Origin of the sequence: Streptomyces sp. NPDC058697 (genome assembly GCF_042715345.1) — a bacterium.
Classification (GTDB): domain Bacteria; phylum Actinomycetota; class Actinomycetes; order Streptomycetales; family Streptomycetaceae; genus Streptomyces; species Streptomyces liliifuscus.
Map to the genome: position 1 here is coordinate 1 of NZ_JBHXSU010000043.1, position 56,621 is coordinate 56,621.

At 70.9% G+C, this 56,621-nt stretch carries 51 protein-coding genes (1 of these 51 running past the window's edge); 22 read left to right on the top strand and 29 right to left on the bottom strand.

Going from position 1 to position 56,621, the window contains the following annotated elements:
* Window positions 1-1,023: 1,023 nt before the first annotated feature.
* Both ACFWXQ_RS45110 and ACFWXQ_RS45115 read right to left on the bottom strand, forming a co-directional pair.
* On the bottom strand, window positions 1,024-2,187 hold the full coding sequence (locus ACFWXQ_RS45110) for an adenylate/guanylate cyclase domain-containing protein (protein WP_383954411.1): 1,164 nt from the start codon (window positions 2,185-2,187) through the stop codon (window positions 1,024-1,026).
* A gap of 536 nt (window positions 2,188-2,723) precedes the next feature.
* A complete protein-coding gene (locus tag ACFWXQ_RS45115; protein ID WP_383954407.1) occupies window positions 2,724-3,644 on the bottom strand; it encodes a biotin--[acetyl-CoA-carboxylase] ligase in 921 nt (306 codons plus the stop codon).
* Window positions 3,645-3,820: 176 nt separating this feature from the next.
* Between ACFWXQ_RS45115 and ACFWXQ_RS45120 the strand changes: the two genes are divergently transcribed.
* Together ACFWXQ_RS45120 and ACFWXQ_RS45125 are read left to right on the top strand one after the other, a co-directional pair.
* Window positions 3,821-5,419: an acyl-CoA carboxylase subunit beta gene (locus ACFWXQ_RS45120; RefSeq protein ID WP_383954405.1), complete on the top strand. Its 1,599-nt coding sequence runs from the start codon at window positions 3,821-3,823 to the stop codon at window positions 5,417-5,419.
* A 46-nt stretch (window positions 5,420-5,465) separates the two neighbouring features.
* Window positions 5,466-5,675 carry an acyl-CoA carboxylase epsilon subunit gene (locus tag ACFWXQ_RS45125; RefSeq protein ID WP_383954409.1) on the top strand — a complete coding sequence of 70 codons (210 nt, stop codon included), beginning with the start codon at window positions 5,466-5,468 and terminating at the stop codon, window positions 5,673-5,675.
* Between the two features lie 66 nt (window positions 5,676-5,741).
* Here ACFWXQ_RS45125 and ACFWXQ_RS45130 read toward each other — a convergent pair whose 3' ends face one another.
* Window positions 5,742-6,872, bottom strand: coding sequence for an SGNH/GDSL hydrolase family protein (locus tag ACFWXQ_RS45130; protein ID WP_383954403.1), 1,131 nt, complete (start codon window positions 6,870-6,872; stop codon window positions 5,742-5,744).
* A 176-nt stretch (window positions 6,873-7,048) separates the two neighbouring features.
* Here ACFWXQ_RS45130 and mmpB point away from each other — a divergent pair, with 176 nt between their 5' ends.
* Together mmpB and ACFWXQ_RS45140 are read left to right on the top strand one after the other, a co-directional pair.
* The gene (gene mmpB / locus ACFWXQ_RS45135; protein ID WP_143636837.1) at window positions 7,049-7,177 is read left to right on the top strand and encodes a morphogenic membrane protein MmpB; all 129 of its coding nucleotides are present in this window, start codon (window positions 7,049-7,051) and stop codon (window positions 7,175-7,177) included.
* 31 nt (window positions 7,178-7,208) lie between these two features.
* Window positions 7,209-7,829, top strand: a complete 621-nt coding sequence (locus ACFWXQ_RS45140; protein ID WP_383954401.1) for a Maf family protein — start codon at window positions 7,209-7,211, stop codon at window positions 7,827-7,829.
* Window positions 7,830-7,877: 48 nt separating this feature from the next.
* Here the strand turns inward: ACFWXQ_RS45140 and ACFWXQ_RS45145 are convergent, their stop codons facing one another.
* A complete protein-coding gene (locus ACFWXQ_RS45145; protein WP_383954399.1) occupies window positions 7,878-8,456 on the bottom strand; it encodes a hypothetical protein in 579 nt (192 codons plus the stop codon).
* A gap of 373 nt (window positions 8,457-8,829) precedes the next feature.
* On the opposite strand from ACFWXQ_RS45145, the gene ACFWXQ_RS45150 reads away from it, so the two are divergent.
* Both ACFWXQ_RS45150 and ACFWXQ_RS45155 read left to right on the top strand, forming a co-directional pair.
* Window positions 8,830-10,602, top strand: a complete 1,773-nt coding sequence (locus ACFWXQ_RS45150; protein ID WP_383954397.1) for an acetyl/propionyl/methylcrotonyl-CoA carboxylase subunit alpha — start codon at window positions 8,830-8,832, stop codon at window positions 10,600-10,602.
* A gap of 267 nt (window positions 10,603-10,869) precedes the next feature.
* On the top strand, window positions 10,870-11,436 hold the full coding sequence (locus ACFWXQ_RS45155; protein WP_383948627.1) for a TetR/AcrR family transcriptional regulator: 567 nt from the start codon (window positions 10,870-10,872) through the stop codon (window positions 11,434-11,436).
* A gap of 96 nt (window positions 11,437-11,532) precedes the next feature.
* Here the strand turns inward: ACFWXQ_RS45155 and ACFWXQ_RS45160 are convergent, their stop codons facing one another.
* Both ACFWXQ_RS45160 and ACFWXQ_RS45165 read right to left on the bottom strand, forming a co-directional pair.
* Entirely contained in the window at window positions 11,533-12,498 is a 966-nt protein-coding gene (locus tag ACFWXQ_RS45160) for a DeoR/GlpR family DNA-binding transcription regulator (RefSeq protein WP_383948629.1), read from the bottom strand.
* A 190-nt stretch (window positions 12,499-12,688) separates the two neighbouring features.
* Window positions 12,689-14,137 (bottom strand): NAD(P)H-quinone dehydrogenase, encoded by a 1,449-nt coding sequence (locus ACFWXQ_RS45165; protein ID WP_383948632.1) that lies wholly within the window; start codon window positions 14,135-14,137, stop codon window positions 12,689-12,691.
* A gap of 118 nt (window positions 14,138-14,255) precedes the next feature.
* Here ACFWXQ_RS45165 and ACFWXQ_RS45170 point away from each other — a divergent pair, with 118 nt between their 5' ends.
* The 3 genes from ACFWXQ_RS45170 to ACFWXQ_RS45180 all read left to right on the top strand — a co-directional run bounded on the left by ACFWXQ_RS45170 (window position 14,256) and on the right by ACFWXQ_RS45180 (window position 17,449).
* The gene (locus ACFWXQ_RS45170) at window positions 14,256-14,693 is read left to right on the top strand and encodes a gamma-glutamylcyclotransferase (protein WP_200396198.1); all 438 of its coding nucleotides are present in this window, start codon (window positions 14,256-14,258) and stop codon (window positions 14,691-14,693) included.
* 101 nt (window positions 14,694-14,794) lie between these two features.
* Window positions 14,795-15,619, top strand: coding sequence for a purine-nucleoside phosphorylase (locus tag ACFWXQ_RS45175; protein WP_383948636.1), 825 nt, complete (start codon window positions 14,795-14,797; stop codon window positions 15,617-15,619).
* 180 nt (window positions 15,620-15,799) lie between these two features.
* Complete coding sequence (locus tag ACFWXQ_RS45180; RefSeq protein ID WP_383948639.1) at window positions 15,800-17,449, top strand: phospho-sugar mutase; 1,650 nt, start codon at window positions 15,800-15,802, stop codon at window positions 17,447-17,449.
* 10 nt (window positions 17,450-17,459) lie between these two features.
* Here the strand turns inward: ACFWXQ_RS45180 and ACFWXQ_RS45185 are convergent, their stop codons facing one another.
* The 13 genes from ACFWXQ_RS45185 to ACFWXQ_RS45245 all read right to left on the bottom strand — a co-directional run bounded on the left by ACFWXQ_RS45185 (window position 17,460) and on the right by ACFWXQ_RS45245 (window position 34,823).
* On the bottom strand, window positions 17,460-18,311 hold the full coding sequence (locus tag ACFWXQ_RS45185; RefSeq protein ID WP_383948642.1) for a hypothetical protein: 852 nt from the start codon (window positions 18,309-18,311) through the stop codon (window positions 17,460-17,462).
* A gap of 334 nt (window positions 18,312-18,645) precedes the next feature.
* Window positions 18,646-19,425 carry a hypothetical protein gene (locus tag ACFWXQ_RS45190; protein WP_383948645.1) on the bottom strand — a complete coding sequence of 260 codons (780 nt, stop codon included), beginning with the start codon at window positions 19,423-19,425 and terminating at the stop codon, window positions 18,646-18,648.
* A 32-nt stretch (window positions 19,426-19,457) separates the two neighbouring features.
* Window positions 19,458-20,306 (bottom strand): phosphate ABC transporter ATP-binding protein PstB, encoded by an 849-nt coding sequence (pstB, locus tag ACFWXQ_RS45195; RefSeq protein WP_383948648.1) that lies wholly within the window; start codon window positions 20,304-20,306, stop codon window positions 19,458-19,460.
* A 57-nt stretch (window positions 20,307-20,363) separates the two neighbouring features.
* Window positions 20,364-21,320 (bottom strand): sortase, encoded by a 957-nt coding sequence (locus ACFWXQ_RS45200; protein WP_383948651.1) that lies wholly within the window; start codon window positions 21,318-21,320, stop codon window positions 20,364-20,366.
* A gap of 374 nt (window positions 21,321-21,694) precedes the next feature.
* The gene (locus tag ACFWXQ_RS45205) at window positions 21,695-23,140 is read right to left on the bottom strand and encodes a hypothetical protein (protein ID WP_383948653.1); all 1,446 of its coding nucleotides are present in this window, start codon (window positions 23,138-23,140) and stop codon (window positions 21,695-21,697) included.
* 152 nt (window positions 23,141-23,292) lie between these two features.
* Window positions 23,293-24,264 carry a hypothetical protein gene (locus ACFWXQ_RS45210; RefSeq protein ID WP_383948655.1) on the bottom strand — a complete coding sequence of 324 codons (972 nt, stop codon included), beginning with the start codon at window positions 24,262-24,264 and terminating at the stop codon, window positions 23,293-23,295.
* Between the two features lie 264 nt (window positions 24,265-24,528).
* Window positions 24,529-26,982, bottom strand: coding sequence for a hypothetical protein (locus ACFWXQ_RS45215; RefSeq protein ID WP_383948658.1), 2,454 nt, complete (start codon window positions 26,980-26,982; stop codon window positions 24,529-24,531).
* 44 nt (window positions 26,983-27,026) lie between these two features.
* Window positions 27,027-28,739, bottom strand: a complete 1,713-nt coding sequence (pstS, locus tag ACFWXQ_RS45220; RefSeq protein ID WP_383948660.1) for a phosphate ABC transporter substrate-binding protein PstS — start codon at window positions 28,737-28,739, stop codon at window positions 27,027-27,029.
* The gene (pstA, locus tag ACFWXQ_RS45225; protein ID WP_383948663.1) at window positions 28,736-30,193 is read right to left on the bottom strand and encodes a phosphate ABC transporter permease PstA; all 1,458 of its coding nucleotides are present in this window, start codon (window positions 30,191-30,193) and stop codon (window positions 28,736-28,738) included. Before pstA ends, pstS begins: the two co-directional genes overlap by 4 nt.
* A gap of 87 nt (window positions 30,194-30,280) precedes the next feature.
* Window positions 30,281-31,315, bottom strand: a complete 1,035-nt coding sequence (gene pstC / locus ACFWXQ_RS45230; RefSeq protein ID WP_383948666.1) for a phosphate ABC transporter permease subunit PstC — start codon at window positions 31,313-31,315, stop codon at window positions 30,281-30,283.
* Between the two features lie 179 nt (window positions 31,316-31,494).
* On the bottom strand, window positions 31,495-31,887 hold the full coding sequence (locus tag ACFWXQ_RS45235) for a hypothetical protein (protein WP_383948669.1): 393 nt from the start codon (window positions 31,885-31,887) through the stop codon (window positions 31,495-31,497).
* A 327-nt stretch (window positions 31,888-32,214) separates the two neighbouring features.
* Window positions 32,215-33,867, bottom strand: a complete 1,653-nt coding sequence (locus tag ACFWXQ_RS45240; protein WP_383948671.1) for a hypothetical protein — start codon at window positions 33,865-33,867, stop codon at window positions 32,215-32,217.
* Window positions 33,868-34,148: 281 nt separating this feature from the next.
* Window positions 34,149-34,823, bottom strand: a complete 675-nt coding sequence (locus ACFWXQ_RS45245; RefSeq protein WP_383948674.1) for a PH domain-containing protein — start codon at window positions 34,821-34,823, stop codon at window positions 34,149-34,151.
* A 241-nt stretch (window positions 34,824-35,064) separates the two neighbouring features.
* Between ACFWXQ_RS45245 and deoC the strand changes: the two genes are divergently transcribed.
* From deoC to ACFWXQ_RS45260, 3 genes are read left to right on the top strand one after another with little or no spacing between them, the layout of a single operon-like run.
* A complete protein-coding gene (deoC, locus tag ACFWXQ_RS45250; RefSeq protein WP_383947050.1) occupies window positions 35,065-36,021 on the top strand; it encodes a deoxyribose-phosphate aldolase in 957 nt (318 codons plus the stop codon).
* Window positions 36,022-36,026: 5 nt separating this feature from the next.
* Window positions 36,027-37,487, top strand: coding sequence for an aldehyde dehydrogenase family protein (locus ACFWXQ_RS45255; protein ID WP_383946988.1), 1,461 nt, complete (start codon window positions 36,027-36,029; stop codon window positions 37,485-37,487).
* Window positions 37,480-38,415 (top strand): aldehyde dehydrogenase family protein, encoded by a 936-nt coding sequence (locus tag ACFWXQ_RS45260; protein ID WP_383946992.1) that lies wholly within the window; start codon window positions 37,480-37,482, stop codon window positions 38,413-38,415. The genes ACFWXQ_RS45255 and ACFWXQ_RS45260 overlap by 8 nt, the downstream gene beginning before the upstream one ends.
* Window positions 38,416-38,576: 161 nt before the next feature.
* Here ACFWXQ_RS45260 and ACFWXQ_RS45265 read toward each other — a convergent pair whose 3' ends face one another.
* Window positions 38,577-38,978 carry a hypothetical protein gene (locus ACFWXQ_RS45265; RefSeq protein WP_383946995.1) on the bottom strand — a complete coding sequence of 134 codons (402 nt, stop codon included), beginning with the start codon at window positions 38,976-38,978 and terminating at the stop codon, window positions 38,577-38,579.
* A 52-nt stretch (window positions 38,979-39,030) separates the two neighbouring features.
* Between ACFWXQ_RS45265 and ACFWXQ_RS45270 the strand changes: the two genes are divergently transcribed.
* On the top strand, window positions 39,031-39,753 hold the full coding sequence (locus ACFWXQ_RS45270; protein WP_383946998.1) for a uridine kinase: 723 nt from the start codon (window positions 39,031-39,033) through the stop codon (window positions 39,751-39,753).
* A gap of 206 nt (window positions 39,754-39,959) precedes the next feature.
* Here ACFWXQ_RS45270 and ACFWXQ_RS45275 read toward each other — a convergent pair whose 3' ends face one another.
* Window positions 39,960-40,718, bottom strand: a complete 759-nt coding sequence (locus tag ACFWXQ_RS45275) for a SigE family RNA polymerase sigma factor (RefSeq protein WP_383947002.1) — start codon at window positions 40,716-40,718, stop codon at window positions 39,960-39,962.
* Between the two features lie 275 nt (window positions 40,719-40,993).
* Here ACFWXQ_RS45275 and afsQ1 point away from each other — a divergent pair, with 275 nt between their 5' ends.
* The 5 genes from afsQ1 (at window position 40,994) to ACFWXQ_RS45300 (ending at window position 44,912) form a co-directional block, all read left to right on the top strand.
* Window positions 40,994-41,671, top strand: coding sequence for a two-component system response regulator AfsQ1 (gene afsQ1 / locus ACFWXQ_RS45280; protein WP_055611283.1), 678 nt, complete (start codon window positions 40,994-40,996; stop codon window positions 41,669-41,671).
* The gene (locus tag ACFWXQ_RS45285) at window positions 41,668-43,251 is read left to right on the top strand and encodes an ATP-binding protein (protein ID WP_383947005.1); all 1,584 of its coding nucleotides are present in this window, start codon (window positions 41,668-41,670) and stop codon (window positions 43,249-43,251) included. Before afsQ1 ends, ACFWXQ_RS45285 begins: the two co-directional genes overlap by 4 nt.
* Window positions 43,251-43,919, top strand: coding sequence for a hypothetical protein (locus tag ACFWXQ_RS45290; protein WP_383947008.1), 669 nt, complete (start codon window positions 43,251-43,253; stop codon window positions 43,917-43,919). Before ACFWXQ_RS45285 ends, ACFWXQ_RS45290 begins: the two co-directional genes overlap by 1 nt.
* A 125-nt stretch (window positions 43,920-44,044) precedes the next feature.
* Window positions 44,045-44,614, top strand: coding sequence for a VanZ family protein (locus tag ACFWXQ_RS45295; RefSeq protein WP_383947011.1), 570 nt, complete (start codon window positions 44,045-44,047; stop codon window positions 44,612-44,614).
* Between the two features lie 94 nt (window positions 44,615-44,708).
* Entirely contained in the window at window positions 44,709-44,912 is a 204-nt protein-coding gene (locus ACFWXQ_RS45300; RefSeq protein ID WP_200396223.1) for a PspC domain-containing protein, read from the top strand.
* 98 nt (window positions 44,913-45,010) lie between these two features.
* Here the strand turns inward: ACFWXQ_RS45300 and ACFWXQ_RS45305 are convergent, their stop codons facing one another.
* Complete coding sequence (locus ACFWXQ_RS45305; protein WP_200396224.1) at window positions 45,011-45,364, bottom strand: ATP-binding protein; 354 nt, start codon at window positions 45,362-45,364, stop codon at window positions 45,011-45,013.
* Between the two features lie 125 nt (window positions 45,365-45,489).
* On the bottom strand, window positions 45,490-46,644 hold the full coding sequence (locus ACFWXQ_RS45310; protein ID WP_383947014.1) for an adenosine deaminase: 1,155 nt from the start codon (window positions 46,642-46,644) through the stop codon (window positions 45,490-45,492).
* A gap of 113 nt (window positions 46,645-46,757) precedes the next feature.
* On the opposite strand from ACFWXQ_RS45310, the gene ACFWXQ_RS45315 reads away from it, so the two are divergent.
* Entirely contained in the window at window positions 46,758-47,519 is a 762-nt protein-coding gene (locus tag ACFWXQ_RS45315) for an alpha/beta hydrolase (RefSeq protein ID WP_383947017.1), read from the top strand.
* A gap of 106 nt (window positions 47,520-47,625) precedes the next feature.
* Here the strand turns inward: ACFWXQ_RS45315 and ACFWXQ_RS45320 are convergent, their stop codons facing one another.
* Window positions 47,626-48,579: a LysR substrate-binding domain-containing protein gene (locus ACFWXQ_RS45320; protein WP_383947020.1), complete on the bottom strand. Its 954-nt coding sequence runs from the start codon at window positions 48,577-48,579 to the stop codon at window positions 47,626-47,628.
* 62 nt (window positions 48,580-48,641) lie between these two features.
* Here ACFWXQ_RS45320 and ACFWXQ_RS45325 point away from each other — a divergent pair, with 62 nt between their 5' ends.
* Both ACFWXQ_RS45325 and ACFWXQ_RS45330 read left to right on the top strand, forming a co-directional pair.
* Window positions 48,642-49,949 (top strand): MFS transporter, encoded by a 1,308-nt coding sequence (locus ACFWXQ_RS45325; protein WP_383947023.1) that lies wholly within the window; start codon window positions 48,642-48,644, stop codon window positions 49,947-49,949.
* A gap of 176 nt (window positions 49,950-50,125) precedes the next feature.
* Entirely contained in the window at window positions 50,126-51,133 is a 1,008-nt protein-coding gene (locus tag ACFWXQ_RS45330; protein WP_383947026.1) for a sigma-70 family RNA polymerase sigma factor, read from the top strand.
* On the opposite strand, the gene ACFWXQ_RS45335 is transcribed toward ACFWXQ_RS45330, so the two are convergent.
* Window positions 51,026-51,412, bottom strand: a complete 387-nt coding sequence (locus ACFWXQ_RS45335; protein WP_362072470.1) for an STAS domain-containing protein — start codon at window positions 51,410-51,412, stop codon at window positions 51,026-51,028. The two genes, ACFWXQ_RS45330 and ACFWXQ_RS45335, sit on opposite strands and share 108 nt — an antisense overlap.
* 202 nt (window positions 51,413-51,614) lie before the next feature.
* Between ACFWXQ_RS45335 and ACFWXQ_RS45340 the strand changes: the two genes are divergently transcribed.
* A complete protein-coding gene (locus ACFWXQ_RS45340) occupies window positions 51,615-52,535 on the top strand; it encodes an AEC family transporter (RefSeq protein WP_383947029.1) in 921 nt (306 codons plus the stop codon).
* A 104-nt stretch (window positions 52,536-52,639) separates the two neighbouring features.
* Here the strand turns inward: ACFWXQ_RS45340 and ACFWXQ_RS45345 are convergent, their stop codons facing one another.
* From ACFWXQ_RS45345 to ACFWXQ_RS45360, 4 genes are all read right to left on the bottom strand, one after another.
* On the bottom strand, window positions 52,640-53,917 hold the full coding sequence (locus tag ACFWXQ_RS45345) for a thymidine phosphorylase (protein WP_383947053.1): 1,278 nt from the start codon (window positions 53,915-53,917) through the stop codon (window positions 52,640-52,642).
* An 89-nt stretch (window positions 53,918-54,006) separates the two neighbouring features.
* The gene (locus tag ACFWXQ_RS45350; protein ID WP_383947032.1) at window positions 54,007-54,423 is read right to left on the bottom strand and encodes a cytidine deaminase; all 417 of its coding nucleotides are present in this window, start codon (window positions 54,421-54,423) and stop codon (window positions 54,007-54,009) included.
* Window positions 54,420-55,685 (bottom strand): ABC transporter permease, encoded by a 1,266-nt coding sequence (locus tag ACFWXQ_RS45355; protein ID WP_383947035.1) that lies wholly within the window; start codon window positions 55,683-55,685, stop codon window positions 54,420-54,422. Before ACFWXQ_RS45355 ends, ACFWXQ_RS45350 begins: the two co-directional genes overlap by 4 nt.
* Window positions 55,682-56,621 carry the 3' portion of an ABC transporter permease gene (locus ACFWXQ_RS45360; RefSeq protein WP_362072190.1) on the bottom strand. 191 nt of this gene lie beyond the right edge of the window, so only the last 940 of its 1,131 coding nucleotides appear in the window; its start codon lies beyond the right edge, outside the window; its stop codon occupies window positions 55,682-55,684. The genes ACFWXQ_RS45355 and ACFWXQ_RS45360 overlap by 4 nt, the downstream gene beginning before the upstream one ends.

Genomic DNA, 56,621 nt, shown 5'->3' on the forward strand with positions numbered 1-56,621 from the left:
CGCCCCTAAAAACCTAGGGGCGCGGGGAACTGCGCAGTCTTTTAGCCTCTCCGGCGTTTGAGGAGCGGGGGTTCGGGGGCTGGCCCCCGAGTAGTGACGGGAATGGGTAGGGGCGGCGGGGGCGAAAGAAACCCCGTTCGGGTGAGGACGCACCCGACTCGCCCCCAACCACCCCAGCCCACGCATAACCTGCGCACCGCGACAGCGCGCCGGGGGGCGCCCTCGCATCGGGGAGGGGAACTACATGCCGCACACGGCAACGAAGCCAGGACCGCTCACACCGGAGACGACACCACCGGAACCGGTCACCACCCGCCCCCGAGGCCGCCACCGCAAACCCCGCCCCCGCCGCATCCTGTTCGCGGTGGGCGGCCTTGCCCTGGCCGCAGGAGCCCTGAGCCTCCTGCGCATGGCACCCACGCCCACCGGCGGAGACACCGGCGTGGAGGCAACGGACCTCGACCCCAGCGCGGCCAGTTCGACGGACAGCCCGGCTCAGGGCGACGCGGGAGCGGTACCCGTAGCCGCACCACCCACCACAGGCACGACCCCCTCGCCCACAACCACCACGGGACCATCGGGATCCACGTCAACTTCCGCCCCGAACGGCCTGAACGGGCGAGACGGGCGGGACGGCCTGAACAAACCCAACGGGTCCTACGGCTCCTACGAGTCCTACGGGCCGGCCGGAGACTCCGCCCCCGGAGCCCGGCGCGGAGCCACAGGTCCGGCCGGAGTGCCAGGACCGGCAGCAGGCCCCCGCAACCCGGCCCCCAACCCCTCCGACGCCCTCCAGGGCGCCCTCCCCATCACCACAACCCCACCCGCCCGAGCAGGCCGGCAACCGGCACCGCCCCGACCCCCCGCCGCCACGCCCACAGCCCCGGCGCCGACCCCGACATCCCCCGACGCACCGCAGAACCCCGCCCGCCCGGGCACAGGCCTGTGCGTCCCGGTCGTGGGCCTGTGCTTCGACGGAAACGACGGCAACGACAGGTAGGAAGAGGAAGGGACCACCAACCGCTAGTTGCTCCGCCGCCTGAGCTGCCAAGGCTCGACCACGCCCAGCCCTCGCACCGCCCGCTGCCACATCGGCTGAAGCGCGAAGCGGTACGACGGCGGCTCCTCGCCCTCCTTCTCCGCGGCGGCGGCCTCGTCGGCGGCAGCGGCCTCGGAGGCGGGCGCGTCGCCGGTCCGGGTGAGTTCCTCGGCGAACGCCCCGTCGACCAGGACGGCGTCCTTCGGAGCTATCGAGGTCAGCCGGGACGCTAGGTTGACGGTCGTACCGAAGACATCGCCCATCCGGGTGGTCACCGTGCCGAAGGCGATACCGACGCGCAGCTCGGGCATCGTCTCGTCGCCTGCCATGGTCTCGATCAGCCGCAGCGCGATCTCGGCGGCGAGGCCCGCGTCGTCGGCCGCGTACAGCACCTCGTCGCCCAGCGTCTTGATCAGGCGCCCGCCGTGCGCGGCCACCAGGTCCGCCGCGGTGGTCTCGAAGGCCTCGACGAGTTCGCCGAGTTCCTCCTCCTCCATGCGCCGGGTCAGCCGCGTGAAGCCGACGAGGTCGGCGAAGCCGACGGCGAGGCGCCGGTCGACCATCTCCTCGTCGTCCGCGGCCTGCACGACACGGCCGGTCGCGGCGGCGAGCTGGCGCCGCCAGACATAGACGAGGAACTCCTCCAGCTCGGGCAGGAGCAGCTCGACGAGGGGGTACGTGACCTCGGTGCGTGTCATGCCCGGTTCCGGGGGCTCGGTGAGGCCCTCCAGGAAGGAGTCGATCTGCCACTCGGCCAGCCGGGCGGTGGTCTGGCCGGTCGAACGGGCGACCTGGACCGCCATCGCCTCGCTGAGCAGCCCCGCCTCGACCAGACCGGAGAGCCGGCGCAGAGCCAGTACGTCGGCCTCCGTGAGCGCCTTGGCCTGGCCGATGTCCGCGAAGCCCATGGCCCGCCAGAAACGGGTGGCCAGCTCCACGGAGACGCCCGCGCTGCGGGCGGCCTGGAAGGGGGTGTAGCGGCGCTCGGCACCGAGGATGAGCTGTTCGAGACGCAGGGCCAGCGGATCCTCCTCGGAGGCGGCGGCCTGCGCCTCCGCGCGATCGGCCCCGTCACCCCGTCCCGCAACCTCACCCCGTCCCGCACCCTCGCCCCGGCCGGCAGCCTCCACCCGCCCCGGGCTCTCCATCCGACCCGAGGCCGACGGCCCGCCCGGCGCCCCCGCCTGGTCCGTGAGATCCACCCGACCCGTCTGTTCCGCCCGTTCCACCTGATCCGACGCCTCGGGCGCGCTCGGCGGCCCGTCCGGCGTCTCCGTCCGGTCCGGCGTTTCCGCCTGGTCCGTTCGGCCGTCCTGCGCGTCCACTCGGTCCTGTTCCTCCACCCGCGCGTGCGCCTCGGCCCGATCGGTCCGTGCGGCCGCCGTGTCGGCGACAGACCCGGTGGTACGCCCCGGCTCACCGTCGGAGGCGGTGTCACCCGTGCCGGAGCCCGTGTCGTCGACGGTCACGCCTGCTGCCCTTCCGATCTGCCGCGGTCAGGTATCGACCGGCCTCAACTCTACGGCAGGTGTGCCCTGGGTCACTCCCGACCGCCGAGGCCGGACGCCCGAGGCCCACTCCTCCCGCTCAGGTCCGGCGGCCCACTGCCACTCGTACGGCCCGTACGCGCTCCTTGCTCACCACCAGGCACGAAGTGTCCCGCGCGCCCCTGTGGGCACGCCCGTCACCGGTTCCCCGTGTCTCCCGTATCCCCGGCGTCCCCCGTGTCCCCCGCCGGCCGCAGATGCACGATGTCCCCCGCCCCCACGGGCTGCTGCACGCCCTCCGCCGTGGCCAGGACCAGTCGTCCGTCGCCGTCCACGGCCACCGCCTCCCCGGTGATCGACTTCCCGCCGGGCAGTTCCGCCCGTACGACCCGCCCGAGGGTGGCGCAGCCGGCCGCGTACGTGTCCTGGAGGCCGGACCTGGCCGGGTCGCCGCCCACGCTGCGCCACTTCTCGTACCACTGGCCGAGGGAGCGGAGCACGGCCCGCAGGATCGTGTCACGGTCCGTGGTCGTCGCTCCCGCGAGGACGAGCGAACCCGCGCCCGGCACGGGCAGTTCGTCCTCGCGGAGCGTGACGTTGATGCCGATGCCGACGACGACCGCGTCGGGTCCGGCACGCTCGGCGAGGATGCCGCCGGTCTTGCGCTCCCGGCCGTCCACCGTGACCAGCAGGTCGTTGGGCCACTTGAGTGCCGTGTCGACCCCGGCCGCCCGGGACAGCGCGGTGGCGGTGGCGACCCCGGCGAGCAGCGGCAGCCAGCCCCAGCGCTCGACCGGCACCTCGGTCGGTTTCAGCAGGACGGAGAAGAAGAGGCCCGAGCGGGCCGGTGCCGTCCACTGGCGGTCGAGGCGCCCGCGTCCGGCGTCCTGCTCCTCGGCGACGAGGACCGCGCCCTCCTCCGCCTTGCCCTCCGTGGCGAGGGCGACGAGATCGGAGTTGGTGGAGCCGGTGTGCTGTACGACGTCGACAGCGCGCCAGAGCCCCTCGTGCCCCCCGTTGCGCACCAGCGCGCGGCGCAGGGCCACAGCGTTGAGCGGGGGACGGTCCAGGTCGGACCACCGATTGCTGTTCGCGTCTGAGTCGTCTCGCGGCGTCATGCAACCCACCCTAGGTGTGGTAAACGCCGCACTGCCGAACGGTAGGCACGCCACTACGCTACGGATGAGTAGCCAACCCCCCTGCTGAGCACCGCCCAGCACCGTTCAGCACGTCCGAAGCACCTGTGTCACCTCACCCTCACGTCCCCACTGAGCAGGCAGGGAGCCGCATCCCGATGTCCGAGCCGGAACAGCAGTATGAGATCGACATCCACACCACCGCGGGCAAGCTCGCGGATCTGCGGCGCCGCATCGACGAGGCGACGCACGCCGGCTCGGCGCGTGCCGTCGAAAAGCAGCACGCCAAGGGCAAGTTGACGGCTCGTGAGCGGATCGAGCTGCTGCTGGACGAGGGCTCCTTCGTGGAGTTCGACGAGTTCGCGCAGCACCGCTCGACGGACTTCGGCCTGGAGAGCAACCGCCCGTACGGCGACGGGGTGGTGACCGGCTACGGCACGGTGGACGGGCGCCCGGTCGCCGTGTTCTCCCAGGACTTCACGGTCTTCGGCGGCGCGCTCGGCGAGGTCTACGGCCAGAAGATCATGAAGGTGATGGACTTCGCGCTGAAGACCGGCTGTCCGGTCATCGGCATCAACGACTCGGGCGGCGCCCGTATCCAGGAGGGCGTCTCGGCGCTCGGCATGTACGGCGAGATCTTCCGCCGCAACACCCACGCCTCGGGCGTGATTCCGCAGATCAGCCTGGTGGTCGGTCCGTGCGCGGGCGGCGCGGTCTACTCCCCCGCGATCACCGACTTCACGGTGATGGTCGACCAGACCTCGCACATGTTCATCACCGGCCCGGACGTCATCAAGACGGTCACCGGTGAGGACGTCGGCTTCGAGGAGCTGGGCGGCGCGCGCACGCACAACGCGGTGTCGGGCGTGGCCCATCACATGGCGGGCGACGAGAAGGACGCGATCGAGTACGTCAAGTCGCTGCTGTCCTACCTCCCGTCGAACAACCTCAGTGAGCCGCCCGCCTTCCCGGAGGAGGCGGACCTGGCCCTGACCGACGAGGACCGCGAGCTCGACACGCTGATCCCGGACAGCGCGAACCAGCCGTACGACATGCACACGGTGATCGAACACGTCCTGGACGACGCCGAGTTCTTCGAGACCCAGCCGCTGTTCGCGCCGAACATCCTCACCGGCTTCGGCCGGGTCGAGGGCCACCCGGTGGGCATCGTCGCCAACCAGCCGATGCAGTTCGCGGGCTGTCTCGACATCGACGCGAGCGAGAAGGCGGCCCGCTTCGTCCGCACCTGCGACGCCTTCAACGTCCCGGTCATCACGTTCGTGGACGTCCCCGGATTCCTCCCGGGCGTGGACCAGGAGCACTACGGGATCATCCGCCGCGGCGCGAAGCTGATCTACGCGTACGCGGAGGCCACCGTCCCGCTGATCACGGTCATCACCCGCAAGGCCTTCGGCGGCGCGTACGACGTCATGGGCTCCAAGCACCTGGGCGCGGACCTCAACCTCGCCTGGCCGACCGCCCAGATCGCCGTGATGGGCGCGCAGGGCGCGGTGAACATCCTGCACCGCCGCACCATCGCCGCGGCCCCCGCCGACGAGCAGGAGGCCACCCGGGCCCGCCTGATCCAGGAGTACGAGGACACGCTCCTCAACCCCTACACGGCGGCCGAGCGCGGCTACATCGACGGCGTGATCCTGCCGTCCGACACCCGCTCCCACGTCGTACGCGGCCTGCGGTCGCTGCGTACGAAGCGGGAGTCCCTGCCGCCGAAGAAGCACGGCAACATCCCCCTGTAGGACGCCGGTCGAGAGTGTCGACAATCAAGAGTCGAGAGCGGGAACGATCATGATCAAGGTCGTACGGGGCAATCCGACCCCCGAGGAGCTGGCCGCCGCACTGGCGGTGGTCCAGGCCCGCGCCGCGGCGGCGGCAACATCCCCGCCCGGCGCACCACAGGAACGCCCGGCATGGTCCGACCCGTCCCGAGTGGCCCAGAGGCGCCTACCCGCACCGGGCCCGCGCACATGGGCCCGCACCTTCTGGCCCGGTTAGAGGGCAGCGCCCCTTAGGGGCGCGGGGAACTGCGCGACCAGCCACAACGCACCCGCGGCCAAACAGTCAAAGAACACGAGCAACGGCTTCGGCCATCACCGCGTACCCGACATCATTCGGGTGCAGGTGATCGCCGAAGTCGTACGCCCCACACAGCACATCCGGCGAGTCAGGATCACCCAGGACCCGGTGGAGATCGACAACCGCGTCGTACTCCCCCGCGCAGCGAACCCACTCGTTCACCTCGTGACTCACCTTCGCCGCCCGCTCCCCCCAGTGATCGGACCCGCCGAAGGGAAGCAGGGTCGCCCCCACGGCCCGAACCCCCCGCTCCCGGGCCATCCGTATCAACTCCCGGTGCCCCGCGACGAGTTCGCCCACCTCCACAAGCGGCGCGGGCCGATACGTGGGCTGCTCGTCCGTCTCGCTGAACCCGATGTCGTTGAGCCCCAGCAGAACGACGAGCGTGTCGACGCCCGCGAGCGCGAACACGTCCCGCTCCACGCGCCGGACGCCTTTCTCCCCGTACCAAGCAGAGTCGTTGAGCAGCAGATTCCCGCCGATGCCCGCGTTGAGCACGGGCCGCCCCGTGCGCTCGGCGAGGGCGTCGGACCAGCGCCGGTTGGCGCCGGGCGTGGACCCGAACCCGTCGGTGATCGAGTCGCCGAAGAGGGCGACGGCGTCCGTGCGCCCCGCGGAGACATCGACGCCGGACAGGAAGTACCAGGACTCGCTGACCTCGTCGAAGGCCTCTCCCCCGGTGTCCTCCAGGAGATCTCCCGCGCCCCGGTAGCTGGTGGTGAAGGCCTGCGCGTGGAAGGTCGCGGGCCCGGTGACGGCGTCCAGATGGAGGGTGACCGTCACCGATTCGCCTGATTCCAGGGCGAGTTCGGCCGCGTCACCGATGATCTCCCCGCGCGCCGGCACTTCGACGGAGGCCGCCCCCGCGAAGGTGAGCCGCCGGACCGAGTCCGGCCGCACGGCGGCTCCGCGGGCCGTACGGGCGACCGTCGCGCCCGCGATCCCGAGCGGCGAGGTCCCGTACGCGTTCGACAGGCGGATACGGATCCGGTCGCCGCCCGCGCCGAGGCGGACGACCTGGCGCAGGGACTGCCGCCAGAACCCCTCCTGCGACCAGTTGGGCGTGAAGCCCGTGCTGGGCAGCTGGGGCGAGGCGGTCCAGGCGGTGGTGAACACGGCACATCCCTTTCCGAGAGGATCAGGACCCTGTCCCCTAATGGAATCAGAGTCCCTTTAGTGATGCCCGGAACGATAACAGGAAGGAAGGCCCTAATGGAACCCCAGACCCTTTTACTCAAAATGAGTACGCGTACTCAGGCGCCCGCGCCCGCGGCGGAGTCACGATCGTTGACATGCTGTGGTCCGACCCGGAGAACGAGCCGCCCAAGGAACTGCGTGACATGCAGGACATGTTGCGGCGGCTGGGCGTTCTCCTGGCTCTGGCCGCGGTGCTCGCGATGATCGTGCTCGGCGTGATGTGAGCCGCCCCGGCCCCGCCGATACCCTGGCCGCATGACTGATCAGCCACGCCGCCGACTCGTCCTCGCCTCCCAGTCCCCCGCCCGGCTCGGGCTGCTGCGCCAGGCCGGACTCGCCCCCGAGGTCATCGTCAGCGGAGTCGACGAGGACGCCGTGACCGCCCCGACCCCCGCAGAACTGGCCCTCGCGCTGGCCGAGGCGAAGGCGTCCGTGGTGGCGGCGCGACCCGAGGTCAAGGGTGCCCTGGTGATCGGCTGCGACTCGGTGCTCGACCTGGACGGCGAGGCGCTCGGCAAGCCCGCCGACGCCGAGGAGGCGACCGCGCGCTGGAAGGCCATGCGCGGCCGCGCGGGCACGCTCCAGACCGGGCACTGCGTCTGGGACACGTCGGCCGGGCGGCACGCCTCGGCGGTCGCCTCCACCGTGGTCCGCTTCGGCGAGCCGAGCGACGCCGAGGTCGCCGCGTACGTCGCCTCGGGCGAGCCCCTCCATGTCGCGGGGGCGTTCACGCTCGACGGCCGCTCGGCCCCGTTCATCGACGGCATCGACGGCGACCACGGCAACGTCATCGGGATCTCGCTGCCGTTGGTACGCCGCCTGCTGGCCGAACTGGGTGTCGGCATCACGGAGTTGTGGACCCCGCGCGAGAAGTGACGCGCGGGGCGGGACGGGCGGCCCGGGAGCTGCCCGGGAGCAGGGGAGTCAGGAAGCCGAGGGCGCCGGAGGCGGGATGACCGGCGACCCGCCATTGCCGCCACCCACGGCGGCGCCGCCCGTCGCACCACCGTCCGCGGTGCCACCGCCTGCCGCACCGCCGCCCGTCACACCACCGCCCGTTGTACCGCCGTCCGGCTTGGCGTCGTCCGGCCCGGCGTCGGAGAGGGTGCCCTCGCGACGGTCGTACGTCATGAAGATGAGCACGATCAGCCCGAGCACCACCATCATGAAGGCGAACGCGCCCCAGCCCACCAGGCCCACCGTGAACGCGCCGAGCAGGGCGTGCACCACCGCGGCACTGAACAGCAGGATGCGGCCGACGCCGGCGGGGGCGCGGTCGCGCAGGGCCACGCGCAGCGCGACGACACCGCAGAGCGCGAAATAGAGGCCGAAGAGCAGGCCGGCGACCTTCGAGGACGTGGACATCACGTCCGAGTCGAGCCCGGCCAGGGACATGTCCTGCCGGTCGACGACGACCCCCATGAACCAGTTGACCAACGCGATCCCTATCGCCTCCGCGAAGAGCACGATCGCGGTCACCCATGCCACCGGTCTGCGCACCACCGGTCCCCACCCACTTCCGACTGCCGCTCGACCAAAACTGCTGTTACCTCAAGTACGTTCGAGACAGCCTGCACGCTACTAACGGGTAAACCGCGGGACAAGGGATCTACGGAGGGCAAAGATTCGTTGGGCCATTCGTAGGGACTCCACAAAGAAACGGAGTGGGGCGCAGCACGCTCTCACAGAGACCTTGGCCACATCGGAGGGCTAGGGTTCTTAGGAAGCCCCCTGCGTACCGCGGTGCGACAAGGGATTTCGCGGACGAGCGGACCTTGTATCACGCTCCGTGTGGGAAAGCTCACCACCGGGGACGGGTCGATACGTCGTGTCGGCAGTCCCTAAACTCGGCTTGTTTCAAGGAGAGGGAGCCAACGTGCGCAAGGTGTTGATCGCCAACCGTGGCGAAATCGCTGTTCGTGTCGCCCGGGCGTGCCGAGACGCCGGTATCGCGAGCGTGGCGGTGTACGCCGAGCCGGACCGGGACGCACTGCATGTGCGGGCCGCGGACGAGGCGTTCGCGCTGGGCGGTGACACCCCCGCGACCAGCTACCTCGACATCACCAAGGTGCTGCAGGCCGCCAAGGACTCCGGCGCGGACGCCATCCACCCCGGCTACGGCTTCCTTTCCGAGAACGCCGAGTTCGCGCAGGCCGTCCTGGACGCCGGGCTGATCTGGATCGGCCCGCCCCCGCAGGCCATCCGCGACCTCGGTGACAAGGTCGCCGCCCGCCACATCGCCCAGCGCGCCGGCGCCCCGCTGGTGGCCGGCACCCCCGACCCGGTGTCCGGCGCCGACGAGGTCGTGGCCTTCGCCGAGCAGCACGGCCTGCCGATCGCCATCAAGGCCGCCTTCGGCGGCGGCGGCCGCGGCCTGAAGGTCGCCCGCACCCTGGAAGAGGTCCCCGAGCTGTACGACTCGGCCGTCCGCGAGGCGGTGGCCGCCTTCGGCCGCGGCGAGTGCTTCGTGGAGCGCTACCTCGACAAGCCGCGGCACGTGGAGACCCAGTGCCTGGCCGACTCCCACGGCAACGTGGTCGTCGTGTCGACGCGTGACTGCTCGCTGCAGCGCCGCCACCAGAAGCTGGTCGAGGAGGCGCCCGCGCCGTTCCTGTCCGACGAGCAGGTCGCCGAGCTGTACTCGTCCTCCAAGGCCATCCTCAAGGAGGCCGGTTACGTCGGCGCGGGCACGGTCGAGTTCCTGGTCGGCACGGACGGCACGATCTCCTTCCTGGAGGTCAACACCCGCCTCCAGGTGGAGCACCCGGTCACCGAGGAGGTCGCCGGCATCGACCTGGTCCGCGAGATGTTCCGTATCGCCGACGGCGAGGAGCTCGGCTACGGCGACCCGGAACTGCGCGGCCACTCCTTCGAGTTCCGCATCAACGGCGAGGACCCGGGCCGGAACTTCCTGCCCGCCCCCGGCACCGTGACCGTCTTCGCCCCGCCGTCGGGTCCGGGTGTGCGCCTGGACGCGGGCGTGGAGAGCGGCAGCGTGATCGGCCCGGCCTGGGACTCCCTGCTCGCCAAGCTGATCGTCACCGGCGCCACCCGCGAGCAGGCCCTGCAGCGGGCTGCCCGCGCGCTGGCCGAGTTCAACGTCGAGGGCATGGCGACCGCGATCCCCTTCCACCGCGCGGTGGTGAAGGACCCGGCGTTCGGCCCCGAGCTGACCGGCTCCAGCGACCCGTTCACGGTCCACACCCGCTGGATCGAGACCGAGTTCGTCAACGAGATCAAGCCCTTCGCGGCTCCCACGGACACCGAGGTGGAGGACGAGCCGGGCCGCGAGACGGTCGTCGTCGAGGTCGGCGGCAAGCGCCTGGAAGTCTCCCTGCCGGTCTCCCTGGGCATGTCGCTGGCCCGTACGGGCCTCGCGGCCGGCGCCAAGCCCAAGCGCCGCGCGGCCAAGAAGTCCGGCCCGGCCGCCTCCGGCGACACCCTCGCCTCTCCCATGCAGGGCACGATCGTCAAGGTCGCCGTCGAGGAGGGCCAGGAGGTCAAGGAGGGCGACCTCGTCGTCGTCCTTGAGGCCATGAAGATGGAACAGCCCCTCAACGCCCACCGCTCGGGCACCGTCAAGGCCCTCTCCGCCGAGGTAGGCGCCTCCGTAACCTCCGGCGCCCTCATCTGCGAAATCAAGGACTGACACGCTTGTGTTCGGTCTGCGGGCCCGGCGGGGGCTGGTCGCGCAGTTCCCCGCGCCCCTAACACGCTGAGGCGCCCGAGGCACAGGCTTAGCCTGACCTCGGGCGCCTCAGCGCGTTAGCCGGACCCCTCGCTTTTAGCTTTTAGGGGCGCGGGGAACTGCGCGACAAGCCACACACAACCCGCAGCCCCCGAACGACAGCAATGGGGCAGACGAGACGGGGCCAGGACCAACCTCCCGGCTCACAGGAGAGGCGAGGTGATTCACATGGCCAAGCCGCCGGCAGGCATGCGCGCCGACGCCCGCCGCAACCACGAGCGACTGGTCTCCGAGGCAAGAACGGCATTCGCCGAGTTCGGCGCCGACGCATCCCTGGAGGACGTGGCCAGACGAGCCGGCGTAGGCATCGGCACGCTGTACCGGCACTTCCCGAACCGCCACGCACTGCTGAGCTCGGTCTTCTCGGACGCGGTGAGCGATCTCCTGGACCTCTCGCGCGAACTACTGGACGACCCGCAGCCGTGCACGGCGCTCGTGACATGGCTGCGCGCCATCATCACTCATGCGAGTGAGTACCGCGGCCTGGCGCGTGCGCTCATGGCGGCCTCGCACGACGACGCGTCGGAACTCGCCCGGTGCAGCGGCCCGATGCGTGAGGCGGGCAGCGCCCTGCTCGCCCGTGCGCAGCGGGCGGGCGCCGTACGCTCCGATGTCTCCATCGGCGACCTCCTCCAGCTGACCAACGCGATGGCGCTGGCCGCCGAAGAGACCCCGGACGATCCGGAGTTGGCCGACCGCCTGCTGACACTGACGCTACGGGGCCTCAAAGCCTGACGCCCCGCACACCGAGCACACGTACTGCTGTGGCCGCGCTCCCTGACGTACGAACTGGACCGTCGTCCGTCAGGACCAGGGCCGAGGGGCCTGCCGTCAGCGTCGGCGCAGGTCCGCGACCCGCGCCCGCTCGCTCTGGGGCTGCTCCCCCAGAACCGCGGCCGCGCTGCGCAACTGCGGGCCCGCACCACCGGGGACCTGGCCACGCCTGGGGCCGGGGAGCGGCACGTCCCGGCGTGGCGGCTGTCGCCCCGCCGGGACCGTATCCCCGCCCGCACCACCGGCTCCGGCCACCGCGATCTGTACGCCCTGATCCGCCAGGGCCTGCAGTTCGGTGCCCGCGCGGTCGTCGTGGGCGGGCGGCTCGTCGGTGACGAGCCGGGTGATCACGTCGGTCGGCACGGTCTGGAACATCGTGTCGGTGCCGAGCTTGGTGTGGTCGGCGAGGACGACGACCTCGGCGGCCGCCTGCACCAGCGCGCGGTCGACGGACGCCGACAGCATGTTGGAGGTGGACAGGCCGCGCTCGGCGGTCAGTCCGCTCCCCGACAGGAAGGCCCGGGAGACCCGCAGCCCCTGGAGGGACTGCTCGGCACCGCTGCCGACCAGGGCGTAGTTGGAACCGCGCAGGGTGCCGCCGGTCATCACGACCTCCACGCGGTTGGCGTGGGCCAGCGCCTGGGCCACCAGCAGGGAGTTGGTGACGACGGTCAGACCGGGGACCCGCGCGAGCCGGCGGGCCAGCTCCTGTGTCGTGGTTCCCGCCCCCACCACAATGGCCTCGCCCTCTTCGACGAGACTTGCGGCGAGATCGGCGATGGCCGTCTTCTCGGCGGTCGCGAGATGAGACTTCTGCGGAAAGCCGGACTCCCGCGTGAACCCGCCCGGCAATACCGCACCGCCATGCCGGCGGTCGAGGAGTCCTTCTGCCTCCAGTGCGCGCACGTCCCGCCGTACGGTCACTTCGGAGGTCTGGACGACGCGGGCGAGCTCACGGAGCGACACGGCCCCATTCGCTCGCACCATTTCGAGGATCAATTGGCGACGTTCTGCAGCGAACACGAAACTGACAGTAACCCCAACGACCGTCTGCTTTCAGCAGTTTGCGCCGAATAACAGAAGTTGTTCGCACCGCAGGGCACGAAGTGGTATACGCGCCTAATCACGGCGCCTATGCCGAACGAATGGGCGGCGACTCACCGTCACCAAGGGCCGGCGGTCCCCGTGACCAGCGGGGAACCGTCTTTCGCCGTCAGGATTCGCCCTCGGTCTTCCGGGTGTGCAGCTGCCGTGCCACCTCGGCGATCGAGCCCGACAGGGACGGGTACACGGTGAAGGCGTTCGCGATCTGTTCGACGGTCAGGTTGTTGTCGACCGCGAGCGAGATCGGGTGGATGAGTTCCGAGGCGCGCGGCGAGACGACCACACCGCCGACGACGATCCCGGTGCCCGGACGGCAGAAGATCTTGACGAAGCCGTCGCGGATGCCCTGCATCTTGGCGCGCGGGTTGCGCAGCAGGGGCAGCTTGACGACCCGGGCGTCGATGACGCCGCCGTCGACGTCCGCCTGGGAGTAGCCGACGGTGGCGATCTCGGGGTCGGTGAAGACGTTCGACGAGACCGTCTTGAGGTTCAGCGGGTTCACCGCGTCCCCGAGGAAGTGGTACATGGCGATACGGCCCTGCATGGCGGCCACGGAGGCGAGCGCGAAGACGCCGGTCACGTCACCGGCGGCGTACACGCCCGGGGCGGTGGTGCGGGAGACCTTGTCGGTCCAGATGTGACCCGACTCGTGGAGCTTGACCCCGGCCTCTTCGAGGCCCATCCCACTGCTGTTGGGGATGGCGCCGACGGCCATCAGACAGTGCGAGCCGGTGATGACCCGGCCGTCGGCGAGCGTCACCTCGACGCGGTCGCCGACGCGCTTGGCGGACGCGGCGCGCGAGCGGGCCATGACGTTCATCCCGCGCCGCCGGAACACGTCCTCCAGGACGGCGGCCGCGTCCGGGTCCTCGCCCGGCAGCACGCGGTCGCGGCTGGAGACGAGCGTGACGCGCGAGCCGAGTGCCTGGTAGGCGCCGGCGAACTCGGCACCGGTGACACCGGACCCGACGACGATGAGCTCCTCGGGCAGCTCGTCGAGGTCGTAGACCTGCGTCCAGTTGAGGATCCGCTCCCCGTCCGGCTGCGCGTCGGGCAGCTCGCGGGGATGCCCGCCGGTGGCGATGAGCACAGCGTCGGCGACGAGCGTCTCCTCGCTGCCGTCCGCGGCCCGTACGACGACCTTGCGCGAGCCGTCCAGGGCCTGCATGCCTTCGAGCCGCCCGCGGCCGCGGAGCACCCGGGCCCCGGCACGCGTCACCGAGGCGGTGATGTCGTGCGACTGGGCGAGCGCGAGCCGCTTCACACGGCGGTTGACCTTCCCCAGGTCGACACCGACGACCCGCGCGGGCGTGTCGACGTGAGGAGTGTCATCGGCGACGATGATCCCCAGCTCCTCGTACGACGAGTCGAAGGTGGTCATCACCTCCGCCGTCGCGATCAGGGTCTTCGACGGGACGCAGTCGGTGAGCACCGACGCCCCGCCCAGACCGTCGCAGTCGACGACGGTCACCTCCGCGCCGAGCTGGGCGGCCACCAGGGCCGCCTCGTATCCGCCGGGTCCGCCACCAATGATCACGATCCGAGTCACGTACTCCATTGTCCCGCACGCTTCAAGGTGCTTCCGCCCGGGGGGCTGCCGACGCGGCGGGAATCACGGAATCCGGGTGCTCCGGTTACGGGAGAGGCGCACGCGTTCGCTGCCGTACTCTCGATCCATGTCGCTCTACGCCGCGTACGCCGGCAATCTCGACCCGCGGCTCATGACGCGCCGCGCTCCGCACTCGCCGCTGCGCGCCACCGGGTGGCTGAACGGCTGGCGGCTGACGTTCGGCGGCGAGCACATGGGCTGGGAGGGCGCACTGGCCACCATCGTCGAGGCCCCGCGCTCGCAGGTCTTCGTCGCCCTGTACGACATCGCGCCCCTGGACGAGGAGTCCATGGACCGCTGGGAGGGCGTCGGCCTGGACGTCTACCGGCGGATGCGGGTACGGATCCACACGCTGGAGGGCGAGGAGGCCGCGTGGGTCTACGTCCTCAACGGCTACGAGGGAGGGCTCCCCTCGGCCCGCTACCTCGGCGAGATCGCCGACGCGGCCGAATCGGCGGGGGCCCCGCACGACTATGTGATGGAACTGCGCAAGCGGCCCTGCTGACCCGCCCGGGCGGCCTTCGGCGGAAACAACAAGACAACGATCGCAATCCCGTGACCATCACCATCTACGCGCGTAGGCCCGGACCGGCTACCCTCGTGCGCGTGAACGCATCTCTTCTTCCGGACGACATCCAGGGCGACCCGTACGCCGCCGCCGACGCCGCCGCCGTGCGCGTACGGGAACTGACGGGCGCCGAGACCCACGACGTCGCTCTCGTGATGGGCTCCGGCTGGGGGCCGGCCGTGGACGCCCTCGGCGACCCCGCGGCCGAGTTCCAGGTCACCGAGCTGCCCGGATTCCCGCCGCCGGCGGTCGAGGGGCACGGCGGCACGGTCCGCTCGTACCAGATCGGCGACAAGCGCGCGCTCGTCTTCCTGGGCCGCACCCACTTCTACGAGGGCCGCGGTGTCGCCGCCGTCGCGCACGGGGTCCGTACCGCCGTGGCCGCCGGCTGCAAGACGATCGTGCTGACCAACGGCTGCGGGGGGCTGCGCGAGGGCATGCGGCCCGGGCAGCCGGTCCTCATCAGCGACCACATCAACCTGACGGCGGCGTCGCCGATCGTCGGCGCGAACTTCGTCGATCTGACGGATCTGTACTCGCCGCGGCTGCGCGCCCTGTGCAAGGAGATCGACGGGACCCTTGAGGAGGGGGTGTACGCGCAGTTCCCCGGGCCGCACTATGAGACGCCTGCGGAGATTCGGATGGCGCGGGTGATCGGGGCGGACCTGGTGGGGATGTCGACGACTCTTGAGGCCATCGCGGCGCGTGAGGCGGGTGCGGAGGTGCTCGGTATCTCCCTCGTCACCAACCTCGCCGCCGGTATGACCGGCGAGCCCCTCAACCACGAGGAGGTCCTCCAGGCGGGCCGCGACTCGGCCACCCACATGGGTGCGCTGCTGACCCAGGTTCTGGACCGTCTGTAGTCCCCTCGGGGGCTCCGCCCCCGGACCCCCGCTCCTCGAACGCCGGAGGGGCTGAAGAATTCGCAGCCCGGGCCGACACACTCGGCCCGTCCGGCGTTTGAGGACGAGGCCGTTCAGGCCGATAGGGGGTCTGGGGGCGCAGCCCCCAGGGACGACGACAAAGAGAGAGGTTGACCCGACGTGCAGGACGGACTCATCGCGCGGGCCAAGGCTTGGCTGGCCGAGGACCCCGACGCGGAAACCCGTGAGGAACTCGCCAAGCTGATCGACGCCGAGGACACGGCGGAGCTCACCGCACGCTTCGGCGGCACCCTCCAGTTCGGCACGGCGGGCCTGCGGGGCGAGCTGGGCGCCGGCCCGATGCGGATGAACCGCTCGGTGGTCATCCGCGCGGCCGCCGGCCTCGCCGCGTACCTCAAGGCCAAGGGGCAGACGGACGGCCTGGTCGTCATCGGCTACGACGCCCGCCACAAGTCCGCCGACTTCGCCCGCGACACGGCGGCGGTCATGACGGGCGCGGGCCTGCGCGCCGCCGTGCTGCCCCGTCCCCTCCCCACGCCCGTACTCGCGTACGCCATAAGGCACTTGGGCGCGGTGGCGGGCGTCGAGGTCACGGCCAGCCACAACCCCCCGCGCGACAACGGCTACAAGGTCTACCTCGGCGACGGCTCCCAGATCGTGCCCCCGGCGGACGCCGAGATCGCCGCGGAGATCGCCGCTATCACGAGCCTGGCCGACGTCCCCCGCCCGGACAGCGGCTGGCAGACCCTCGACGACGGCGTCCTGGACGCCTATCTGGAGCGTACGGACGCGGTTCTGGCGGCCGGCTCCCCGCGTACGGCCCGCACGGTCTACACGGCGATGCACGGCGTCGGCAAGGAGACCCTCCTGGCGGCGTTCGCCCGGGCCGGCTTCCCCGAGCCGGTCCTCGTCGCCGAACAGGCCGAGCCCGACCCGGACTTCCCCACCGTCGCCTTCCCCAACCCGGAAGAGCCCGGTGCGATGGACCTGGCCTTCGCCAAGGCCCGCGAGACGGACCCGGACCTGATCATCGCCAACGACCCGGACGCGGACCGCTGCGCGGCGGCCGTCAAGGACGGCGGGGACAGCGGGAGCAGCGGGGACTGGCGCATGCTGCGCGGTGACGAGGTGGGCGCGCTGCTCGCCGAGCACCTCGTCCGCCGGGGCGCGCGGGGCACGTTCGCGGAGTCGATCGTCTCGTCCTCCCTCCTCGGCCGCATCGCCGAGAAGGCGGGCCTGCCGTACGAGGAGACGCTGACGGGCTTCAAGTGGATCGCCCGGGTGGAGGGCCTGCGGTACGGCTACGAGGAGGCGCTGGGCTACTGCGTGGACCCCGAGGGCGTACGGGACAAGGACGGCATCACGGCCGCACTCCTGATCACGGAACTGGCCTCGGAGCTCAAGTCCGAGGGCCGTACCCTCCCCGATCTCCTCGACGACCTCGCGGTCGAGCACGGGCTGCACGCCACGGACCAGCTCTCGGTCCGCGTGGACGACCTCTCCCTCATCTCGGACGCGATGCGCCGTCTGCGCGAGCAGCCGCCCACGCGCCTCGCGGGCCTGGCCGTCACCAAGGCCGAGGACCTGACGAAGGGCACGGACACGCTCCCGCCCACGGACGGCCTGCGCTACACGCTGGACGGCGCCCGCGTCATCGTCCGCCCGAGCGGTACGGAGCCGAAGCTCAAGTGCTACCTGGAGGTCGTGGTCCCGGTGGGCACCCACGACAACCTCCCGGCAGCCCGCGCGAAGGCGACGGAGCTGCTGTCGACGATCAAGCGGGATCTTTCGGCGGCGGCCGGCATCTGAGAGCCGGGGGTCACAGGCCGTACCTGCTCTTCAAGTGGCGCCAGAAGTCCCGGAACATCCACTTGTCGAACTCCGTGATCTGCGCGGCGCTGCCCGCCTTCATGAGGAAGCAGCACTGGCCGGTCGGGGTCCAGTCGTAGAAGTCGTCGAGGCCGAAGGTGTGGCCGACCTCGTGCAGGTAGATGTGGATGTTCTCCTGCGACAGGGCGCCGGTGAAGTACTCCTGGCCGACGCGCTGGCCCCAGTCGCCGCCTGCGCCGCCCTGGAAGCCCTTGGTGAGCCAGAGGGACTGGTCGTAGTGGCGGGCCGCGCCGCCCGGACAGCGGGAGTAGTTGCCGTCCTGGTGGAAGAAGCGGCCGCAGTCGGGCGCGCACTGCGGGGCGCCTCCTCCGTCGAGGTTGTTGGTGTAGATGTCGACGGAGTTGTCGGTCCACTGGAGGGTCGAGCGGTTCTTCACCGCCCAGCCGACGATGTTGACCGGCACGCTGGTGTACGGCCAGGCGTTGTGGCCCGTGCCGTTGTCCAGCATGGCCGCCGTCCACTTGCCGAACTGCTTCTTCAGGGCGGCGTGGATCCGGTCGCGCAGATCGGTGCTGACCGGGGCGTCGGACTCCCAGCGGACGCAGTAGTTGATGCTTCCCCGGTTGGCCATGACCTGGTCCCAGCCGTAGTTGCGGAAGCCGTAGAGGTCCGGGTAGGTCGTCGAGACGTGGTTCCACACCTCGCCCAGCGGCTGTACGAGGTTCGCGGGCGGGTTCCACACGTCTGCGGCCTTCGCCGGGGACGCCGGTGTGAGGGGCGAGGCGACCAGCGCGACCAGGGCCGCGAGAACGGTGACCAGACGCGCCAAGTGTCTGTGCACGGTGAACTCCCTTGGTGGGGGACGGGATTTCACCCTCAGGTCGCCGCCGACTCCCGCGAAGGTTGCCGGTCGGCGCAGCCGGCCCCAACGGCTCCGGCTGTTTCCGGCCGTACGCGTCCCCGGCCTGATTCACCGGGAGTTGGGCCGCCGCATCCTTCCCGGCTGCCTGTCCCGGCCCCGTCCGCCCCACTATGGAACCGGTGTTCGGACGCCTCCGCATCCCCCCGTGGCGGCGACCGGCACGTGTGCCCCCGCCTTCCCCTGTCCCACGGCGGGTGTGCCACAGGACCGGACACGGGGTGTCCCGGCGCCCGCCCTCCGGGCGCCGGACGAGTCAGACACGCATCAGATAGCTGAAACCCGTGTCCGGTCCCACGCAGGACTGCAGGGTGAGGTCGCCCCAGTACAGTCCGGCCGCCGGGGCGCCGCGGCCGGGGGTGACGTAGGTGGCGTACACGCGGTACGTCCAACTCCCGCGCGGGGAGCGGACCGTGACCGTCGAGCCGACCGGGAGCGTCGCGAACCGGTCGAAGCCGCAGTAGTCGTGGCCGACGAGCACGGCGGTGCGGAGCCGGTAGCCGTTCTCGGTGCCGAGGGCGGGTCCGGTCCACTGGACGGCGTCCTGGCAGGCGTCGACCGCGTCCTGGCCGCCTCGGACGACCCGTGCGGACCAGTTGCCGATGGTGATGACGGTGTCCGTGCGGGCCCGGGTCGGTGCGCCGGACCTCGCCCGCCCTTCCGGGGAGGGCGAGGGGGCCGCGGTGGTGCGCGGTGCCGTCGTCCCGGTCCCGGTCCGTGAGGGGGCGGGGCGGGACAGGTCGGGGCCTCGCACCCGGCCGGTGGCGGACGGCGACGGGCGGCCGGGGTCACCGGCGTCAGGGGCCCGGCTCGTCGTGGACCGCGGGGCGGGCCCGGTGGCGGCCGGGCTCCGCGCGGAGGCGGACGGCAGCGTCGACGTCGGGGGCGCCCCCTCGGTCGTACGGGCGTTGCCGTCCGCGGACGTACGGCCGTTCCCGCCGCCCGGGGCGCAGCCGGTCAGTACCAGCGCCGCGAGACAGAGGGCTGCGGCCGCGCCACGGCCGTACGAGCGGCCGCGGCCCCTCGGCCGAGTCACGCGGCTCGCCCGGTTCACCCGGATCACCCGGATCACCCGAACCGGCCGTTCACGTAGTCCGACGTCCTTTCGTCGCGGGGTGAGCCGAACATCGCTTCCGTGTCCCCGTGTTCCACGATCACCCCCGGTGTGCCGTGGGACGCCAGGAAGAAGGCGCAGGTGTCGGAGACGCGCGCGGCCTGCTGCATGTTGTGGGTGACGATGACGATGGTGACCTCGGACTTGAGCTCGGCGATGGTCTCCTCGATGCGCCGGGTGGACGTCGGGTCGAGGGCCGAGCACGGCTCGTCCATCAGCAGCACGCGGGGGCGGATCGCCAACGAGCGGGCGATGCACAGGCGTTGCTGCTGCCCGCCGGAGAGGGCGCCGCCCGGCTGGCGGAGCCGGTCCTTGACCTCCTTCCACAGTCCGGCCTTGGTGAGGCACTCCTCGACGAGGTCGTCCCGGCCGTCGCGGGACGCCTTGATGCCGTTGAGCTTCAGGCCCGCCAGGACGTTGTCGTACAGGGACATCGCGGGGAAGGGGTTGGGCTTCTGGAAGACCATGCCGATCTCGCGGCGGGCCCTGGTGATACGGCGGCCGCGGTCGTAGATGTCCTCGCCGTCGAGCAGTACGCGCCCGGCGAGCGAGGCCGAACCGATCAGCTCGTGCATGCGGTTGAGGATCCGCAGAAAGGTCGACTTGCCGCAGCCGGAAGGACCGATGAGGGCGGTGACCTGGCGTGCGGGCATGGTGAGCGAGACCCGGTCGAGGACCTTGTGGTCGCCGAACCACGCCGAGACGTCCTCGGCCTCCAGGTTCGCGGGCCCCTGCCCGACGACGATCCGCGGCTGGACGACGGTGTCCGTGACGTCGGCGACGGCAGTGGTTTCGGTGGACATTGCGAGTGTCAACTCCCGTACGGGGCTGGGGGGTTCGGAAGGGGTTCCGGGGAGGGTTCAGAGGACGTTCGGCAGCAGCGCGGTGAGCGCCGCGGAGTCGGCGAGGCCGAGTGCGGCCAGTACGGGCGCCGCGCAGATCCAGGTCTGCCAGCGGCCCCACACGCGGTACAGCCAGACGGTGATCAGCGAGGCGAGGAGCAGCCCCTGTGTCCACAGGAAGACGGCGAGCCAGGCGTCGTTCTGGCCGGCGAGCGCCTGCTCGGAGGGGTCGATCCAGCCGGACCTGATCGCGCGCGGCGGGTTCGGCTGGATGTCGGAGACGAGTTTGGCGTCCACCCGCAGCAGGCCGTTGGGCGTGTACGGGGCGCCCTTCGCGGTGATCAGGGTGAGCCGCCCCTGGCCCTGCCCCAGCTGGACGGGCAGTTCGTCTCCGGCGTGCCGGATGCCGATGACCTCGTACACGGACTTGCCCTGGCCGGTGGTCAGTTCGAAGCGGGTGCCGGTGGGCAGGCTGTGCAGGTTGTTGAAGGGGCTGCCGTAGCCCCACTGGCGGCCCATGATGACGACGGTGCCGGCCTGTCCGGGCAGCGGGGTGTCGCGGCGGTGGCCGGGCCCTGACATCAGCACGCTTGAGGTGGTGCCCTCGGCGACCACCTCCTTGAGGCCGAGCGCGGGGATGCGCAGCAGCGCGACCGGCGCGCCGAGCGCGAGGGGCTTGCCGTCGTAGGTGCGCTGGCCCACCGGTGCGGTGCCCAGGGCGAGTTGCTCGCGCAGGTCGTCGTACGCGGTCTGCTGGTCGCGGGAGTGCTGCAGGTGCCCGACGATCGTGAGGTTGGCGGCGAACCCGAAGAGCACGGCGGCCAGCACGCACAGCGTGGCGCCGGCCAGCGCGAGTCCTGGACGGGCGGGCGGCCGGGCTTCGTCGTCACGCCGCACGGGCGGGCGCGCCCCGGGGGCGGGCGGCGGCGGGGCGGCGGCGGGCTGCGTCGGAGGTGGTGGGGCCAGCACGGACACGGTGGGTGCGCTCCTCGGGCGGACGGGCGGGCTGGTTCGGTGGACGGGCGGGCGGACGGTTCGGTGGCGGGCGGGCGGTTCGGTGGATGGGCTGGTTCGGTGAGTGGGCGGTTCGGTAGGTGTGCGGATCGGTGGGCGGCGTTGCGTCCGGGGGCTGGGGCCATGGGCCGGGGCTGAGGCGGTCGGCCCGGGGACGGTCCGGGGACGGCGAGGGAGCCACCGGCGCCTCCGGGACCGACAGCCGCCGGGACCCGACGGTCGCCACCGGGGCCGACCGCCGCCGCCACCGGGTCCGGTGGCTGAGCCCCGGGACCCGGTGGTCGGTGGTCGGCCGTCGGCCGTTGCCGGCAGGGCCGCTCGGGCCGTGCGGTGCGTCAGAGGTGGTTCGGGGTGTCGCCGAAGGTCAGCAGTCCCTTGCGGCGGACGTGGACGACCAGGGCCGCACCCGCGCAGAGCAGCGCAAGGCCGGCGAGGCCGATGGAACCGATCTGGGCGCCGGTGGAGGCCATGCTGCCGCCGCCGCCCGAGCCGCCGGTGTCGCCGCCGGAGCCGCCCGCGCCACCGGAACCGCTCGTGTCACCCGAGGTGCCGCCGTCGGCACCGCCGACCGTGCCCGAGTCGGTCTCCGAAGGGCTGGGGCTGGGCTCGTCGCTCGGGTCGTCGACGACTCCGGTGGTGAAGGCGAACTGGACGCTGTGGCCCTCGGTCTTGTCCTCGGCGAGGGTCAGCGTGTGATCGCCGTCCGCGAGCTTCTTCGGCAGGGTGAACGAGTAGTCCTTGACGGTGCCGTCGGCGTCCGCCTTGGCGTCGGTGTACTTCTCCTCGCTGTCGGCGAGCGCGACCTTCACCGTGGCGTCCTTGGTGTATCCACGCGCCGTGATCTTCACGGTCTGCCCGGCCTTGAGGTTCGGGTTGGCCTCCAGCACCGTGCCGCTCTCGTCGGTCACTTCGAGGTCGGCGGGGGTGGAGGGGCTGGGGGACGGGTCGGTGGACGACGGGGTGGGCGAGGGGGACTGGTTCGCCGCGGTGATCTGGATGACCTTGGTCGCCTGCGCCGCGCTGAAGGCGTCCGCGTCGGTCGGCGTGAAGGCCGCGGAGTAGAAGTGGTTGCCTGCGGCCGCGGGGGCCGTGGTGGTGAACTCCGCCTTGCCGTTCACGACGTCGGCCGTGCCGACCGGGGTGGACGTGTCGTTCGTGGTCCCGGTGTAGGCGAACTCGACCTTGCCCGCGGCGGCGGCCGGGGTCATGGTGGCCGTCAGCTTGAGCGAGCCGCCGACGGGGGTCGAGGGTCCGTCGAGGGCCACGGTGGTCGTCTGCGTCTGGACCAGCGTCCAGGTCTCGCCGGTGACCTGGACGATCGCGGTGAAGGCCGGGACGTTGTTGGTCAGACCGGCGCCGCAGGCCAGGGCCAGGGTGTACTTGCCGTCGAGGGAGCCCTCCGCCACGTAGGAGCGCAGCTGGGACTCCACGGTCGCGGTGCCCGGGGTCAGCGGGACCGTGAAGGGCGCGGTCTTGGAGATCGTGTCCGCCGAGGTGCTCTTGGCGAGTTGCTTGGCGACGGTGGTGCTTCCCGGCTTGAGCAGCCAGAGGAACATGGCCGTGGGGTTGCTGGTCTCGGGGCACCCCGCGTCCGTGCTGGCGGACGTGGCGCTCAGCGGGGCCTTGATGCTGCCGGTGGCCGGCGCGAGCGTGAACTTCCCGGTGGAGGTGACGGCCGCTGCCTGGCCCGCGAACGCGAGCACTCCCGACAGGGCCCCCAGCAACAGGGCGCAGCACATCAGCAGTGCCGCGGGTGATCTGAGCAGTGTCTGGCGGTTCATGTGGTGGTCCCCCCACAGGGTTCGGGTCGAGTCGGTTTCGGGGCCGGGTCGGCTTGGTTCCGGGTTGGGCGGCGGCCGGTGACCGGATACGCCGCTGAGCCGGGCACCCTGGGGGTGCCCGGCCGTTGAGCGTCAGGTCGTGAAGCCGGTGATCAGCGCTCACCCTTGAGGTCGGGGTCCGTCGTGTCACCGCAGTTGGTGATCACGCCGAAGCCGTAGAGCTGGATCGTGTCGGCGTCGTTGCAGACCTTCGAGCCGGAGCCGGCGAACGTCGACGCGATGGTGGCGTTCGACAGCTTCGAGGTCGGGACGACGTTGTAGACGTCGCGGTTGTAGGTGAAGTCGACGTTGAGCGTGCCGTCCGCGTTCTGCGGCGCCGAGCCGTTGACCTGGCCGAGGACCGTGGCGCCGTGGCGGTCGTTCACGATGCCGCCGGTCTGCGCGATGTACTGGGCCACGGAGTACGGGGCGATGTCGCCGGCGCTGTCCAGCGCCTCGCCGTTGTGCTCCTGCATCGAGCCGACGCAGGTGCCGACGGCGGACTCGGCCACACCGATCTGGCCGAGGAAGAAGGTGCGGGTGCCGGAGTTGGTCTGCGGCAGCAGCGGGGTGAGGGCAACGCCGTTGACCGAGGTCAGCGAGCAGGTGTAGACGTCGTGCAGCTGGGCCGTGGTCAGGTCCAGGTCGTTGCTGAGCGCGCTGTCCCCGCGGACCGCGACGGTGACCGCGTCCTTGGCGAAGGGGATCCAGGTCAGGTCCGTGGTCGAGGTGTCGGCCGGACCGCGCGAGGAACGGGCGAAGTCGAGGCAGCCCGTGTTGTTGTCGACGGCGTTGCGCAGCGCGTCGATGCCCGCGGAGGAGCCGTTGGGGCGGTTGATGACACAGCCGGTGGCACGGGTCTTGATGGTGGCCGTGCCGGTGGCGTCGTAGGAGGCGACCGTGTTGCCGCCGTCGACGGAGTCACCGAGGCCGTTCAGGACATCCTGGGTCGTGTCGGAACCGGCGCCGGCGAGCACCCGGAAGCCGTTGGACGGGTCGGCGACGGCCGGGGCGGCCATGGCACCGACGGCGAGGGCGGCCGCACTGACAACGGCACCGATACGTGCACGGGACTTGACGTTCACTACTGTTCTCCTCCGTCAAAACGGATTGCGAGGAATGGAGCGTGAAGCAGAATGGAGCATCAAGCAGGATCCGGATTCTGTTTCCCGCCGGCCCGTCGGCCGGCCGCGGCAAACAATTCCGCACACCGCTTCACAACGGCCACCAAATCCAGCCACCCATTGAGTTAAGAACTCATTTCCAAGGTGACACCTAGAGAATTCGGTGACGGGAAGAGCGATTTCCCGGAACCGCCGGATCCCGGGAAATCGGACTCCGCCCTGCGGCTAACCCCCGGCGGGGGCCCGCCGCGAGGACAGCCGGAGCATCACGGGGCCGGCCAGCGCGGCGACGCCGCCGGCGATCAGCACGGCGAGCAGCACCCACCGGATGATGCCGAGCACCTCCGAGGGCGTGGTGCCGCCCGACTTGGCCACGTTCTGTTTCGCCGGGTCGGTCTGTGTGACGGACGGCCTGCTGGTGTCCGCCGTGTCGGGATTCGCGCCCGCGGACGCGCCTTCCGTACCGCTTCCGCCTGCGGCGACCCCGCCGGCCGCCGAGCCGGCACCCGCGCCCGAGGTCGTCCCGTCGCCGCCGGTGCCGCCGGAGCCCTGCCCGTTCTCCGCGGGCCCGTCCGGATCGTCCGAGGAGGCCGGCGCCACCCAGGTCTCCAGCGTGGTCGCCGCCCGCAGCGCCTGGTCGCGCAGCGCCTTGGGCAACGGCGCGTAGCCGTACGGCAGTTCGCCGCGCGCGGTGCCCTGGGTCTGGCCCGCGCCCGCCGCGTACCTGATCACCTTGGCGTAGTCCTGGCGTGCCGCCTTGGCCTGGTCGACGGAGGAGGCCGCGTAGACGACGGCGGTGAGCGGATAGGCGCCGTTCCGGGCCTTGGCCGGGTCGGGGGTCTTCACTCCGGCCACCGACGAGTCGGGCATGCCGGAGACGGCCTTGAGCATGGCGTCCGCGGTGGGCTTCACATACGTGCCGTCGGCGTTGGGCAGGGCGGCGACATCGAGCTGGTAGCGGTTGCTGGAGGCCGAGTCGACGATCCCGAACTCCCGCGCGTTGGTCGCTGCCGGCCGGGTACCGCTGAGCTTCCAGCCGGAGCCCGACTGTCCGCACTGGTACAGCTGGCCGCCGTAGCCGTTGCGGACCTTCTGCGCGGCGTCGTGCATGTCGTTGGTGTAAGGGACGAGGTCGGTGCCGTCGAACGGCAGGGTGTTCTCCGGGGTGTCGCAGGGCGCCTTCGACGTCGTCGGGTCGGCCTTGGGGAAGTAGTCGAGCGGTGTCGTGTCGAGGTCCATGTCCTGGTACGACGGATTCATCTTCATGCCCCACGGATCGGCCTTGCCCGTGAGGAATTCCCGCGCCTCCTTGTTCTGCTGGATGTACCGCCAGACCATGGTGGCCGCGTCGGAGTTCTCCGTGGAGACAAGGAGCCCCCAGGGAGAAAATGCCACCCCACTCTTGGCCGGGAAGTCGGGGTTCAGTTTCTGGAATTCCGGGTCGGCTCCGATGTTCTCGGGGTTCGACTTGATGTAGTCCGGAAGGTAGGCCGCTGCGGCCACGCTCTGCTGATACGACTGGGTGAGTATCTTGGCGAGCAGCCGTTGATTCAGTTTCACGTCGCGCAGCTGCCGGTTCGCGATGTACGAGCCCGACCCCTCACCGACGGTTACGTCGTATCTCCAGTAGAGACTGACGGTCAGTCCGCTGATCGCCACCGGCGCCTGTACGACCGGTGGCCCCTCCTCGACCGCCTCCACCGGCTGCACGGTGAAGCCGAGGCCCGGCGACGTGTCGCTCGGCGCGGTGACGCGCTCGCGCGCCTCGCCCTCGCCGGACTGGGTGAACGTGAACCGCCCGGCACCGGCGCCGCACAGCGCGCTCTGCCACGACGTCATCGCGTCCGTGATCAGCTCGGAGCCGATGGTGCGGCGCTCGGCCGTGTCCTGGGAGCAGTTGCTGCCGACCGGCAGGAAGTCCAGCCGGAAGACCAGCCGCTGGTTCCAGTTCGACTGGCGCAGCGCGGAGCTGCGCACCGAACCGCTGTTTCCCGTGGTGCCGTTGGTCTCGTGCTCGCCCCGCGGGACAACGACCAGCCAGCAGGGCTTGATCGCACCCGACGAGGTGGTCCGCGCACCACAGCCCAGATGCGGGGATTCGACTGACGCCCGCATCTCGAACACCGTCTCGCCGTTGCCGTCGGAGTCGTTGGGCAGCCAGGTCTGAGCGTTGGTGTCGAGGCTGTTGAAGTAGGTCCAGTCCGTTCCGGTCGTGGTCGCGCTGCCCTCGACCGGCTTGAAGGGGATGTACGGAATGTTGTTGCTGTCCGTCGCGTAGTCGGTCTCCAGCGGGTCCAGGGTCGGCGAGACGAGCCGGCCGCCGCCCGCCGGGGCGCCGTCCACGGCACCGAACTCGCACTGTTTGCGGTCCGGCCCCTTGTCCGCGTCGTCGCCCCAGCACTCCATGATCTGGAGGTAGTTGTTGTACTTGGCCCCGGTGGGCGCCGCCTTGCCGCCGGACCAGGTGACCCGTACGCCCTGTCCGCGCAGGTTCTTCGTCTGGTGGACCGTGACCTTCAGCTTGGAGAAGTCGTCGTGCGGTCCGGCGGATCCGGTCTTCGTCACGGCCGAGTCCTCGACGGTCGCCGCCTGGGCGCCCTGCGGCAGCGGCACCAGACCGAGCACCAGGGCGGCCAGCAGCGAGCCGACGCCCGCCGCGACCCGTCTGCGCCCGCTCATGCCTCGTATCGGCCCTGTCGGCCCTGTCAGCCCTCGTACGGGTCTCATGCGGTTTCTCCCTTGCGGCGGGCACGGGCCGACAACATGCGGGCCGCGAGCGGTGGACCGACGACCACGGCGAGGAGCAGGACCGCGGACAGCGCCATCAGCGCGCCGCGCAGGCCGAACTGCTGGCCCGAGGCGAGGTTGACCGGGTTGGCGACCACCGAGTTGTCGCCGAGGCCGGTGCCGTCGCCGCTGACGAGTTCGCCGGTGTCGGGGTCGACGGTGCCGCCGCCCGTCGTGGTGGCCGCCGCCGACTCCTGGGTGTCCGGGGTGCCGTCGCCGTCACTGTCGGCGCCGGTACCACCCGTACCGCCCGTGGCGCCCGACCCGCCGGTGGTGCCGCCGGAACCGCCGGTCGCGGAACCGCCGCTCGCGCTGCCGCCGCCCTGTGCGCCCGGGTTGACCGGCGTGTTCGACTTGGCCCCCGCGGTGCCGTCGGAGCACTGCGTGGAGCCCTTCTTGTCGCAGTCCTTGGGCTGGGGGGCGTTGTCCAGCAGGGTGTTCTTGCCACCCGAGAAGGTGGGGTTGCGGCAGTCGTTGATGTCGACGCCCGACGTGGGCGCGCCGGGCACCCGGCGGACCTGGTCGAAGCCCGCCTGGACGAGGTTCTTGGGCAGCGGCGAGTAGCCGAGTTCCTCCGCCTGTTGCTGGCCGTCGCAGAGGAAGTAACGGGCGAAGGTGCCCAGCGAGTTGCCCTTGGCCGCGTTCATCGGGTTCTTGTCGCCGCCGATGGAGGTCGGCAGGATCATGTAGCTGTAGCTGGAGAGCGGATAGGTCCGCTTGTCGCCGTTGCGGTAGACGCCGTCCAGGATCTGCGTCAGGTAGTTCGGCGAGTTCTTGTCCTGGTTGATCCGCGCGCCGGTCAGGGCCACGGCCACGCTGGAGGCGGTCGGCTCCACGTAGTAGTTGGCCTTGTTGAGGACCTTGGCCACCGGGAAGCCGGTCTTGATGGCGTACGAGTACTCGACGTAGGTGATCGCGCCCTCCGCCTGCGGCTGCCGTACGAAGCCGGAGACGCCCAGCGAACCGGACTTGGCGATCATCGAGGAGCCGGACAGGACCGGGTAGTACGAGGTCATCCCGCAGGAGCTGCCGCGGCCGGTCCGCCCGCAGTAGTCGTTCCAGACCGCGCCCTGCTCCTTGGCCAGCCAGGTGGTGAACTGGGCCGTGGTGCCCGAGCCGTCGGAGCGGACGACCGGGACGATCCGGCGGGCCGGGAGGGTCAGGCCGGGGTTGTCGGCGCGGATCTCCGGGGCGTTCCACATGGTGATCGCACCGGTGAAGACCTTGGCGAGCACCGTCGCGGAGAGCCGCAGATTGGTGACCTTCTTCCCGCCGATCTTGAGGTTGTACATGAAGGCGGTGCCGCCGGCCACGATCGGCATGTACGCGTAGCCGCGGCCGGGCGGGTTGTCGGTGACGCCCTGCTCGGTCAGCCCGTACGGGATCTCGGAGACCGCGAAGTCGACGACGCCGTTGCGGAACTGCTCACGTCCCTGGGAGGAGCCGACGGCCTTGAAGTTGACCGTCATGCCGAGGTTGGCGGAGATGTTGCGCCGCCACTGGTCAAGGGCGTTGGAGCTCCAGGTCGAGCCGGAGCCGGTGATCTTCGTATAGGACGCCGCCTCGGCGGCGGGCGGCCGGACGGCGACCAGTGCGCAGAGCAGCGCCAGCCCCGTGGCACAGAGGCGGAAGGCGGTTGCGGGTCTCACGACGAACTCCTCGGATCCTGAGCCGACTTGCGGAGGGAGATGCGGGGCGGGACGGCCCCGTAAGGGGCGCTGGGCTGTATCGATGTGCGGCTTCGCCGCAGGGCGCGACCGGCCCCGTAAGGGGCGCGGGGAACTGCGCGACCGGCCCCCACCGGCCCGCGGCGAACGAACAACGCACCCAGCGGAGCGCGCAGCATGCGCGCCAGACGCCCCCCGGCAGGCGGCGAGGTGACATCCGGGCCCACGCCCGGAGGCCCCTGGTGCGTACGGATCTCGAAGCGCCGGGCGTCCTTGCGGGAGGCCACGACCCGGCGGTGCTGCTGGCGGCGGGTCAGCTGTCCGGGGCCGCGCCCGCCGATGCTCCGGGCGACGACGAACAGGGCGAGCACCACGACGAGCAGCGTGGCGGCGGCGCCGAACCCGCGGGCGATCATGTTCGGCTCGGGCGACTCGACGAGCTTCAGCGCGGCCAGCGGCAGCGACACCATGGGGTCGGAGAACGCGTTGGCGTTGAACTCGGCACCGAAGCCCGCGGTGATCAGCACCGGCGAGGTCTCGCCGATACCGCGGGCCGTGCCGAGGATGACCGCGGTGGCGAGGCCCGAGCGGGCGGTCGGCAGCACCACGTGCCAGACGGTCCGCCAGCGTGAGGTGCCCATGGCGTAGGCGGCCTCGCGCAGCGTGCCGGGGACCAGGCGGATCACCACGTCGGAGGCGCGGATGATGATCGGCAGCATCATCACCGAGAGCGCGAGTCCGGCGGCGAAGCCGGACTCCGGGAAGCCCAGGGTGAGGATGACGGTGGCGTAGATGAACAGGCCGGCCACGATGGACGGCAACGCTGTCATCGCCTCGACGATCGTCCGCACGAACCGGGCGAAGCGTCCCGGCACCTCGTTGAGGAACACCGCACAGACCAGCCCGGCGGGGACCGTGATGATCAACGCGATGGTGATCTCGATCAGGGTGCCGGCGATCGCGTGCTTGATACCGCCCGTACTGAGCGGCTCCAGGGGCCCGGCCAGCCGCATGTCCTCGGTGAAGAAGTTCAGGTGCGGCAGCGCCTTGCGGCCCTCCCAGAGGGTGAACGACACGACGAAGACCAGCACGCTCAGGAGTACTGCGCCCAGCGAGCGGACCACGGCGGCCGCGATCCGGTCGGCGACGGCGGGCCCGTCCTCGTCGAAGGAGACCAGCAGCGCGTACAGACCGAGGAAGAGGGCGTACGCGACGACGACGAAGCCGACCGCGCCGTTGAAGGGCAGCAGCCGGGCGAACAGCAGCCAGGTCAGGGCGAGCGCGGCGGCAGCGGCACCGGCCATCGCGTACACGTCGCTGGCCCTCAACTGGGCGACGGAGCGCCTGCGTTCACCACCGGGGGCGGCGGCGCGCACGGCGGGTGGAATGGTGGTGCGAGGTCTCGCCGGGATCTCGGTCTCGGGTGCTGCGGTCATCGCCGATCTTTCCTTCGGGGGCACGGGTGGCCGCGACGACGGGGTGCCGGCCGGTGGGCCGGTCGGGAGGTCATCGACATGTGGACATCACGCGTCACTGGCCGCGCCGGAACGGCTGCGGGCGACGATGGACGAGGCGGCGAAGTTGACGATCAGGGTCATCACGAACAGCGCGAACCCGGCGGCCATCAGGGCGGACAGGCTGAACTCGCTGGCCTCGCCGTAGCGCAGGGCGATCAGCGAGGAGACCGAGCTGGTGCCGGACTGCAGGACGTGCCACTGGACGGTGAAGACCGGCGAGATGAGCATGAAGACGGCGATGGTCTCGCCGAGCGCCCGGCCGAGCCCGAGCATGGTGCCGCCGATCATGCCGCCCTTGCCGAACGGCAGGACGACGCTTCGGATCATGCCCCAGCGGGTGGCGCCGAGCGCGTAGGCGCCCTCGCGCTCACCGGCCGGGGCCTGCGAGAAGACCTCGCGCATGATCGAGCAGATGATGGGCGCGACCATCATGCCGACCACGAGGCCGGCGATGAACGTGGACGAGGTGTAGACGGTCTCGGGCGCGAGCGGGTCGCGCGGGTCCGCGCCGTCGACCTCGAAGATCGGGATCCAGCCGAAGTAGGTGGCGATCCAGCGGGCGGTCGGGAGGATCTTGCCTTCGAGGAAGAAGACCCCCCACAGGCCGTACACCACGGACGGGACGGCGGCCATCAGGTCGACGACGCTGATCAGCGTGCGGCGCAGCCGCGGTGGCGCGTACTCGGAGATGTAGAGCGCCGCGCCGAGGGCGAGCGGCACGGCGACCGTGATCGCGACGAGCGCGATCAGGACGGTACCGACCAGGATGGCCGCGATGCCGAAGTTCCCGGTGTCGGGCTGCCAGGCGGCGGTCGTCAGGAAGGACCAGCCGGCGCGGTCGAGTGCCTGCCAGGCCCTCAGCAGCAGAAAGCCGCCGACCAGGAGCATGACGGCGAGCACGAACCCGCCACCGCTGCGGGCGACGGTACGGAAGACCCGGTCCGGCACACCGGAGTCCGCGTAGAGCCGACGGGGTACGTCATCGGCGAACGCGAGTGGCCCGGGCGCGGCGGGCAGTGGGCCACCGCGCCCGGGTCCCACTCTTCGGATTCTCCGGAGCAGGGGAGATCTCGGGGATCTCGGAGGTTTCGGCTGGGGCACACATGGGACGTTCGACGTCCTCCATTGACATGCCCATCCCGAAGGGTGAACGAGAGGTTCCCTGGGGGCAACTTCCGCCCCGGCACACCCTCCACACCTCCGCCATCACCAGGCGCGCCTCATGACTCACCCCATAACTCCGGCCGCTCCGGGTCGAGTTCGGGTAACAACGCACGAAAGCGGTCATAGGCGGATCGGCAGGTCGCATGGCGTTCGTACGTACGTGCCGCCGCCGCGACGGGGCGGTTCGCCGCGTCCCAGAGCAGCCAGACCCAGCCGCCCCCCTCCGAGCTGTGCTGGATCCCGCCGACCAGCTCGTCACGCCTCGCACAGAGTTTGGTGAACGCCGCTCGGCACTGTGAGTGCGAGTCGTGCGAGTCCGCCGAGACCGCCACGGTCCGCCCGTTCGGGGCCACTAGGCGCCAGCCGTAAGCGCCTTCCGCCGTGAAGTCGATCTGACATCTCATCCCCGCGACGGCGGCAGGTCTTGCCGCCCCCCTGGGCTGCTCCATCTCCCCACCCCCGCCGCCCTTCGAGACAGCAGAACCGCAGGTACGGCCCCCTTGTGAGCGACATGTGCAATCTACTGAGACAGCTGTGACGCAAGGCAGGCAAAACTAACTGCCCGACGCACACTTCATGGGCTGGTATCCCCTTGGTAACCCCTAGGTAAGGTGGGGCGGAAAGCGCTGTCGTTCGGCGGGCGGAGATATCTGTCTTGCCGTCAGGAAGGGTGCAGGAGTGCGGAAACCGGGTCGGCCCGGTGGGGACCGGACGCGGCCGGGGCGACCCGAGGAGTTGGTGTCGGTGTTCCCCTCAGCCTCTCTGCCCCTCGCTTCTCAGCCCCACACCACCAGAACCGCCGCCCACACCAGCCCCAGCACCAAGGCCAACGGCCAGAGCGGGCGCCCCCGTTCGGGTGCGGTGCTCTCTCCGGTGGGCCGCAGCGCGGGATCCGTACGCATGGCGGTGAGCTCGGCCGCCAGGGCGTCGTAGGGATGGACCAGGCCCCGGCGTCGCTCGAACCACGCCCAGCGAGGCGCCGCGACCGACCAGTTGTCGCCGCGCCAGCGGAGCTTCAGTTCGAAGGACTGACGGCGTACGGAGCGGATGTCGTCCCAGGGGACGTGCCGGGGGCCGCGCAGTCCGGTGACCCACAGGCCCGAGCGGTCGGCGGTGATGCGCCAGGCGAGCTTCACGGGGACGCGTACGACTCCGTAGAGACCGAGTACGGCGAGGAGTGCCAGTTTCCAGAGGGACGCTCCGGACTCGGAGAACCACATCGCGACGAACCAGGCGCCCCAGAGCACGAGGAGCGCCGCGGCCACCCAGTCGAGCCAGCCCGCACGCCAGCGGCGGACCGGGACGGGCGGCCGGTCGACGACCAGCTCCCTCGCCTGTTCCTCCAGTTGGCGGTTCTGCTCCTCGCGGGCCTTCTCCTTGGCGACCCGTCTCATGCCCGCGCTCGGCGACAGCGGCCGGACCGGTCCCGTCGACCACTCCGTGAGCGGCGGCTGGTCCGGGTCCTCGTCGGCGCTGACGACCACGATTTCGGCGCCGTCGAAGGGAGCGCCGTAGAGGACGGCCTCGCGGACCGGCCCGGGGGTGTCGTCGTCCACCGCGTCTAGGAGCAGCTCCAGTTCCTCGTCGCCTCCTTCGCCGTCCTCGTCGTCCTCGTCGTCGTCCGGCTCCTCACCGTCGTACGACGTGAGGTCCACCGTGAAGAGCGGGCGCACCGCGGCGAGGTCGTCCGCCGCGTACACCTCCGTGGTGCCCTGCGCGTCATCGCGTACGAGGACGCGCAGTACGGGCGCGGGGGTCCGGCGCAGGGCGAGGGCCCGGTGGCGGCCCAGCCACGCCGAGGCCAGGGCGGTCACGGCGAGCCCGGCCAGGTAGATGGCCATGACCCAGGAGCCCCGCTCGTCGTCGGCCGTGCCCCACAGGCCCGCGGTGGCGCCGGTGAGGACGCCGAGCCCGAGCACCGTGAGGCCGAGCGGGAGCAGGAAACGGCCGCGCAGGAGCACGGCGTCCGCGTCCGGGGTCCGTGCCGTGACGTCCCCGGCGGCCTCCAGCGCCCGTTCGAGCTGACCGCTCCGGGCCCGCAGGCGTACGGCGACGGCGGCCCAGGTGATCACCACGGCGGACGCCAGGACGGCGGTCAGGGCCCACGGCAGCGCCCGCGCCTCCAGGGCGAGCGCCAGCAGCAGGACGGGCGCACCGGCCCAGACCAGCTCCGGCCGTGCGAGCACCCAGAGGATGTACACCGCGAATCCCGCGGCGACGAGCGGCCACAGTCCGCCGAGCATCGCCGCCCAGGCGCCCGCGCACAGCGCGAAGGTGGACACGGCTGCCGCGATCGACCTGCGCACCCGCAGGAACGACCAGCGCGGAGGCAGCGCGGCCGACCAGTTGCCGGCCCGCCCGGCCGTCCAGTCCCGGCAGCCCTCGGGTATCGCGGCCACGGGCAGTCGCAGCGGCTCGTCGTACGACACATGCACTCCTGGATCGCGTGGGAACGCCGGTGATGGCACCGGCGCCGGCACAGGTGGTGACAGTAGCGACCGGACGCCCCTGCCCGGGCCACCGGACCGCCTCCGCCCCCACCGACGTGCCGCCCTCTCGTACGGCCGGACGCGCCCATCCCCTCAAACGCGCGGGGAGGTCAAGCCACGAAAAGCCGTGAGATGGCTCAACAAATCACAGGACCCGAGACCGCGACCCGACGGCCTCGCGCCAACCGAACTCAGCCGAACTCAGCCGAACTCAGCCGAACTCAGCCGACCGCCAGCAGGATCGCCAGCAGCACGGCACCGGCAACCGCAGGCGCCGCGATCTCGTACGCCCACCGCACCGACACCTCGCCCTGCGCCCGCGGGTCCTTGCCGCGGGCGTCCAGCAGCTCGCGCAGCTCGTGCATCGTCTGGTCGGCCTGGGCACGTACGGGTCCGGCAGGTCCGGTGGCCACGGCCGCGGCATGGTGCTGCCGACCGCCACGGGCGGCCGCCGCGGCCCCGCGGGCCTCCCCGCGCGCCTCCCGCCGCGCCGCCCGCTTGCGGCCCCGCAGCGAGACGGGCACGGCCCACACCTGGTACTTGGCGCCGGCCTTGTCGAGCACCTCGTTCGAGTAGCCCGACCTGAACGCCTCGACCGTCCCCCAGGGCAGCACGATCACCCGGAAGGGGTTACGGATGCGCAGCCGCTGCTCGTTGGCGTACACGGCAGGACGCACGGTGAACGCGAGCACCAGCGGAACCAGGAAAAGCAGCGCGGCCAGCGCCACCCACGGCGCCCGCCCCTCCCCGGTGACCAGCGCATCGATCCCGAGCCACCCCGCGATCGCAAGCAACAGCACCCCACCCGCAATCCCGGAGGGCGACCGATAGACCCGATCCTTGAACTGAGGATCCGGCATCTCCGGCACGGTCGGCTGCTGGTCGGGCGTCGTCATACCCCGATTCTGCCCGACGCGACCTGGGACCGATTTCCAGCCCCGCCAATCCAGCCCCTCCGCCGGAAAACTCAGCCCCTCCGGCGTTTGAGGAGCGGGGGTTCGGGGGCGGAGCCCCTGAGTAAGGGACGGGAATGGGTAAGGGCGGCGGGGGCGAAATCCCACGCACCCCCACCCGCACCCACACCCACCCCCAGGGCTGTACAGCCGCTACGCGCGTAGATATGCTCGTCTGGTGACCATGCCCACCACTGCACCCGCAGCACACGCACTCACAGAAGTGACCGCGTCCGACAGCACACTGCGCCGCTTCCTTCACGGACTCCCCGGCGTGGACGCGGTCGGCCTGGAGGCCCGCGCCGCCTCCCTCGGCACCCGTTCCATCAAGACCACCGCGAAGGCGTACGCCATCGACCTCGCCATCTCGATGGTCGACCTGACGACGCTGGAAGGCGCGGACACCCCGGGCAAGGTCCGGGCGCTCGGCGCCAAGGCGGTCCGCCCGGACCCGACGGACCGTACGGCCCCGTCGACCGCCGCCGTCTGCGTCTATCCCGACATGGTGGCCACCGCCAAGGAGGCCGTCGCCGGCTCGGGAGTGAAGGTCGCCTCCGTCGCGACCGCCTTCCCGGCCGGCCGCGCCGCGCTGGACGTGAAGCTGGCCGACGTGCGGGACGCCGTCGCCGCGGGCGCCGACGAGATCGACATGGTCATCGACCGCGGAGCGTTCCTCGCGGGCAACTACGCGAAGGTGTACGAGGAGATCGTCGCCGTGAAGGAGGCCTCCGGGGCGGCCCGCCTCAAGGTCATCTTCGAGACGGGCGAGCTGTCGACGTACGACAACATCCGCCGCGCGAGCTGGCTCGGCATGCTGGCGGGGGCGGACTTCATCAAGACGTCCACCGGCAAGGTGGCGGTGAACGCGACTCCCTCGAACACCCTGCTGATGCTGGAGGCGGTCCGCGACTTCCGCGCCCAGACCGGCGTACAGGTCGGCGTGAAGCCCGCCGGCGGCATCCGCACCAGCAAGGACGCCATCAAGTTCCTGGTCGTGGTCAACGAGACCGCGGGCGAGGACTGGCTGGACAACCACTGGTTCCGCTTCGGCGCGTCCTCGCTCCTGAACGATCTGCTGATGCAGCGGCAGAAGCTGGCCACCGGCCGCTACTCCGGCCCCGACTACGTGACGGTGGACTGATCACCATGACCACGGAAAACACCGAGAAGCGGTCGCCCGCTTTCGCGTACGCACCGGCGCCCGAGTCCCGCTCGGTCGTCGACATCGCGCCCTCGTACGGCCTGTTCATCGACGGCGAGTTCGTGGAGGCGGCGGACGGCAAGGTCTTCAAGACCGTGTCGCCGTCGACCGAGGAGGTTCTCTCCGAGATCGCGCAAGCCGGTTCCGAAGACGTCGACCGCGCGGTGAAGGCCGCCCGCAAGGCCTTCGGGAAGTGGTCGGCCCTGCCCGGCTCCGAGCGCGCCAAGTACCTGTTCCGCATCGCCCGGATCATCCAGGAACGCTCCCGCGAGCTGGCCGTTCTCGAAACGCTCGACAACGGCAAGCCCATCAAGGAGACGAGGGACGCCGACCTCCCCCTGGTCGCCGCGCACTTCTTCTACTACGCGGGCTGGGCCGACAAGCTCGACCACGCCGGCTTCGGCGCGAACCCGCGCCCCCTCGGCGTCGCGGGCCAGGTCATCCCCTGGAACTTCCCGCTCCTGATGCTGGCCTGGAAGATCGCCCCGGCGCTCGCGACCGGCAACACGGTCGTGCTCAAGCCGGCCGAGACGACCCCCCTCTCCGCTCTCTTCTTCGCGGACATCTGCCGCCAGGCGGGCCTGCCGAAGGGCGTCGTCAACATCCTTCCGGGGTACGGCGACACGGGGGCGTCCCTCGTCGAGCACCCGGACGTGAACAAGGTGGCCTTCACCGGTTCGACGGCCGTCGGCAAGGCGATCGCCCGCCAGGTGGCGGGCACCAGGAAGAAGGTCACGCTCGAACTGGGCGGCAAGGGCGCGAACATCGTCTTCGACGACGCTCCCATCGACCAGGCCGTCGAGGGCATCGTCTCCGGCATCTTCTTCAACCAGGGCCAGGTCTGCTGCGCGGGCTCCCGCCTCCTCGTCCAGGAGTCCATCCAGGACGAGCTGTTGGACTCGCTCAAGCGGCGCCTGTCGACCCTTCGCCTCGGCGACCCGCTGGACAAAAACACGGACATCGGCGCGATCAACTCCGCCGAGCAGCTCTCGCGCATCACCTCCCTCGTCGAGCAGGGCGAGGCCGAGGGCGCCGAGCGCTGGTCCCCGGCCTGCGAACTCCCCTCCTCCGGCTACTGGTTCGCCCCGACGCTCTTCACGAACGTCACCCAGGCGCACACCATCGCCCGCGACGAGATCTTCGGCCCGGTCCTGTCCGTCCTCTCCTTCCGCACGCCGGACGAGGCGGTCGCCAAGGCCAACAACAGCCAGTACGGCCTCTCCGCGGGCATCTGGACGGAGAAGGGCTCCCGGATCCTGGCCGTCGCGAACAAGCTGCGCGCGGGCGTGATCTGGTCCAACACGTTCAACAAGTTCGACCCCACGTCACCGTTCGGCGGTTACAAGGAGTCGGGCTTCGGCCGCGAGGGCGGCCGCCACGGCCTGGAGGCGTACCTCGATGTCTGAGAAGCCCAAGAACACCGAGAAGCCCAAGAACACCGAGACGGCGGAGCGGCAGCGCCTGAGCGTCTTCAAGACCTACAAGCTGTACGTCGGGGGCAAGTTCCCCCGCAGCGAGAGCGGCCGGGTGTACGAGGTGACGGACTCGAAGGGCAAGTGGCTGGCCAACGCGCCGCAGTCGAGCCGCAAGGACGCCCGTGACGCGGTGGTCGCCGCCCGCAAGGCGTTCGGCGGCTGGTCCGGCGCGACGGCGTACAACCGCGGCCAGGTCCTCTACCGCGTCGCGGAGATGCTGGAGGGCCGCGGGGACCAGTTCGTACGAGAGGTCGCGGACTCGGAGGGACTCTCGAAGTCGAAGGCCGCGGCGGTCGTCGACGCGGCGATCGACCGCTGGGTCTGGTACGCGGGCTGGACCGACAAGATCGCCCAGGTCGTGGGCGGCGGCAACCCGGTCGCGGGCCCGTACTTCAACCTCTCCACCCCCGAACCGACGGGTGTGGTGGTCGTCCTCGCCCCCCAGGAGTCGTCGTTCCTCGGGCTGGTCTCGGTGATCGCCCCGGTGATCGCGACGGGCAACACGGTGATCGTGATCGCGAGCGAGAAGTCCCCGCTCCCGGCGCTGTCGCTGGGCGAGGTGCTGGCCACCTCCGACGTTCCGGGCGGGGTCGTCAACATCCTCTCCGGAAAGACGGCGGAGATCGCGACCCCGCTGGCCGCGCACCAGGACGTCAACGCGATCGACCTCGCGGGCGCGGACGACGTACTCGCGAAGGAACTGGAGGTCGCCGCCGCGGACAACCTCAAGCGGGTCGTCCGTCCACAGGCTGTGGATTACTTTGCGGCACCGGGCATCGAGCGCCTCACCGCCTTCCTCGAAACGAAGACGGTCTGGCACCCGACGGGCGCACTGGGCGCCTCCGGTTCGTCGTACTGACGGCCATCGCGTCCGTCGTACCGGCGGACGCCGAAGACGGGAGAGCCGCGCTTCCCCACCGTCCGGGGGAGGCGCGGCTCTCTCTTCGGCCTTCGTACGACTCGCCGCCGTACGACCGGCTGTTGTGCGACCGCGTGTTGCACGACCGGCAGTTGTGCGGCTCAGTGCAGCAGGCCCGTCACCTGTCCCAGCACCGGAACAGCGCCAAGCGACTGGGCCTGGGCGACCGGGGCCGTCAGCATGGTCGTGGCCAGCGGCGGGAAGTCGGCGACCTGGGTGGCGAGTCCGTTGTCGAGGGGGTCGACGCCCGTGCCGGCCAGCGGGTTGGGCTTCAGGCCCGCGACCGGACCGGTCACGTAACCGACGGTCCCGGTAAGCGCCTGGACACCCGCCTGGGGGTTGACGTTGCCCAGCGAGGTGGGCCGGGTGCGGACCACATCCACGACGGGTTCGGTGTCCGCGGCCGCCGAGGTCGCTCCCACGCCCACCGCGATGCCCGCGGTCGTGAGGGCCAGCAACGCGCGCCGGGCTGTCGGGTTCTGGGAGGCCGGGAATCGTGCCATGGCTGGTGCCACCTTCTGGTGCGCTGAGTAATCAGGTCGACACGAAGGGTAGTTGAGGTGTGATGTCCGCTCCAAAGGCGACCCGCGGGGTCGGCCGGGGGCGCTCGATGCGTCAGACTGGTGTCTCGTGAGTTCACATCTCCCGAATTCCGCGACAACCGCCCGCGTCGTACTGCTGTGCGGCCCCTCGGGCTCCGGCAAGTCCCTGGTCGCGGCCCACTCCGGCCTTCCGGTGCTGCGGCTCGACGACTTCTACAAAGAGGGCGACGACCCGACGCTGCCGCAGGTGGCGGGGAGTTCGGACATCGACTGGGACCACCCGCTGTCCTGGGACGCGGACGCCGCGGTCGCGGCGATAGCCGAGCTGTGCCGGAACGGGCGTACGAGCGTTCCGATGTACGACATCTCCCTCAGCGCGCGTACGGGCGAGGAGACCGTGGACATCGAGGGGTCGCCCGCCTTCATCGCGGAGGGCATCTTCGCCGCGGAGATCGTGGCGCGGTGCCGTGAGGCCGGCGTGCTGGCCGACGCGCTGTGCCTGAACCGGGGAGCGGTGGCCACGTTCCGGCGGCGGTTCCTGCGGGATCTGCGGGAGGGGCGCAAGTCCGTGCCGTTCCTGCTGCGTCGCGGCTGGCGGCTGATGCGGGCCGAGCGGTCGATCGTGTCCCGGCAGACCGCGCTCGGCGCGTACCCCTGCGACAAGGACGAGGCCCTGGACAGGCTGGCCGCCGCGGCCGCCGGGCACCGCGCGGCACCACGCCCGACGACGGCGTAGCGGCACCTCCCCGGGCGCACACGAAAGAAGGTCCAGTCAGACCCCCCGGTCTGCCTGGACCCACTCCCGTTTTCCCCCGTGGTCCCCCGTGACCCCGTTGGTTCCCCCCGGTACTGCTCCCCCGTGCTGTCCGCCGCCTCCCCCCGGAGTGACGAACACCCTGCCCGCTACCTCCCCCCGGAGTGACGGGCATCCCCCCACATCCTTCAGGCGACAAGCTCCCCGAAGGACTCTTCCTCGTCACGGCCGAAGCTGAGGACCTGGTCCTCACGCAGCCGGCGGAGCGACCGCCAGATGCTGGACTTCACCGTGCCGACACTGATGTCGAGGATCTCCGCGATCTCCGGGTCCGTGCGGCCCTCGTAGTAACGGAGGACCAGCATGGTGCGCTGGAGTTCGGGCAGCCGGGCGAGCGCCTGCCACAGGACGGCGCGCAGCTCGGTGCCGCGCATCGCGTCCGTGTCGCCGGCCGTCTCCGGCAGCTCCTCGGTCGGGTACTCGTTCAGCTTGCGGCGGCGCCACGCGCTGATGTGCAGATTGGTCATCGTGCGGCGGAGGTAGCCCCCGACCGCGGCCTTGTCGCTGATCCGGTCCCAGGCCCGGTAGGTCGAGAACAGTGCGCTCTGCAGCAGGTCCTCGGCCTCGAAGCGGTCACCGGTCAGGTGGTAGGCGGTTGCGTACAGGGAGGCGCGGCGCTCCTGGACGTAGGCGGTGAACTCCGCCTCCGACACCGAGCGACGCTCCCCCGTGACCTCCCCGTACGCTGCCCCCGTTCCCCCGTGGGCAACCCCCGTACCGCTTCCCCCCGTGTGTGCGTCAACCACCGTCATGTACCCGGTGTGCTGACGCCCGGCGCCGCGAGCGCACCCCCGCCCGCTCACGGCACCGGACTTCTCCGTGCTCTTCGTGACGTCGTGGAGCCGCGTGACAACTGCGCCAGTACTGGTGCTGTGCAGCGTGTTCATCTCGCGCCCCCCGTCGTGGAGTTCCGGTGATTCGGTACTTCGCTGTGGTGCTTCCTTGCCTGTGACCAAAAGCTTGCCGGGGCCACTTCATGACGGTGTCCGCCGACTGTCACAGACCTGTCACAGGGGCTTGCCCCAGCCGGTCCACAGACCGATCACAGAGAAGCGTCGTACGGCTACTCATCCGGCACACGGACCCCCACTCGTACGCGGGACATGTGTGGGAGCGCTCCAACAGTCGATACACGTCCATGTCATGGGACAGAATGACGTCCGTGCCTTCCCTGTTGCTGATCGAGGACGACGACGCCATCCGGACGGCCCTGGAGCTCTCGCTGACGCGCCAGGGACACCGGGTGGCCACCGCTGCCACCGGCGAGGACGGTCTGAAGCTGTTGCGCGAGCAACGGCCCGATCTGATCGTCCTCGATGTGATGCTGCCGGGCATCGACGGATTCGAGGTGTGCCGCCGCATCCGGCGTACGGACCAGCTGCCGATCATTCTGCTGACCGCGCGCAGTGACGACATCGACGTCGTGGTCGGGCTGGAGTCCGGCGCCGACGACTATGTGGTGAAACCCGTGCAGGGGCGGGTGCTCGACGCCCGTATCCGGGCCGTGCTGCGCCGCGGCGAGCGCGAGGCGAACGACGCGGCGACCTTCGGTTCGCTGGTCATCGACCGTGCGGCGATGACCGTGACGAAGAACGGCGAGGATCTGCAGCTGACGCCGACCGAGCTGCGGCTGCTCCTCGAACTGAGCCGGCGGCCGGGGCAGGCGCTGTCCCGCCAGCAGTTGCTGCGGCTCGTGTGGGAGCACGACTACCTCGGCGACTCACGGCTCGTCGACGCGTGTGTGCAGCGGCTGCGCGCGAAGGTGGAGGACGTGCCGTCCTCCCCCACCCTGATCCGTACCGTTCGGGGAGTCGGCTACCGGCTGGACAGTCCTCAGTGACAAAACCGCAGGACAAGCTCCGCGGCTGGGCCGCGGCGCGCAAGAAGATACTGGCGGGTCTGCGCTTCACCAGCCTGCGGCTGCGTCTGGTCGTGGTGTTCGGGCTCGTCGCGCTCACCGCCGCCGTGTCGGCGTCCGGGATCGCGTACTGGCTCAACCGCGAGGCGGTCCTCACCCGTACGCAGGACGCGGTGCTCGGCGACTTCCAGCAGGCGATGCAGACCCGCGCGAGCACGCTGCGGCCGCATCCCACGCAGGAGGAACTGCAGCGCGCCGCCGGGCAGATGGCGAACAGCAGCCAGCGGTTCAGCGTGCTGCTGATCGCCGAGGACGAGAGCGGCAAGCCGGTCCGCGGGAACTCCGACCTGGACACCTTCACGCTGGAGGACGTACCGAAGTCCCTCCAGAAGGCGGTGAACAAGGAGCAGGAGATCTCCTCGAACAACAAGTACACGTACCACCTGTACTGGCAGCGGATAGTGCAGGGCGACAAGCCGTATCTCGTGGGCGGCGCGAAGGTGATCGGCGGCGGGCCGACCGGATACATGCTCAAGTCGCTGGAGCCCGAGGCCAAGGACCTCAACTCCCTTGCCTGGTCGCTGGGGATCGCGACCGGGCTTGCGCTGATCGGCTCGGCGCTGCTCGCGCAGGCCGCCGCGACGACCGTACTGAAGCCGGTGCACCGGCTGGGCACCGCGGCCAGGCGGCTCGGCGAGGGCAAGCTGGACACCCGGCTGCGGGTGTCGGGCACGGACGAACTCGCGGATCTGTCACGGACGTTCAACCGCACGGCGGAGTCGCTGGAGAAACGGGTCGAGGACATGAGCTCCCGTGAGCAGGCGTCCCGGCGGTTCGTGGCGGACATGTCGCACGAGCTGCGGACGCCGCTGACCGCGATCACCGCCGTGACCGAGGTCCTGGAGGAGGAGCTCGACGCGGAGACCGGCAGCGTCGACCCGATGATCGAGCCCGCCGTCCGGCTCGTCGTCAGCGAGACCCGGCGGCTGAACAACCTGGTGGAGAACCTCATGGAGGTCACCCGCTTCGACGCGGGCACGGCCCGGCTCGTCCTCGACAACGTCGACATCGTCGACCAGATCACCGCCTGCATCGACGCGCGGGCCTGGCTGGACGCGGTGGACCTTGACGCCGAGCGCGGTCTCATGGCACGGGTCGACCCGCGCCGGCTGGACGTGATCATGGCGAACCTGATCGGCAACGCCCTCAAGCACGGCGGCTCCCCGGTGCGCGTGAGCGTCCGCGACGAGGGCAACGACCTGGTCATCGAGGTCCAGGACCACGGCCCCGGCATCCCCGAGGACGTCCTGCCGCACGTCTTCGACCGCTTCTACAAGGCGAGCGCATCCCGGCCGCGTTCGGAGGGCAGCGGCCTCGGTCTGTCCATCGCCCTGGAGAACGCCCATATCCACGGCGGCGAGATCACCGCCGCCAACTCGCCCAAGGGCGGCGCGGTCTTCACCCTGCGGCTGCCCCGCGACGCCTCGGAGGTGGAGGACCCCGACAACCCCGGGGGCCCGGATGCGTCCGTCGCCGACGACCGCACCGAGGGGGGCGCGTGATGTCCGAACGCCACACATGGGGCGTACGCCGAGCGCGTGCGGCCTGCGAAGGGGGCGCACGCCGGATGCGTGCGGCTCGGCTCGCGCTCGCCGTGCCGTTGCTCGCGGTGACGCTCGCCGGGTGCGGGATCCGGGCGACGGAGGTGCCGACCGACTTCGGCCCCGCGCCCTCCCGGGTGCCGTGCGCGCTCAACGATCCCGACATCGGTACGCAGTCCTCGCGCGGGATCCTCGTCCAGGTCTTCCTGCTCTGTTCCTCCCAACTGGCGCCGGTGGACCGGACCGTGCGCATCGGGGCCGGACCCGCGGCGACGGACCGCGTACGGGCCGCTCAGGCGCTCCTGGACGAGCTATCCGAGTCCCCCTCCGACGCCGAGAAGCAGGCGAACTACACGACGGACGTGCCGCAGGGCCTCACGGTGGGCGGCCCGGGCCGCGGCGAACCGGACGACACGCTGCGCCTGAGCACCCCGCCCGCGGACCTGACGCCGTACGCGCTGGCCCAGATCATCTGCACGTTCAGCGACTCGGCGGCCTCCTCCGACGGCGACTCGGTGACGCTGGGCGGGCCCGGCACGGACGCCCCGCGCCGCTACGAGTGCACGGAGTCGGTGCGCTCCCGCCCCGGCACGGAGACCCCGCCGCAGACGGAGGCCGAGGGGGCCTGAGCCCTCCCGGCCGACCCCCGGCGGAGCCCTGGCCGGACCCCGTCTGTGGCGCACGCCTCACCCGTGCGGGCCAAGCGCCGCCGTCACACGGAACCGATCCTGCCGGTGGCCGCGTCTTGGGGATCGTGCAGCGTCAAGGCTCGAACGGCAGCAGCGCCGTGATCCGCTTTCGTGCGGCGGGGGGTGTCCTCCTCGTCGCGCATCTCGCGCTTGTCGCCTGGGTCACGCTGCGGCCCCTGGACGTGCCGTGGGTGAGCGCCGCGAATCTGCGTCCGTTCGCGAGCATCCGGGCCGATCTGGCGCTGGGCCCCGAGGCGGCCGCCCGCAACATCGGCAAGGGCCTGCTGCTGCTCGCCCCGCTCGGGGTGCTGCTGCCGCTGGCGGGCGGCAGGCTCGCCGTCTCCCCGCTGCTGTCCCTGATGCGTACGGTCGCCGCCGGCGCCCTGCTCTCACTGGGCATCGAACTCCTGCAGACCGGGGTGCCCGGGCAGGTCGTGGACGTCGACTCGCTGCTCCTGAACACCGTGGGCGTGGCGCTGGCCCATGTCGCCGTGGTGCCCGGCGCCCGGGCCCTGCTGCGCCGCCGGGCCGAGAGCCGGCGCCGGACCGCCGCCGCTCTGCGCCGCAAGCAGGCGGCCGAGGAGGCGACTCAGGGTCGGACCCCGACGATTCCCAGGGTCGGGATCGCCCCCTAGAGCGACGCTTTGCCCCCTTCGTCTCCGTAGCGTTGACGACAGATGAGGCAGCCACACGGGAGGCCTCGGACCGACGCTCACGAAGGAGCCGTTCATGAACCGCCTTGCCCGCCCCACCAACGGCCGGATGATCGGCGGAGTGTGCGCAGCGCTGGCTCGGCGCTTCGGCACCTCCGCGACCACGATGCGGGTGATCTTCCTGGTCTCCTGTCTGCTGCCGGGCCCGCAGTTCCTGCTCTACATAGCGCTGTGGTTCCTGTTCCCCTCCGAGGGCAAGGCGGCGCGTACGGCCTGGTGACCCACCGGCACGAACAGCACGAACACGAACGCCGATGGGGCGCACCCGGTCCGGGTGCGCCCCATCGGCGCGAGAAAGGTGGTGCTCGGGTGCCGGACTCAGCCCAGCGGAATCCCGTTCACCGGCAGGCCGTGCGTGGGCAGGCCCTGGACCGGCAGGCCCCCGAGCAGACCGGCGACCGGCGCGGCCGGACCCTCGGCGAGGAGGTTCGCGACGGCCGGCTGGGCGGCGGCGAGGCCACTGCCGAGCGCGTTCTCACCCTGGGCGAGCGACTCGCCGGCGCCGGGCAGGGTCTTGGTGACCCCGTCCACCGGCAGCGCGCTGGTGGCGGTGGAGAGCGCCGAGGTGGCGTCCGGGACCGCCGGGGCCGCGTTGGCAGCGCCCGCGCCGGCGGCGGCGAAGGCGGCACCGAGAGCGGCGACACCGAGGGTCTTGGCAGCAGACTGCTTCATCTTCGTCCTTGCATGCTGTGACGGGGATTTGAGCGGTCTGAAACGGTAATCACGTGCGAGCTCGCCCCGCAAACATCGAAAAGCGGCCGAGTCGTCATCACCCGGCCGCTTCCCGTCCTTCTTCTTCAGCCCTCTTCGCGCACAGAACCGCTGGTGGAAGCGGTCTGCTGGAACAGCCATTCGGACTTCAGCTCGGCATAACCGGGCTTGATGACGTCATTGATCATGGCCAGTCGTTCATCGAAAGGAATGAATGCTGATTTCATCGCATTGACTGTGAACCACTGCATGTCGTCGAGCGAATAGCCGAAAGCGTCGACAAGGTGCTCGAATTCCCGGGTCATGCTGGTGCCGGACATCAGACGGTTGTCGGTGTTCACAGTCGCCCGGAAGTGCAGCCGCCGCAGCAGCCCGATGGGGTGCTCGGCGTACGAGTGGGCGGCGCCCGTCTGGAGGTTGGAACTGGGGCACAGCTCCAGCGGGACGCGCTTGTCGCGTACGTACGAGGCGAGGCGGCCGAGCTTCACCGAGCCGTCCTCGTGGACCTGGATGTCGTCGATGATGCGCACGCCGTGGCCGAGCCGGTCGGCGCCGCACCACTGGAGGGCCTGCCAGATGGACGGGAGCCCGAAGGCCTCGCCCGCGTGGATCGTGAAGTGGTTGTTCTCCCGCTTCAGATACTCGAAGGCGTCCAGATGACGGGTGGGCGGGAAGCCGGCCTCGGCGCCCGCGATGTCGAAGCCGACGACACCGAGATCGCGGTAGCGGTTGGCGAGTTCGGCGATCTCCAGGGCACGGGCCGCGTGCCGCATGGCGGTCAGCAGGGCGCCCACGCGGATCCGGTGGCCGTTCTCACGGGCCAGCCGCTCGCCCTCCCGGAAGCCCTCGTTGACGGCCTCGACGACCTCTTCGAGGGTGAGCCCTGATTCCAGGTGCTGCTCGGGCGCATACCGCACCTCGGCGTATACGACGCCGTCCTCGGCGAGGTCCTCGGCGCACTCGGCGGCCACGCGGACGAGCGCCTCGCGGGTCTGCATGACGGCGCAGGTGTGCGCGAAGGTCTCCAAGTACCGCTCAAGGGAACCGGAGTCGGCGGCCTCGCGGAACCAGATGCCGAGCTTGTCGGCGTCCGTCTCGGGGAGGTTTTTATAGCCCGTGTCGCGGGCCAGGTCGACGATCGTCCCGGGGCGCAGGCCGCCGTCGAGGTGATCGTGCAGCAGGACCTTCGGCGCCCGGCGGATCTGCTCCGAGCTCGGGGTGTTCTTGATCTGGCTCGTCATCTCCGCACTCTACCGCCTACGCGCGTAGATCTCCTGTTGTACGAACCCGTCGATACGTAATGGTGACCGTGCGGACGGATGGCGTACACCATCGCTTCTGACACTGTTCTGTCATGGCACAGCAAGCGACGCCGGTTCGCACGGCCCGGCTCGGGCGGGCACTCGGAACGGAACCGACGGCGGTGAGCGGCGTGGTGCTGCTGCTGCCGGGCGGCGAGGAGACCTCGGCCCGCAGACCCTCACCGATGATGGCGACCGCGTCCGTACGGGCGTTGGGGCGCCGGCTGACCCGCGCGGGGCGGGACGACGGCCTGGTCGTGCACGTGGTGCACTACCGGCTCCGGGGCTGGAACGGCACCCAGGCGGATCAGGCGCGGGACGCCGCGTGGGCCGCGGACGAGGTCGTACGGCGGTACGGGGACGTTCCCGTCTGCCTCGCGGGCGTGGACATGGGCGGGCGGGCCGCCCTGCACTCGGGCGGGCACACCGCCGTCAACTCCGTGCTGGCGTTGTCCCCTTGGCTGCCCGAGGAGGATGTCGCCGCGCCGCCCGAACCGGTGAAGCAGCTTGTGGGGCGGCGGGTGTTGATCGTGCACGGCACGAACGACGAGCGGACCGATCCCGAGTTGTCGTTCCGGCTGGCGGCGCGGGCGAAGAAGGCGAACCGGGATGTGTGCCGGTTCGAGGTGCATTCCGATGGGCATGCGCTGCATGCGTTTCGGGACGAGGTGTATGCGCTGGCGGAGGATTTTGTGGTGGGGGCGTTGTTCGGGCGGGCTTTTGCCCGGCCCGTGGAGGATGCGCTTGCGGCTCCGCCGCCTTTGGGGTTGCGGATGCCGCTTGCCTCCGGGTTTGGGCGGTCCCTTCGCCGTTAGTTGCCTGGGTTGGGGTGGCGTGCGGGTTCGGTGGGGGCTTGTCGCGCAGTTCCCCGCGCCCCTAAAAGAAGGCGCCCCCTTGTGGGAGTGAGTTGATAGCGAACCCTCATTTGGGGAGCAGGTTGCCCCTCCTTGACAAGAGGAATCTCTTGAAAGCCGCCACCGGGGGTGTGTCGGGGTGGCCGTCCAGCCAGGCCACTCCGATCTCCCGGGCCGCCCGTGGGGACGTGACCGTCAGTTCTACGACTCCTGGGCGGGGTACGGCCGGTGGGGGCAGGAGGGCCACCCCCAGGCCTGCCGCCACCAGGCCCCGGAGGGTTTCTGCCTCCTCGCCCTCGAAGGCCACCCTCGGGCGGAAGCCCGCCTGCTGGCAGAGGTCGTCGGTGATGCGGCGGAGGCCGTAGCCGGGTTCCAGGGTGACGAAGGTTTCGTCGGCGGCCTCGGCGAGGCGGATGCGGCGGCGGGAGGCGAGGCGGTGGTCCGCGGGGACGACCAGGCGGAGCTTCTGTTCGTCGAGGCGGCGGGCGACGAGGTCGGGAGCGTCCGGGACCGGGGACGTGAGGCAGAGGTCCAGTTCGCCGGAGCGCAGCCGTTCGATCATGGCCTCGCCGTAGTTCTGGACGAGGCTGAAGCGGACCCGGGGATGGTCGGCGCGGAAGGCGCGGATCAGTCCGGGGACCGTCTCGGAGCCCATGGTGTGCAGGAAGCCGAAGGCGACCTTGCCGGTGGCCGGGTCGGCGTCGGCGCGCACCTCGTCGGCGGCCCGCTCGATCTCGGCGAGGGCCCGCTCGACGGAAGACAGGAAGGTGCGGCCCGCCGGGGTCAGGGAGACCGTGCGGCCCCTGCGGGCGAACAGGTCCACGCCCAGGTCCTGTTCGAGGCGGACCATCGCGCGGGACAGGGTCGACTGCGGGACCTGCATCTCCTGCGCGGCCCGTGTGACGTGCTCGGTGCGGGCGACCCCGGCGAAGTACGCGAGGCGAGGGGCGAGGATCGCGACGATGTCTTCTGTGTCACTGGACGGTGACAGGTGAGGCTCTGACCTCTGCTGATGCTTCACGGGAACGATTATGACGATTCCATGCATTGGACGGATGAGCGGGACGGTTTTAGGTTCGAAGCATGCCTTCCGCAAGTACCGGGGCGTCCACTGTCGTGGGCGCCTCCGCAGCCGCCGCCGTTCGCACCGAAACCACTCCCGTCGAAGCCGCTCCCGTCGATTCCCGTATGGCCCCGGGCGGGCCCGGCTACCGCCGGATGAGCCTCGCGCTCTTCCTCGCGGGTGTCGCGACCTTCGCGCTTCTCTACTCCACCCAGGCCCTGCTGCCGCTGATCTCCGGCGACTTCGGAGTCACGGCGAGCACGGCGAGCTGGACGGTGTCGGCGGCGACCGGTGCGCTGGCACTGTTCGTCCTGCCGCTGAGCGCCCTCTCGGAGCGGTTCGGCAGGCGTACGTTGATGACGGCGTCCCTGGCCATCGCGGTGAGCGTCGGACTGCTGGTGCCCTTCGCCCCGTCGGTCGGCTGGCTGGTCGCGCTGCGGGCCGTGCAGGGTGCGGCGCTGGCCGGGCTGCCGGTCTCGGCGATGGCCTATCTCGCGGAGGAGGTCCGGCCGAAGGCGCTGATCACCGCGATCGGCCTGTTCGTCGCGGGCAACAGCGTCGGCGGCATGAGCGGGCGGGTCATCACCGGCTGGGTCGCGCAGGAGTGGGGCTGGCGGGTCGCCGTCGGGGTCATCGGGCTGATCGCCGTCGGCTGTGCCGTGGCCTTCCGGCTGCTGCTCCCGGCGCCGAAGCACTTCAAGGCCGGTTCGCTGCGGCCCGCGGTGCTGGTCCGCACGGTCCGCGGTCACCTCGCGAACCCGCTGCTGTGCAGGCTGTACGCGATCGGCGCGCTCTTCATGACGGTGTTCGGCGCCGTCTACACCGTGATCGGCTACCGCCTCACGGAGGCCCCGTTCTCGCTGCCGCAGGGCATCATCGGCTCGATCTTCCTCGTCTATCTGGTCGGCACGGTCTCGGCGTCGACCGCCGGGAAACTGGTGGGACGGCTCGGCCGGCGCGGTGCGCTGTATCTGGCGGGCGGTACGACGACCGCGGGGCTGCTGGTCTCACTGGCCGACTCCCTGCCGCTGATCCTGCTCGGCCTGGTCCTGATCACCGCGGGCTTCTTCGCGGGGCACGCGGTCGCGTCCTCCTCGGTCAGCCACACCGCCAAGGAGGGCCGCGCACAGGCCTCCGCCCTCTACCAGTCCGCCTACTACCTGGGCTCCAGCGCGGGCGGCACGCTCGGCGCGGTCGCCTTCCACTCCGGCGGCTGGGCCGGGACGGTGGCGCTCGGTCTGCTGGCGGTCCTCGGGGTCGTGACGATCACGGTGGTCGGGTCGCACGCGGCCCGGACCCAGCGGCGGCTGGTGGCCGTGCACCACTGAGGCACGGCGGGCCGACTTTCGAACGTACGGGTGCAGGTCAGGACATTAACTGTCCTGACCTGCACCTTTTGCAGCTCGGGGGGCCATTGTCAGTGGGCTGCGGTAGCTTCCGAAGTGCCGGCATCGCAAAGAGGCGGTGAAGGTGACGACGAACATGCCACAGGGGTGGGTTGGCCATGAGCGACGGAACGGCGACGGCGGAGGACCTCGACGTCCGGCTTGAGAAGCACCGGGTCGAGCTGACGGGGTACTGCTACCGCATGCTCGGCTCATCCTTCGAGGCGGAGGACGCGGTCCAGGACACGCTCGTGCGCGCCTGGCGGAGCTACGACAAGTTCGAGGGCCGCTCCTCGATGCGCTCGTGGCTGTACCGGATCGCGACGAACGTGTGCCTGGACATGCTGTCGGCGGGGAACAAGCGGGCCCGCCCGATGGACCTGACGGACTCGACACCGCTCACACAGGCGGCGCTGAACCCGCGCCCCGACCACACCTGGCTGGAGCCGATGCCGGACGCGCGTGTGCTGCCCGTGGTCGAGGACCCCGCCGAGGCCGCCGTCGCCAAGGAGTCGGTGCGCCTCGCCTTCATGGCGACCCTGCAGCAACTGCCGCCCAAGCAGCGGGCCGTGCTCATCCTGCGCGAGGTGCTGGCCTGGAAGGCGAGCGAGGTCGCCGAGCTCCTCGGCACGACGGTCGCCTCGGTCAACAGCGCGCTCCAGCGGGCCCGTGCGACGCTCGCCGAGAGCGACGGCGCCGCGGCCCGGGCCGCCACCTCCGACCCGCTCGACGAGGAGCAGCAGAAGCTCCTGGACCGCTATGTGGCGGCCTTCGAGGGGTACGACATGACGGCCCTCACGGCCCTCCTGCACGAGGACGCCGTGATGACGATGCCGCCGTTCGACCTGTGGCTGTCCGGCCCCGAGGACATCACGGGCTTCATGACGACCCTCGGCGCGCCCTGTGCGAACTCGCATCTGGTGCCGGTCGCGGTGAACGGCCTGCCGGGCTTCGCCCAGTACAAGCCGGACCCGCAGACGGGCGGCTACACGGCGTGGGCCGTGCAGGTCCTGGAGACCTCAGAGGGCCGGATCACCGGGTTCCACTGCTTCCTCGACACGAAGCGGTGGTTCCCGCTGTTCGGGCTGCCCCTCGACCTCGAAGGGGATGCCGACAAGACCGAGTAGCGCGCGCAGGGCGGGGTCCGGGTCGCGCAGTCTGATCCGTCCCCCGGCGCGACGGGCGGCGAGCTGCATCCTGGCGAGCGCGTCGACGGTGGTCAGGCCTGGTGGTCCGAGACCGGCGACATCGCAGACCAGGACGCCGGCTCTGCTGCTTTCGAGCCGTGCGCGCACGTCCTCGCACAGCCTCGGCACCTCGTCTCGGGTGACGGGGCCGGGCAGTACGAGTACGGCAGGTGTCATGGCGTCCACGTGCGGTAGACCGGCGGGCGGCGCGGAACTCATCGCTGCGTGCTCACCGAGCACGAAGTTCAGGTAGCGCAAGGTCACATTGACCTGGGCATGGCCTACCCAAGAGGGTTCGGTGTATGCCCCACGAATCACCGCCCGTCCGCCTGCCCGCACTCCGCCCCGACCGAATACGCGACCGCCTCCGCGCCGCCGCTCCCGGCCACCCCCGGGAGCTCCGCGCGCTCCAGGAGGTGCCGTGCAGGGGGTGCTGAACGGCTTCGCGGTGATCGCCGTCGTCATCGGCGTCGGCTATCTGATCGGACGCCGCGGCTATCTCGGGGACAACGGCCGGGAGGTGCTGACCAAGCTCGCGTTCCATGTGGCCACCCCCGCGCTCCTGTTCACCACCCTCGCGCAGGCCGACCTGTCGGTGATCCTCTCCAACCGGCTGCTGGTGACGGCGATCAGTACGTTCGCGGTGGCCGGGGTGTTCGTCGCGGTCGGTGCCGTGCGCCGCTGGGGCGTGGGCCGTACGACGATCGGCGCGCTGTGCTCCAGTTACGTCAACGCGGGCAATCTCGGCATCCCGATCGCGGTGTATGTGCTGGGCGACGCCTCGCTGGTGGCCCCCGTGCTCCTCTTCCAGCAGATCGTGATGACCCCGGTGGCCCTGACGGTCCTCGACCTCTCCGGCCCGGGCGAGAAGACCTCCCTGTGGCGACGGATCACCACCCCCATCCGCAACCCCGTCGGCATCGGTTCCCTGTCCGGCGTCGCCGTCTCGGCATCCGGCCTGACGGTCCCGGGCCCGGTCCTCGACCCGCTCACCCTGATCGGCAACATGTCCGTCCCGGCCGTCCTCCTGGCCTTCGGCATCTCCCTCTGCGGCAGCACAATGCCGGGCCGCGGCCCCGACCGAACCCCTGTCCTGCTCTCGGTCGCCCTGAAATCGGTGGGCCAGCCCCTGACGGCCTGGGCCCTGGCGGCGGGCGTCTTCGGCCTGCGAGGCGCCCCACTCCTCGACGTGGTGGTCACCTCGGCCCTGCCGGCCGCCCAGAACCTCTTCACATACGCGTCGCGGTACCGGGTCGGCGAGGTGCTGGCCCGCGAGTCGATCCTGCTGTCGACGATGCTGGCGGTACCGGTGTTGGTGGTGGTCGCGGCGACCCTCGGCTGAGGCCGCCCGGCCCTCCTCCGGGCAGACGAACACGAAGGGGACCGGCGACGGACGCCGGTCCCCTTCACGCGCGAGCCGAGCCTGAACGGATCAGGTCGGTCAGGTCAGGCGATCCGTTCCAGCACCACCGGCGTCGCCGTGAAGTCCGTGCCCGGTGCTGACACGTCGTACGAGCCCTCGACGGCCGCCAGGGCGTACTCGAAGCGTTCCGGGGTGTCCGTGTGCAGGGTCAGGAGGGGCTGGCCCTCGGTCACCGTGTCGCCCGGCTTGGCGTGCATCTCGATGCCTGCCGCCGCCTGGACCGGGTCCTCCTTGCGGGCGCGGCCCGCGCCCAGGCGCCAGGCCGCGATGCCGATGTCGTACGCGTCCAGGCGGGTCAGTACGCCCGAGGAGGGGGCCTTGACCACGTGCTGCTCCCGGGAGGTGGGCAGCTCGGCGTCCGGGTCGCCGCCCTGGGCCGCGATCATGCGGCGCCAGGCGTCCATCGCCGAGCCGTCGGCCAGTGCCTTCGCGGGGTCGGCGTCCTTCACGCCCGCCGCGTCGAGCATCTCGCGGGCCAGGGCGAGGGTCAGTTCGACGACGTCCGCGGGGCCGCCGCCGGCCAGCACCTCGACCGACTCGCGGACTTCGAGGGCGTTGCCCGCCGTCAGGCCCAGTGGGGTCGACATGTCCGTGAGGAGCGCGACCGTCTTCACTCCGTGGTCCGTGCCCAACCCGACCATCGTGGACGCCAGTTCGCGCGCGTCCTCGATCGTCTTCATGAAGGCGCCCGTGCCCACCTTCACGTCCAGGACCAGCGAGCCCGTGCCCTCCGCGATCTTCTTCGACATGATCGAGGAGGCGATGAGGGGGATCGCCTCGACTGTGCCCGTGACGTCCCGGAGCGCGTACAGCTTCTTGTCCGCGGGAGCCAGGCCGTCGCCCGCCGCGCAGATGACCGCGCCGACCTCGTCCAGTACGGAGAGCATCTCCTCGTTCGAGAGCAGGGCGCGCCAGCCCGGGATCGACTCCAGCTTGTCGAGGGTTCCGCCGGTGTGGCCGAGGCCCCGGCCCGACAGCTGCGGGACCGCCGCACCGCAGGCCGCGACCAGCGGGGCCAGCGGGAGGGTGATCTTGTCGCCGACGCCGCCCGTGGAGTGCTTGTCGGCGGTCGGGCGGGACAGGGACGAGAAGTCCATGCGCTCGCCGGAGGCGATCATCGCGGCCGTCCAGCGGGCGATCTCGCCGCGATTCATGCCGTTGAGCAGGATCGCCATGTTCAGGGCGGCCATCTGGTAGTCGGCGACCTCGCCGCGTGTGTACGCGTCGATGACCCAGTCGATCTGCTCGTCGCTCAGCTCGCCGCGGTCGCGCTTGGTGCGGATGACGGAGATGGCATCCATCGACAACAAAGCCATGGCCTTTCCTTCCGAAGTGCAGCGGCCCCTCCCGGTGCCCTGGAGGCACACGACGCGGAGGGGCCGACCGTGAACTACTTGCGCAGATGCCCCGGCCCGAAGGCCTGCGGAAGCATCTCCGAGAGCGGCAGGATCCCGGCAGGGGTCTCCATGATCAGATCCGGGCCGCCGAACTCGAACAGCAGCTGGCGGCAGCGGCCGCACGGGACCAGGATCTCGCCGCGGCCGTCCACGCAGGTGAAGTGCGTGAGCCGGCCGCCCCCGGTGTTGTGGAGCTGCGAGACCAGTCCGCACTCGGCGCACAGCCCGAGCCCGTACGAGGCGTTCTCGACGTTGCACCCGGAGATCACCCGGCCGTCGTCGACCAGGGCCGCGACACCGACCGGGAAGCCCGAGTACGGGGCGTACGCACGGGACATGGCCTCGTGGGCCGCCTCCCGCAGGGCCTCCCAGTCGACCTCGGGCCCGGACCCGGTTTCGGCGGACGTCACTTGCCCTGCCCCCGCCGGTAGGGCATGCCGTCCGCCTTCGGCATCCGCAGCCGTTGTGCGGACAGCGAGAGGACGAGCAGCGTGATGACGTACGGCGTGGCGGAGACGACCTGGTTCGGCACCTCGTCGGTGAGCGAGTACCAGGTGAACACCAGCACGCCGACGGCCAGGGTGATCACGCCGGGCACGTACTTCTTCCTGACCAGCAGCCAGACCGCGCCGATGGCCAGCAGTATGGCGCCGAGCAGCAGCAGCGCGTGGACGTTCTCGGCGCCGCCGCGCAGGTTGAGGCTGTCGGTGTAGCCGAACAGGCCCGCGCCGAGGGCGAGTCCGCCCGGCATCCAGTTGCCGAAGATCATCGCCGCGAGACCGATGTAGCCGCGGCCGCTGGTCTGGCCCTCCAGGTAGAAGGGGTTGGCGACGATGGAGAGGAAGACACCGCCGAGGCCCGCCAGACCGCCGGAGATGATCACGGCCAGGTACTTGTACTTGTAGACGTTGACGCCGAGCGACTCGGCCGCGACCGGGTTCTCGCCGCAGGACCGCAGGCGCAGACCGAAGGCGGTGCGCCACAGGATCCACCAGGTGGCCGGGATCAGCGCGACGGCGATCAGGGTCAGCCAGGAGACGTTGGTGACCAGACCGCCGAGCAGACCGGCGACGTCCGAGATGAAGAACCAGCCCTTGTCGTTGAGGTCGACGAGCCCGTCGGACAGTCCCGGCACCGTGAAGTTGCCGATCGACTCGACCGGCGGGGACTGCTTGGCCGAGCCGCCCTGCACGCCCTCGAAGGCGAGCGGGGCGAGATAGCGGGTGGCGCCGAGGGCCAGGATGTTGATGGCCACACCGGAGACGATGTGGTTGACGTTGAAGGTGACCGTGACGATCGCGTGCAGCAGACCGCCGAGGCAGCCGCCGATGATGCCGATGAGGACGCCGTTCCACGGGCCCCACTGGTAGCCGGCCCAGGCGCCGAACCAGGTGCCGAGGATCATCATGCCTTCGAGGCCGATGTTGACGACGCCCGCGCGCTCGGCCCACAGACCGCCGAGACCGGCCAGGCCGATCGGGACGGCCAGTTCGAGCGCGGTCGACATCTGGCTGACGTTGGTGATGCCGTCGGCGCCGGTGATGATCCGGACGATCGAGGTCAGCGCGAGGCCGCCCGCGATGACCAGCAGAAGGACGGGGAGCGTGAGCCGGCGGCCCTTGGGCGCCGTGGGCTGCAGCGAGGGCTGGTTGAGGTCGGTCACGGTGGTCATCGTCCGGCCACCTCCTTCTGGATCGAGTTGTCGGAGGTGGCGCCGAGGACGTGCCCCGCCGCGAGTTCGGCGCCGACGCGGCGCTGCTGGCGGCGCAGACCCCACTCGCGCACGGCCTCGTACGAGACGACGACCGCGATCACGATCAGGCCCTGCATGATGACCGCGATCTCCTTGTCGTACCCGTGGAAGTCGAGCTCGGGCGAGGCCTTGTCGAGCCAGGCCCACAGGAGGGCCGCGAAGGCGATGCCCGTCGGGTTGTTGCGGCCGAGCAGCGCGATGCCGATACCGAGGAAGCCGATGCCGGTCGGGAAGTTCAGGCTGTACGTGTGCGAGTCGCCGAGCAGGATCGGCAGGCCCGCGAGACCGGCCAGACCGCCGGAGATCAGCATGGCGGTGAGCACCATGCGCTTGGGGTTCACACCGCTGGCCGCGGCGGCGGTCTCCGAGGCGCCGGAGGCGCGCAGGTCGAAGCCGAAGCGGGTGCGGTTGAGGACGACCCAGTAGCCGATGCCGAGCAGGGCCGCGAGGACGACGAGGCCGTAGATCTCGCCGGCGTCGCCCATGTCGAAGCCGGGGATCCAGCCGGACTCGTGCATCTCGCCGGTGGTGTTGTTGTTGCCGACCTTGACGCCGAAGACGCTGGGCAGCCAGAAGTAGGCGATGAGGGAGGTCGCGATCGCGTTCAGCATGATCGTCGCGACGACCTCGCTGACCCCTCGGGTGACCTTGAGGACACCGGCGATGCCGGACCAGAAGGCGCCGGTGAGGACCGCGGTGAGGAGCAGCAGCGGTACCTGCAGGACCGCCGGCAGACTGGCGTGGGCGCCGACCACCGCGGCCATCATGGCGGCGAGCTGGTACTGGCCGTCCACACCGATGTTGAACAGGTTCATCCGGAAGCCGATGGCCACCGCGAGTGCCGCGATGTAGTAC

What these genes read in the sequence shown, in the direction of transcription:
- ACFWXQ_RS45170 (WP_200396198.1), top strand. Translation starts at nt 14,256, where the DNA reads ATGTCGCTCTACGCCGCGTACGCCGGCAATCTCGACCCGCGGCTCATG.
- pstA (WP_383948663.1), bottom strand. Translation starts at nt 30,193, where the DNA reads ATGACCGCAGCACCCGAGACCGAGATCCCGGCGAGACCTCGCACCACC.
- ACFWXQ_RS45335 (WP_362072470.1), bottom strand. Translation starts at nt 51,412, where the DNA reads ATGAGTTCCGCGCCGCCCGCCGGTCTACCGCACGTGGACGCCATGACA.
- ACFWXQ_RS45310 (WP_383947014.1), bottom strand. Translation starts at nt 46,644, where the DNA reads ATGACGAGCCAGATCAAGAACACCCCGAGCTCGGAGCAGATCCGCCGG.
- deoC (WP_383947050.1), top strand. Translation starts at nt 35,065, where the DNA reads ATGCCCACCACTGCACCCGCAGCACACGCACTCACAGAAGTGACCGCG.
- ACFWXQ_RS45155 (WP_383948627.1), top strand. Translation starts at nt 10,870, where the DNA reads ATGGCCAAGCCGCCGGCAGGCATGCGCGCCGACGCCCGCCGCAACCAC.
- ACFWXQ_RS45265 (WP_383946995.1), bottom strand. Translation starts at nt 38,978, where the DNA reads ATGGCACGATTCCCGGCCTCCCAGAACCCGACAGCCCGGCGCGCGTTG.
- ACFWXQ_RS45355 (WP_383947035.1), bottom strand. Translation starts at nt 55,685, where the DNA reads ATGACCACCGTGACCGACCTCAACCAGCCCTCGCTGCAGCCCACGGCG.
- ACFWXQ_RS45205 (WP_383948653.1), bottom strand. Translation starts at nt 23,140, where the DNA reads ATGAACCGCCAGACACTGCTCAGATCACCCGCGGCACTGCTGATGTGC.
- ACFWXQ_RS45300 (WP_200396223.1), top strand. Translation starts at nt 44,709, where the DNA reads ATGAACCGCCTTGCCCGCCCCACCAACGGCCGGATGATCGGCGGAGTG.
- ACFWXQ_RS45315 (WP_383947017.1), top strand. Translation starts at nt 46,758, where the DNA reads ATGGCACAGCAAGCGACGCCGGTTCGCACGGCCCGGCTCGGGCGGGCA.
- ACFWXQ_RS45215 (WP_383948658.1), bottom strand. Translation starts at nt 26,982, where the DNA reads ATGAGCGGGCGCAGACGGGTCGCGGCGGGCGTCGGCTCGCTGCTGGCC.
- ACFWXQ_RS45330 (WP_383947026.1), top strand. Translation starts at nt 50,126, where the DNA reads ATGAGCGACGGAACGGCGACGGCGGAGGACCTCGACGTCCGGCTTGAG.
- ACFWXQ_RS45120 (WP_383954405.1), top strand. Translation starts at nt 3,821, where the DNA reads ATGTCCGAGCCGGAACAGCAGTATGAGATCGACATCCACACCACCGCG.
- ACFWXQ_RS45325 (WP_383947023.1), top strand. Translation starts at nt 48,642, where the DNA reads ATGCCTTCCGCAAGTACCGGGGCGTCCACTGTCGTGGGCGCCTCCGCA.
- ACFWXQ_RS45245 (WP_383948674.1), bottom strand. Translation starts at nt 34,823, where the DNA reads ATGACGACGCCCGACCAGCAGCCGACCGTGCCGGAGATGCCGGATCCT.
- pstB (WP_383948648.1), bottom strand. Translation starts at nt 20,306, where the DNA reads ATGTCCACCGAAACCACTGCCGTCGCCGACGTCACGGACACCGTCGTC.
- ACFWXQ_RS45165 (WP_383948632.1), bottom strand. Translation starts at nt 14,137, where the DNA reads ATGGAGTACGTGACTCGGATCGTGATCATTGGTGGCGGACCCGGCGGA.
- ACFWXQ_RS45305 (WP_200396224.1), bottom strand. Translation starts at nt 45,364, where the DNA reads ATGAAGCAGTCTGCTGCCAAGACCCTCGGTGTCGCCGCTCTCGGTGCC.
- ACFWXQ_RS45140 (WP_383954401.1), top strand. Translation starts at nt 7,209, where the DNA reads ATGACTGATCAGCCACGCCGCCGACTCGTCCTCGCCTCCCAGTCCCCC.
- ACFWXQ_RS45255 (WP_383946988.1), top strand. Translation starts at nt 36,027, where the DNA reads ATGACCACGGAAAACACCGAGAAGCGGTCGCCCGCTTTCGCGTACGCA.
- ACFWXQ_RS45235 (WP_383948669.1), bottom strand. Translation starts at nt 31,887, where the DNA reads ATGGAGCAGCCCAGGGGGGCGGCAAGACCTGCCGCCGTCGCGGGGATG.
- ACFWXQ_RS45115 (WP_383954407.1), bottom strand. Translation starts at nt 3,644, where the DNA reads ATGACGCCGCGAGACGACTCAGACGCGAACAGCAATCGGTGGTCCGAC.
- ACFWXQ_RS45110 (WP_383954411.1), bottom strand. Translation starts at nt 2,187, where the DNA reads ATGGAGAGCCCGGGGCGGGTGGAGGCTGCCGGCCGGGGCGAGGGTGCG.
- mmpB (WP_143636837.1), top strand. Translation starts at nt 7,049, where the DNA reads ATGCTGTGGTCCGACCCGGAGAACGAGCCGCCCAAGGAACTGCGTGAC.
- ACFWXQ_RS45290 (WP_383947008.1), top strand. Translation starts at nt 43,251, where the DNA reads ATGTCCGAACGCCACACATGGGGCGTACGCCGAGCGCGTGCGGCCTGC.
- ACFWXQ_RS45275 (WP_383947002.1), bottom strand. Translation starts at nt 40,718, where the DNA reads ATGAACACGCTGCACAGCACCAGTACTGGCGCAGTTGTCACGCGGCTC.
- ACFWXQ_RS45345 (WP_383947053.1), bottom strand. Translation starts at nt 53,917, where the DNA reads ATGGATGCCATCTCCGTCATCCGCACCAAGCGCGACCGCGGCGAGCTG.
- ACFWXQ_RS45260 (WP_383946992.1), top strand. Translation starts at nt 37,480, where the DNA reads ATGTCTGAGAAGCCCAAGAACACCGAGAAGCCCAAGAACACCGAGACG.